The sequence below is a fragment of the Micromonospora sp. NPDC049529 genome, from assembly GCF_055586685.1.
On record NZ_JBVJHT010000029.1, the window covers coordinates 1 to 55,067 of the forward strand.

General features: G+C 70.5%; 52 protein-coding genes and 2 pseudogenes. 32 read left to right on the plus strand and 22 right to left on the minus strand.

Features of this window, described 5'->3' with window-relative positions; all coding sequences use genetic code 11:
- Nucleotides 1-158 precede the first annotated feature (158 nt).
- The 4 genes from ACZ6QQ_RS33960 to ACZ6QQ_RS33975 all read right to left on the minus strand — a co-directional run bounded on the left by ACZ6QQ_RS33960 (nt 159) and on the right by ACZ6QQ_RS33975 (nt 1,929).
- Nucleotides 159-371, minus strand: a complete 213-nt coding sequence (locus tag ACZ6QQ_RS33960) for a hypothetical protein (protein ID WP_465881900.1) — start codon at nt 369-371, stop codon at nt 159-161.
- 792 nt (nt 372-1,163) lie between these two features.
- Nucleotides 1,164-1,367, minus strand: a complete 204-nt coding sequence (locus ACZ6QQ_RS33965) for a hypothetical protein (RefSeq protein WP_465881902.1) — start codon at nt 1,365-1,367, stop codon at nt 1,164-1,166.
- Nucleotides 1,367-1,633: a hypothetical protein gene (locus tag ACZ6QQ_RS33970; protein ID WP_465881903.1), complete on the minus strand. Its 267-nt coding sequence runs from the start codon at nt 1,631-1,633 to the stop codon at nt 1,367-1,369. Before ACZ6QQ_RS33970 ends, ACZ6QQ_RS33965 begins: the two co-directional genes overlap by 1 nt.
- Nucleotides 1,634-1,647: 14 nt before the next feature.
- On the minus strand, nt 1,648-1,929 hold the full coding sequence (locus ACZ6QQ_RS33975) for a hypothetical protein (protein ID WP_465881904.1): 282 nt from the start codon (nt 1,927-1,929) through the stop codon (nt 1,648-1,650).
- Between the two features lie 389 nt (nt 1,930-2,318).
- Here ACZ6QQ_RS33975 and ACZ6QQ_RS33980 point away from each other — a divergent pair, with 389 nt between their 5' ends.
- The 4 genes from ACZ6QQ_RS33980 (at nt 2,319) to ACZ6QQ_RS33995 (ending at nt 4,691) form a co-directional block, all read left to right on the plus strand.
- A complete protein-coding gene (locus ACZ6QQ_RS33980) occupies nt 2,319-3,086 on the plus strand; it encodes a Scr1 family TA system antitoxin-like transcriptional regulator (protein ID WP_465881905.1) in 768 nt (255 codons plus the stop codon).
- Nucleotides 3,074-3,265, plus strand: a complete 192-nt coding sequence (locus tag ACZ6QQ_RS33985) for a DUF397 domain-containing protein (protein WP_465881907.1) — start codon at nt 3,074-3,076, stop codon at nt 3,263-3,265. Before ACZ6QQ_RS33980 ends, ACZ6QQ_RS33985 begins: the two co-directional genes overlap by 13 nt.
- A gap of 183 nt (nt 3,266-3,448) precedes the next feature.
- Nucleotides 3,449-3,640, plus strand: a complete 192-nt coding sequence (locus ACZ6QQ_RS33990; protein WP_465881909.1) for a DUF397 domain-containing protein — start codon at nt 3,449-3,451, stop codon at nt 3,638-3,640.
- 157 nt (nt 3,641-3,797) lie between these two features.
- Complete coding sequence (locus ACZ6QQ_RS33995; protein WP_465881910.1) at nt 3,798-4,691, plus strand: 1-aminocyclopropane-1-carboxylate deaminase/D-cysteine desulfhydrase; 894 nt, start codon at nt 3,798-3,800, stop codon at nt 4,689-4,691.
- Nucleotides 4,692-4,747: 56 nt separating this feature from the next.
- On the opposite strand, the gene ACZ6QQ_RS34000 is transcribed toward ACZ6QQ_RS33995, so the two are convergent.
- Genes ACZ6QQ_RS34000 through ACZ6QQ_RS34010 form a run of 3 tightly spaced genes read right to left on the minus strand, consistent with a single transcriptional unit; the run spans nt 4,748 to nt 8,156 of the window.
- Entirely contained in the window at nt 4,748-6,022 is a 1,275-nt protein-coding gene (locus ACZ6QQ_RS34000) for an LCP family protein (RefSeq protein ID WP_465881912.1), read from the minus strand.
- Nucleotides 6,023-6,078: 56 nt separating this feature from the next.
- Nucleotides 6,079-7,152, minus strand: coding sequence for an MraY family glycosyltransferase (locus ACZ6QQ_RS34005; protein ID WP_465882039.1), 1,074 nt, complete (start codon nt 7,150-7,152; stop codon nt 6,079-6,081).
- A 2-nt stretch (nt 7,153-7,154) separates the two neighbouring features.
- A complete protein-coding gene (locus ACZ6QQ_RS34010; protein ID WP_465881913.1) occupies nt 7,155-8,156 on the minus strand; it encodes an NAD-dependent epimerase/dehydratase family protein in 1,002 nt (333 codons plus the stop codon).
- Nucleotides 8,157-8,377: 221 nt separating this feature from the next.
- On the opposite strand from ACZ6QQ_RS34010, the gene ACZ6QQ_RS34015 reads away from it, so the two are divergent.
- On the plus strand, nt 8,378-9,337 hold the full coding sequence (locus ACZ6QQ_RS34015) for an NAD-dependent epimerase/dehydratase family protein (RefSeq protein WP_465881915.1): 960 nt from the start codon (nt 8,378-8,380) through the stop codon (nt 9,335-9,337).
- 59 nt (nt 9,338-9,396) lie between these two features.
- Complete coding sequence (locus ACZ6QQ_RS34020; RefSeq protein WP_465881917.1) at nt 9,397-9,990, plus strand: pentapeptide repeat-containing protein; 594 nt, start codon at nt 9,397-9,399, stop codon at nt 9,988-9,990.
- 57 nt (nt 9,991-10,047) lie between these two features.
- Here ACZ6QQ_RS34020 and ACZ6QQ_RS34025 read toward each other — a convergent pair whose 3' ends face one another.
- Both ACZ6QQ_RS34025 and ACZ6QQ_RS34030 read right to left on the minus strand, forming a co-directional pair.
- A complete protein-coding gene (locus ACZ6QQ_RS34025; RefSeq protein WP_465881918.1) occupies nt 10,048-11,310 on the minus strand; it encodes a nucleotide sugar dehydrogenase in 1,263 nt (420 codons plus the stop codon).
- 137 nt (nt 11,311-11,447) lie between these two features.
- Complete coding sequence (locus ACZ6QQ_RS34030; protein WP_465881920.1) at nt 11,448-12,911, minus strand: serine/threonine-protein kinase; 1,464 nt, start codon at nt 12,909-12,911, stop codon at nt 11,448-11,450.
- Between the two features lie 163 nt (nt 12,912-13,074).
- On the opposite strand from ACZ6QQ_RS34030, the gene ACZ6QQ_RS34035 reads away from it, so the two are divergent.
- The 10 genes from ACZ6QQ_RS34035 to ACZ6QQ_RS34080 all read left to right on the plus strand — a co-directional run bounded on the left by ACZ6QQ_RS34035 (nt 13,075) and on the right by ACZ6QQ_RS34080 (nt 21,904).
- The gene (locus tag ACZ6QQ_RS34035) at nt 13,075-13,623 is read left to right on the plus strand and encodes a carboxymuconolactone decarboxylase family protein (RefSeq protein WP_465881922.1); all 549 of its coding nucleotides are present in this window, start codon (nt 13,075-13,077) and stop codon (nt 13,621-13,623) included.
- 136 nt (nt 13,624-13,759) lie between these two features.
- A complete protein-coding gene (gene egtA / locus ACZ6QQ_RS34040; protein WP_465882040.1) occupies nt 13,760-15,001 on the plus strand; it encodes an ergothioneine biosynthesis glutamate--cysteine ligase EgtA in 1,242 nt (413 codons plus the stop codon).
- Complete coding sequence (gene egtB, locus ACZ6QQ_RS34045; RefSeq protein ID WP_465881924.1) at nt 14,998-16,323, plus strand: ergothioneine biosynthesis protein EgtB; 1,326 nt, start codon at nt 14,998-15,000, stop codon at nt 16,321-16,323. Before egtA ends, egtB begins: the two co-directional genes overlap by 4 nt.
- Before the next feature lie 49 nt (nt 16,324-16,372).
- Nucleotides 16,373-17,122 (plus strand): ergothioneine biosynthesis protein EgtC, encoded by a 750-nt coding sequence (gene egtC / locus ACZ6QQ_RS34050; RefSeq protein ID WP_465881926.1) that lies wholly within the window; start codon nt 16,373-16,375, stop codon nt 17,120-17,122.
- Nucleotides 17,119-18,084: an L-histidine N(alpha)-methyltransferase gene (gene egtD / locus ACZ6QQ_RS34055; RefSeq protein ID WP_465881928.1), complete on the plus strand. Its 966-nt coding sequence runs from the start codon at nt 17,119-17,121 to the stop codon at nt 18,082-18,084. The genes egtC and egtD overlap by 4 nt, the downstream gene beginning before the upstream one ends.
- Before the next feature lie 242 nt (nt 18,085-18,326).
- Nucleotides 18,327-18,914: a TMEM165/GDT1 family protein gene (locus ACZ6QQ_RS34060; RefSeq protein ID WP_465881930.1), complete on the plus strand. Its 588-nt coding sequence runs from the start codon at nt 18,327-18,329 to the stop codon at nt 18,912-18,914.
- A gap of 79 nt (nt 18,915-18,993) precedes the next feature.
- Entirely contained in the window at nt 18,994-19,380 is a 387-nt protein-coding gene (locus tag ACZ6QQ_RS34065) for a DUF1622 domain-containing protein (RefSeq protein WP_465881932.1), read from the plus strand.
- Between the two features lie 8 nt (nt 19,381-19,388).
- Nucleotides 19,389-19,700: a hypothetical protein gene (locus ACZ6QQ_RS34070; RefSeq protein ID WP_465881934.1), complete on the plus strand. Its 312-nt coding sequence runs from the start codon at nt 19,389-19,391 to the stop codon at nt 19,698-19,700.
- A 202-nt stretch (nt 19,701-19,902) separates the two neighbouring features.
- A complete protein-coding gene (locus ACZ6QQ_RS34075) occupies nt 19,903-20,136 on the plus strand; it encodes a hypothetical protein (protein ID WP_465881935.1) in 234 nt (77 codons plus the stop codon).
- A gap of 244 nt (nt 20,137-20,380) precedes the next feature.
- The gene (locus ACZ6QQ_RS34080; protein ID WP_465881937.1) at nt 20,381-21,904 is read left to right on the plus strand and encodes a tyrosine-protein kinase domain-containing protein; all 1,524 of its coding nucleotides are present in this window, start codon (nt 20,381-20,383) and stop codon (nt 21,902-21,904) included.
- On the opposite strand, the gene ACZ6QQ_RS34085 is transcribed toward ACZ6QQ_RS34080, so the two are convergent.
- Entirely contained in the window at nt 21,885-22,583 is a 699-nt protein-coding gene (locus ACZ6QQ_RS34085; RefSeq protein ID WP_465881938.1) for an arsenate reductase/protein-tyrosine-phosphatase family protein, read from the minus strand. The two genes, ACZ6QQ_RS34080 and ACZ6QQ_RS34085, sit on opposite strands and share 20 nt — an antisense overlap.
- A 242-nt stretch (nt 22,584-22,825) precedes the next feature.
- Between ACZ6QQ_RS34085 and ACZ6QQ_RS34090 the strand changes: the two genes are divergently transcribed.
- From ACZ6QQ_RS34090 to ACZ6QQ_RS34105, 4 genes are all read left to right on the plus strand, one after another.
- Entirely contained in the window at nt 22,826-24,526 is a 1,701-nt protein-coding gene (locus ACZ6QQ_RS34090) for a DUF4012 domain-containing protein (RefSeq protein WP_465881939.1), read from the plus strand.
- 14 nt (nt 24,527-24,540) lie between these two features.
- The gene (locus ACZ6QQ_RS34095) at nt 24,541-25,140 is read left to right on the plus strand and encodes a hypothetical protein (RefSeq protein ID WP_465881941.1); all 600 of its coding nucleotides are present in this window, start codon (nt 24,541-24,543) and stop codon (nt 25,138-25,140) included.
- 158 nt (nt 25,141-25,298) lie between these two features.
- Entirely contained in the window at nt 25,299-25,778 is a 480-nt protein-coding gene (locus tag ACZ6QQ_RS34100; protein WP_465881943.1) for an HAD domain-containing protein, read from the plus strand.
- An 83-nt stretch (nt 25,779-25,861) separates the two neighbouring features.
- Nucleotides 25,862-27,877: a DUF459 domain-containing protein gene (locus ACZ6QQ_RS34105; RefSeq protein WP_465881945.1), complete on the plus strand. Its 2,016-nt coding sequence runs from the start codon at nt 25,862-25,864 to the stop codon at nt 27,875-27,877.
- A 5-nt stretch (nt 27,878-27,882) separates the two neighbouring features.
- On the opposite strand, the gene ACZ6QQ_RS34110 is transcribed toward ACZ6QQ_RS34105, so the two are convergent.
- A complete protein-coding gene (locus ACZ6QQ_RS34110) occupies nt 27,883-29,178 on the minus strand; it encodes a cytochrome P450 (RefSeq protein ID WP_465881947.1) in 1,296 nt (431 codons plus the stop codon).
- Nucleotides 29,179-29,812: 634 nt separating this feature from the next.
- Between ACZ6QQ_RS34110 and ACZ6QQ_RS34115 the strand changes: the two genes are divergently transcribed.
- Together ACZ6QQ_RS34115 and ACZ6QQ_RS34120 are read left to right on the plus strand one after the other, a co-directional pair.
- Complete coding sequence (locus ACZ6QQ_RS34115) at nt 29,813-30,604, plus strand: inositol monophosphatase family protein (RefSeq protein WP_465881948.1); 792 nt, start codon at nt 29,813-29,815, stop codon at nt 30,602-30,604.
- Nucleotides 30,605-30,670: 66 nt separating this feature from the next.
- Nucleotides 30,671-30,865 (plus strand): hypothetical protein, encoded by a 195-nt coding sequence (locus ACZ6QQ_RS34120; protein WP_465881950.1) that lies wholly within the window; start codon nt 30,671-30,673, stop codon nt 30,863-30,865.
- 99 nt (nt 30,866-30,964) lie between these two features.
- Here the strand turns inward: ACZ6QQ_RS34120 and ACZ6QQ_RS34125 are convergent, their stop codons facing one another.
- On the minus strand, nt 30,965-32,425 hold the full coding sequence (locus ACZ6QQ_RS34125; protein ID WP_465881951.1) for a hypothetical protein: 1,461 nt from the start codon (nt 32,423-32,425) through the stop codon (nt 30,965-30,967).
- Nucleotides 32,422-32,931 (minus strand): SigE family RNA polymerase sigma factor, encoded by a 510-nt coding sequence (locus tag ACZ6QQ_RS34130; RefSeq protein ID WP_465881952.1) that lies wholly within the window; start codon nt 32,929-32,931, stop codon nt 32,422-32,424. Before ACZ6QQ_RS34130 ends, ACZ6QQ_RS34125 begins: the two co-directional genes overlap by 4 nt.
- Before the next feature lie 457 nt (nt 32,932-33,388).
- Here ACZ6QQ_RS34130 and ACZ6QQ_RS34135 point away from each other — a divergent pair, with 457 nt between their 5' ends.
- Nucleotides 33,389-35,509 carry an alpha-L-fucosidase gene (locus ACZ6QQ_RS34135; protein WP_465881954.1) on the plus strand — a complete coding sequence of 707 codons (2,121 nt, stop codon included), beginning with the start codon at nt 33,389-33,391 and terminating at the stop codon, nt 35,507-35,509.
- A gap of 230 nt (nt 35,510-35,739) precedes the next feature.
- Here ACZ6QQ_RS34135 and ACZ6QQ_RS34140 read toward each other — a convergent pair whose 3' ends face one another.
- Together ACZ6QQ_RS34140 and ACZ6QQ_RS34145 are read right to left on the minus strand one after the other, a co-directional pair.
- A complete protein-coding gene (locus ACZ6QQ_RS34140; protein WP_465881955.1) occupies nt 35,740-36,399 on the minus strand; it encodes an MSMEG_1061 family FMN-dependent PPOX-type flavoprotein in 660 nt (219 codons plus the stop codon).
- A 29-nt stretch (nt 36,400-36,428) separates the two neighbouring features.
- Nucleotides 36,429-36,776 carry a GNAT family N-acetyltransferase gene (locus ACZ6QQ_RS34145; RefSeq protein ID WP_465881957.1) on the minus strand — a complete coding sequence of 116 codons (348 nt, stop codon included), beginning with the start codon at nt 36,774-36,776 and terminating at the stop codon, nt 36,429-36,431.
- Nucleotides 36,777-37,373: 597 nt separating this feature from the next.
- Here ACZ6QQ_RS34145 and ACZ6QQ_RS34150 point away from each other — a divergent pair.
- Nucleotides 37,374-37,574 (plus strand): annotated as a pseudogene (locus ACZ6QQ_RS34150) (acyl-CoA dehydrogenase family protein); the annotation flags it as partial.
- Nucleotides 37,575-38,021: 447 nt separating this feature from the next.
- Here the strand turns inward: ACZ6QQ_RS34150 and ACZ6QQ_RS34155 are convergent.
- Together ACZ6QQ_RS34155 and ACZ6QQ_RS34160 are read right to left on the minus strand one after the other, a co-directional pair.
- Nucleotides 38,022-39,323 carry a low temperature requirement protein A gene (locus ACZ6QQ_RS34155; protein ID WP_465881959.1) on the minus strand — a complete coding sequence of 434 codons (1,302 nt, stop codon included), beginning with the start codon at nt 39,321-39,323 and terminating at the stop codon, nt 38,022-38,024.
- Nucleotides 39,324-39,537: 214 nt separating this feature from the next.
- A complete protein-coding gene (locus ACZ6QQ_RS34160; RefSeq protein ID WP_465881961.1) occupies nt 39,538-41,295 on the minus strand; it encodes a M28 family peptidase in 1,758 nt (585 codons plus the stop codon).
- Nucleotides 41,296-41,582: 287 nt separating this feature from the next.
- Between ACZ6QQ_RS34160 and ACZ6QQ_RS34165 the strand changes: the two genes are divergently transcribed.
- The 5 genes and pseudogenes from ACZ6QQ_RS34165 (at nt 41,583) to ACZ6QQ_RS34185 (ending at nt 45,891) form a co-directional block, all read left to right on the plus strand.
- Complete coding sequence (locus ACZ6QQ_RS34165; RefSeq protein ID WP_465882042.1) at nt 41,583-43,475, plus strand: ABC transporter ATP-binding protein; 1,893 nt, start codon at nt 41,583-41,585, stop codon at nt 43,473-43,475.
- A 77-nt stretch (nt 43,476-43,552) separates the two neighbouring features.
- A complete protein-coding gene (locus ACZ6QQ_RS34170; RefSeq protein WP_465882044.1) occupies nt 43,553-44,335 on the plus strand; it encodes an SDR family oxidoreductase in 783 nt (260 codons plus the stop codon).
- A pseudogene (locus ACZ6QQ_RS34175) lies at nt 44,332-44,709 on the plus strand (phosphotransferase); the annotation flags it as partial. The gene ACZ6QQ_RS34170 and the pseudogene ACZ6QQ_RS34175, both read left to right, overlap by 4 nt.
- A 67-nt stretch (nt 44,710-44,776) precedes the next feature.
- Nucleotides 44,777-45,388, plus strand: coding sequence for a TetR/AcrR family transcriptional regulator (locus ACZ6QQ_RS34180; RefSeq protein WP_465881962.1), 612 nt, complete (start codon nt 44,777-44,779; stop codon nt 45,386-45,388).
- A 128-nt stretch (nt 45,389-45,516) separates the two neighbouring features.
- Entirely contained in the window at nt 45,517-45,891 is a 375-nt protein-coding gene (locus tag ACZ6QQ_RS34185) for a helix-turn-helix transcriptional regulator (protein ID WP_465881964.1), read from the plus strand.
- A gap of 102 nt (nt 45,892-45,993) precedes the next feature.
- Here ACZ6QQ_RS34185 and ACZ6QQ_RS34190 read toward each other — a convergent pair whose 3' ends face one another.
- The 4 genes from ACZ6QQ_RS34190 to ACZ6QQ_RS34205 all read right to left on the minus strand — a co-directional run bounded on the left by ACZ6QQ_RS34190 (nt 45,994) and on the right by ACZ6QQ_RS34205 (nt 49,409).
- The gene (locus ACZ6QQ_RS34190; RefSeq protein WP_465881965.1) at nt 45,994-46,785 is read right to left on the minus strand and encodes an ABC transporter permease; all 792 of its coding nucleotides are present in this window, start codon (nt 46,783-46,785) and stop codon (nt 45,994-45,996) included.
- The gene (locus ACZ6QQ_RS34195; protein WP_465881967.1) at nt 46,782-47,735 is read right to left on the minus strand and encodes an ATP-binding cassette domain-containing protein; all 954 of its coding nucleotides are present in this window, start codon (nt 47,733-47,735) and stop codon (nt 46,782-46,784) included. The genes ACZ6QQ_RS34190 and ACZ6QQ_RS34195 overlap by 4 nt, the downstream gene beginning before the upstream one ends.
- A gap of 174 nt (nt 47,736-47,909) precedes the next feature.
- A complete protein-coding gene (locus ACZ6QQ_RS34200) occupies nt 47,910-48,770 on the minus strand; it encodes a DUF4097 family beta strand repeat-containing protein (RefSeq protein WP_465881969.1) in 861 nt (286 codons plus the stop codon).
- An 84-nt stretch (nt 48,771-48,854) separates the two neighbouring features.
- Complete coding sequence (locus ACZ6QQ_RS34205) at nt 48,855-49,409, minus strand: hypothetical protein (protein WP_465881970.1); 555 nt, start codon at nt 49,407-49,409, stop codon at nt 48,855-48,857.
- Between the two features lie 373 nt (nt 49,410-49,782).
- Between ACZ6QQ_RS34205 and ahcY the strand changes: the two genes are divergently transcribed.
- Nucleotides 49,783-51,243, plus strand: coding sequence for an adenosylhomocysteinase (gene ahcY, locus ACZ6QQ_RS34210; RefSeq protein WP_465881971.1), 1,461 nt, complete (start codon nt 49,783-49,785; stop codon nt 51,241-51,243).
- Nucleotides 51,244-51,343: 100 nt separating this feature from the next.
- On the opposite strand, the gene ACZ6QQ_RS34215 is transcribed toward ahcY, so the two are convergent.
- Nucleotides 51,344-51,919 carry a TetR/AcrR family transcriptional regulator gene (locus tag ACZ6QQ_RS34215; RefSeq protein ID WP_465881972.1) on the minus strand — a complete coding sequence of 192 codons (576 nt, stop codon included), beginning with the start codon at nt 51,917-51,919 and terminating at the stop codon, nt 51,344-51,346.
- A 79-nt stretch (nt 51,920-51,998) separates the two neighbouring features.
- Between ACZ6QQ_RS34215 and ACZ6QQ_RS34220 the strand changes: the two genes are divergently transcribed.
- Both ACZ6QQ_RS34220 and ACZ6QQ_RS34225 read left to right on the plus strand, forming a co-directional pair.
- Nucleotides 51,999-52,916, plus strand: coding sequence for an aldo/keto reductase (locus tag ACZ6QQ_RS34220; protein WP_465881973.1), 918 nt, complete (start codon nt 51,999-52,001; stop codon nt 52,914-52,916).
- A 579-nt stretch (nt 52,917-53,495) separates the two neighbouring features.
- Nucleotides 53,496-54,944: a glycoside hydrolase family 10 protein gene (locus ACZ6QQ_RS34225; protein ID WP_465881974.1), complete on the plus strand. Its 1,449-nt coding sequence runs from the start codon at nt 53,496-53,498 to the stop codon at nt 54,942-54,944.
- Nucleotides 54,945-55,067 lie beyond the last annotated feature (123 nt).

Below are 55,067 nucleotides of genomic sequence, written 5' to 3' on the forward strand. Positions count from 1 at the left end.
CCAGCGTGCCGTAGTCGAACCTCGCCGACGAGTAGTCCGCGACCAGCACGTCGTCGGCGAGGTAGAGTCCCTCGACCCCCCACCCCCCCCCCCCCCCCCCGACCCCCCCCCCCCCCCCCCCCCCCCCCCCGGCCGGGGGTGAAGCTATGGGGAGGTGGTTACTTCGACGGCTGCGGTACCTCACAGTTGACCTTGGGGTTGAGTCCGACGTAGTTGAGCGGGCCGGCGATGATCGTCACGATCGTGGTGCCGGCCTCCGCGCAGTTGTCGTTGGAGCTGTCGAAGTAGCCGCGTTGACCGGCCGCAATCGCTCCGATGATCAACCAGATGACAAGGATGACCGCTCCTGCGGATGTTCCTCTACGACGCATTGCTTTCTCCTCGCCTGAGAGCCTGGGCGTGCGGCCCTGGTACCCATCCGGGCGTGTCGGCGAAACACGCCGAGGCGGAGAACGAGGTTGTCGTTCGCGTTCGGTCTTGCGTCGCAGGCGTGGTCGGTGCTGGTTCGCCCAGGCATCATGGTCACTGTGAACGATGATTGGGTGACCATCGCGGCCTACGAGAACACCCCCGGCTGTCCGCAGCCGTTGGCTGCCGCTCGCGGTTGACTGCGTGACCGGGGCATCGATTGGATGCCCTTCGAGTCGGACGAGATCTACTGGGGTCTGGTCTGTAGGGCTGGCCTTGACGGTCACTGGCAGGGCTGGTTCGATGTCCGCATCCGGGCTGCCGCTCTACGCCGGCTCGGGCTGCACCCCGACCAACCGAGCGCGACCGTCACCGGGCCGACCCCACCTGGCTGGTGGCATGCCGCCGCGGAACGTAACGCCGAGTAGACCGGCCTGCCGACCCCGAACTGTTGCGCGCGATGCTCGCGACGGCGCGCGGCGCGGAGACCGAAAGTGGCGTCGTCCCCTGCGTGTCGTTTGTGAGCTTGCCATGGCGAGGCGCCAGGGGATGACGTTTCTGTTGCCGCGCGCCAACCTGGCGCCTCCAGGGAAACTGACGCCTTCGATTCGTACATCTTCTTTGATGTACGTACATCAAAGAAGATGTATATAACTGACGCGTCGTACGTTCCGCTGTGCAATTGAGGACCCGCCCCAGGGCCGTCCTCGGGGAAGACGACGGGTTGCCCCGGGGCGGGCCGATCCGGGGTGGGCTCAGGTCAGTTGGATGATGCGGTGCCGGGTGCCGTCCGCCGGGGTGACCACGTACTCACCGCCCGGTGCGATTTCCTCCAGTCGGGCGAACAGCAGTAACGCCGCGTTCACGGCCTCGGTCTTCGTGCGCCGCGTCGACAGCGCTTCGAGGGCGTCGGCGGCACGAGGGGTCAGATTGACCGTGATCTTCAGAAGTCCGCCCATCACTGCCCTCGCACCGGCACCCAGCCCATGAACCGTTTGAAGATCGCGCGGGGGTCCGGTGGGCCGTCCGGGCTGGCGTCGATCGCGCAGAGGTCGGTGAGGGCTTCGACGAACATTGGGGCGAGGTACAGGTTCAGGGCGAGTGTCTGGCCGTGGAAGGCGGCGAGGAGGTTCAGGCGGGCGTCCGCGCACGGCCACGGGTACGCGTCGACCCGGCAGATCCAGAGTTGCGGTATCGGCATGTGCGGGGCAACCGTGTCCGCCATCGACCGACCGTCGGTCACCACTCTGGTCCCGTCAGCGCCGGTCGCTCGACATCCACCAGGGTGCTACGCCGGATCACGTACTCGGCCTCGGGTAGTTCGGGTTGCCCCATTGGCATCTCGATGCCGCGCACGGTGACCCACTCGGTGTCGTACGCCCCGCCGTCCATCCGTACGTGCGTCACGCGTAGGTGAAGATCACCCATGCTGTCCTCGTAGGCGGGCGCGACGGTTCGGCGGTAGTCACCCGCCTCGGCGTTGACGACATCGCCGACCTGAACGAACGCCCTACCTGGCATGCCGGCCGCCGTTACGGGGAACGCGATAACCCATCCGCTGCCCGAGCGTGAGCAACGGCCCGAGGTTCGCCGTCGGCTTCTCGGCCCAAGCCGGGCGCGCGTGTGCGGGCGGTGGTGGGGCGGGTGGCTGTGGCGCGACGGCCTCGCGTGACCACGGCCAGAATGACCCCCGCAATCGGAAAACGAACAATGCGACACCTCCTCGGCTTCGGGAAGGGGCGGCCCCACGTTGCTCTTCGAGTGGGGCCGCCCCCGTTCGACGTAGCCGCCGGGCTAGAACCCCCACCGGCCACGCCTCCTCTCGAATCACCCTGCCTTGCGTTGTGGAACCAACACACAGCGTTGCGGTAGGTTCTTGTGACGATCGGTTCGTCCAAAAGGGAGACGGAATGAACCACGCCCTTAAAGTCGCCATGATCGAAGCGGGCGCGACGGCGCAATCCCTTGCTGCTCAGATCGGGGTAGACCCCAAGACAGCGGCCAAGTGGGTAAGTCCTGGACGGATTCCACAGACGCGGCATCGTGCCCAGGTTGCGGCGCTCGTCAACCGGACCGTAGAGGACCTTTGGCCGGACGTTCTGAAACGTCGCGATCCGACCTGGTTACGTGAGTGGATCGAACATGAGCGGGACGCGCGACTACTCCGGTGGTTTGAACCGACGCTCGTGCCGGGCCTGTTGCAAACCGAGGCGTACGCGCGGGCGGTCGTCGGCTGGGGCGGGTTGTTCGCTGCCGACAGCGTCGATGAGCGGGTGACGTCGCGTATGGAGCGTCAGGCGATCCTTGCGGGACCGAGGCCTCCGCAGTTCTTCGCTCTGGTGGATGAGGCGACCCTACGGCGGTGCGTGGGCGACCCTGCGATCATGGCTGCGCAGTGCGGGCATCTCCTGGAGATGGCTGAACGTGTCCACGTGCATATTCAGGTGGTGCCGCTCACCGCCGGGGGCCATGCTGGACTTGCTGGGGGCTTCATTCTGGCAAAGGGCCCGGATGGAGAGGCGGCTCACCTGGATGACCCGCTGCAGGCGCGCGTAGTCAACCAGCCCAGCGACATTGATACCCTCGTAGCCAAGTGGGAAGCCCTCCGGGCCGTGGCCCTCCCTACCTCGCAGACCATCGACCTCATCAAGGAAGCAGCGGCGACATGGCAGACCTGACCGGCGCCATCTGGCGGAAGTCGACCCGTAGCGGCAACGGCGGGTCGACGTGCGTTGAGGTGGCGAAGAACCTCCCCGGCGTCGTGGGCGTACGGGACAGTAAGGACGTCACGGGGCCGGTGCTCGCCTTCGGGCCGGACGCGTGGCGCGCGTTCGTCGGCCTGGCGAAGCAGCACTGAACACGCCCCGACGACGCGAACCCGCCAGCCGGTACGAGGGCGTTGTTGACCCAACTGATGACGGCCGACTGGCGCGGCACGACGGACGGCTGCTTCCCAAGCAGGACGACCTGATTCGTCCCGAGTTGTCGTAGCCCTCCCCACCTCGCAAAGCATGGACCCCATCAGGAAAGTAGCGGCGACATGGCAGACCTGACCGGCGCCCGGTGGCGCAAGTCCAGCCGCAGCGGCGGTACGGGCGGCAACTGCGTGGAGGTCGCCGACAACCTCCCCGGTCGCGTGCTCGTCCGGGACAGCAAGGACCGTGACGGCGACACGCTGACCTTCGGGCCACAGGCGTGGCGCGCGTTCGTCGGACTCGCAAAGACCCGCTGAGCACCCGTCTCGGGCGTCCTTTGCGGACACCGCCAGTGATGCCGTCCCCTGCACGTCGCCCGGGAGCTTTCCTGGACGAGGTGCAGGGGTGACGTTTCTGTCGTCGGCGTCGGGGTCGTGCTCGCCTCGACCGGTGTTCGCATCGGAGGCTGACGGGATGACGGACGAGACGTGGTGGAGCCGGGAGGTCCGGCTGCGGTTGCCGTCGCCGGTGACCGAACTGGTTGACGATCGGCTGGCGCGCCATGACGTACGGCTGCTGCTCAAGCGGGACGACCTGATCCATCCCGAGTTGCCGGGCAACAAGTGGCGCAAACTGAAGCACAACCTGCTGGCGGCGCGGGAGCGGGACTTCTCCACGCTGGTGACCTTCGGCGGGGCGTACTCCAACCACATCCGGGCGGTCGCGGCGGCCGGCGCGTACTTCGGGTTCGCCACCGTCGGGGTGATCCGGGGCGAGCAGCACCTTCCGCTGAACCCGTCCCTGGCGTACGCGGTGAGCCGGGGCATGCGGCTGACGTACCTGGACCGGGCGAGTTACCGCGACAAGGAGGCGCCGGAGCTGCTGGCCCGGCTGCGGTCGGAGTTCGGCGAGCACTACCTGGTGCCGGAGGGCGGCAGCAACGCGCTCGCCGTACGCGGTTGCGCCGAGCTGCCGGCCGAGATCACCGAGCCGTTCGACGTCATCTGCGTACCGGTCGGCACCGGTGGCACGCTCGCCGGTGTCGCCGCGGGTCTGCCGCCGGGCCGGTCCGCCATCGGCTTCTCGGTGCTCCGGGGTGGGCAGTTCCTGGCCGCCGAGGTGGAGCGGTTACAGCGCGCGGCCTCGGGATCGGTCACCGCGAACTGGCGGATCGAGTACGACTTCCACTTCGGCGGGTACGCGAAGCGCCGCCCCGAGTTGGCGGCCTTCATCGCCGACTTCGCTGCCCGGCACGGCCCGATCCTCGACCCGATCTACCCGGCGAAGATGATGTACGGCATCTTCGCCCTGGTCGCTGCCGGCCGGTTCGCACCGGGTACCACCATCGTCGCCGTGCTGACCGGCTGAGCAACCGGCCGGCTGGGCGGCTCGCCGGTTGAGCGTTTGCTACCGGCGGCGCCCGGTCATCGGGGGTTGGTGCTGAGCACGTCCTCCGGATACGCGGCGACGTACTCGCCGACGGTGCCGGTCTTGAACGCCTGCCAGAGCCGGACGCTGCGCTCGGGTTCGAGGTCGAGGTACGCCGCCGGCACCGCTCCCTCCGCGACGCCGCCGGTGGTGTCGGTCGGTGCGGTGAGGAACCAGATGTTCTCCCGCCTCACCCCGGCCGCCGCCCGCGCGACATCGCGCAGCTCGTCCCGGCCGAAGCGGTCGTCGACCGAGACCGCGCGGGTCACCGCGTCGACCAGACGGTAACCCTCCAGCGGGTTGGCGTCCGGCGGAGTCGAGGCGATCCTGGTCAGCACCGCCCGGAACAGGTTCTGCTGGCGCTGGATCCGGTCGACCGTCCCGTGCGGCAGGTCGTCCGGCTGCCGCAGGTACGCCCGTGTCCGGGCGCCGTCCAGATGGTTCACACCGGCGCGGAACCCCACCCCGTTGCGGTCGACGATGGCGGCGGCGACGGTCACGTCCACCCCGCCGAGGACGTCCACCACGGGGGCGAGTTCGTCGAAGTCGACCACCATGAAGTGGTCGATGCGTACCGAGGTGAGCTGTTCGACCGTCCGTACCAGCAGGGTCGGACCGCCGAGCGCGTGTGCCGCCGCGACGGTCGTACGGCCGTGACCGGGCACGTCCACCCTGGTCGCGTGCGGAATCGAGATCACCGAGGCCGAGTCGTCCCGGGGGTCGAAGCGGATCAGCATGACCGCTCCGGCCGGTGCCGGCCCGACCGGACTCGGAGCGGGCACGTCGACGGGAGCGGCGATCGGCTCGGCGGCCCCCCGGGCGTTGTCAGCGTCACCGGTCGGGTCGTCGACACCGCCGCCGGAGCCGTCGGGCGCGGAGCCGGCCGGCCCGCTCGGCACACCGGCGGTCGTACCGATGTCCGGGTCGACGCCCGGACTGCCACCGCGGCCCTCGTCGGGGTCGGGTCCGCGCAGTTCGGCGCCGATGGCCAGGATGGTCCGGCCGCCGGTCACCGCCTCGGCGGTGACCGGCCGATGGGCGCTCTCGACGCCGCCGAACACCTCGCCGAGCCGGGAGACCCGGCCGGACAGATCGGAACTGGTGAGGTAGCCGGTGGCGAGCACGCCGACCGTGCCGGCCGCCACCAGGATGGTCGCGGTCAGCGCGAGCCGGCGCAGCCGCCGGGCCCAGCGGTGCCCGTCCGGATCGTCCGGTCCCTCCGGCGGCCGAGGGGTGATGTCGTCGAAGACGAATTCGAGGCCGTCCTTCACCCGACCTCACCGCCCTGTCGGCGGCGAGCCGAGATGGGCACCCCGTCCACCGTCGCTCAACCTCGCACCGTGTCGTGGGCCCGCTGGCCGGGCGTGCCGGTTGTCCGTTGGGCGTGCCGGGCGGGTTGTCCGTAGCCGGACGGCACCTGCAACAGCAGCACTATCAGCATGGCTGCCGCCCCGAGCGCCCCCAGCAGGGCGGTGCTGCCGGCCACCACCCCGGCCGAGACCAGCACCGCGATCAGCCCGGCGGTCGAGGTGGCCATGAAGAGCGTGCCGAGCAGCGCGTGCGGCCCGACGCCGGTGCGGGTCAGCCGGTGCGCGACGTGGTCGGTGCCGCCCTGGAGCCACGACCGGCCGGCCAGTTGCCGGGACACCAGCACGAGTCCGGTGTCGACGGCCGCGACGAAGACGATCAGCAGCAGGATCGAGGACCGGTCCACGGCCGCCCGTCCGGGCGTGACCAACGCCGCGCCGGTCGCGATGAGGAAGCCGATGAACAGGGACCCGCTGTCGCCCATGAAGATCCGTGCGGGTGCGGCGTTGTGCAGCAGGAACCCGGTGCAGGCGGCGGCCAGGCAGAGCAGCAGCAGGGCCAGGTCGGGCTGGCCGGCGACGACGGCGAAGACCGACAGCGGCACCGAGGTCGCGCAGGCCACCGTGGCCAACGCCCCGTCGGTGTTGTCCAGCAGGTTGAACGAGTTGGTCACCGTGATGATCCAACCGACGGTGAGCAGCAGGTCGAGCTGGTCCTGGCCGACCAGGTGCAGCCGTACGCCGCCCAGCGCCACGGCGGTGGCGACCAGCGCCTCGACCGCCATCCGGGTGCTCGGCCGCAGCGTACGGGCGTCGTCGACCAGGCCGAGCGCGGCGATGGCGAGGGCGGCACCGAGCACCAGCCAGATCCGGGACCGGTCGAGGTCCACGAGGACCACGGTCGGTGCGAGGGTGGCGACGACGATCGCGGCCCCGCCGAGGTACGGCGTCACGCGACGGTGTGCCTTGTGCGGCGCGGGTCGGTCGGTGAGGCCGCAGCGCAGCGCCACCCGCCGCGCCGGCTCCACGAGTACGGCGACCAGCAGCAGCGCGGCGAGTGCGCCGATGACGGTCTCGGTGGCCGGCAGTGGCATGGTCACGCCGGCAGCATCTGGGTACGGGCGGCCTCCTCGGCGCGCGCCTCGGCGACGGTCTCGCGCAGGATGTCGTCCAGGGTCCGGGTGGGCGTCCACCCGATCATGCGGTTGAGCTTGGTGATGTCGGGGACCCGGCGGACCATGTCCTCGAAGCCGGCGCCGTACGCCGTCTCGTAGGGGACCAGCCGCACGTCGGAGGTGCTTCGGGTGGCCTTCACGATCCGCCAGGCGAGATCGAGGATGCTGATCTCGGCGGGGGAGCCGACGTTGACCGTCTCGCCGATCGCCGCCTCGCAGTCGAGCAGGCCGATCAGCGCGCCGACCACGTCGGTCACGTGCGCGAAGCAGCGGGTCTGCGATCCGTCGCCGTAGACGGTCAGCGGCTGGGACCGGACCGCCTGGCGGACCAGACGCGGGATGACCATGCCGTACGCCGGGCTCTGTCGGGGACCGACCACATTGAACAGTCGGACCACCATGCTCGGCAGTGAGCGCTCCTTGTGGTAAGCGTTGGCGAGGATCTCGTCCACCGCCTTGGCGGTGCTGTACGCCCAGCGCACCACGGCGGGGCTGCCCAGGATCCGGTCGGCGTCCTCGGCCAGTGGGCCACGGGAGTTCTTGCCGTACACCTCGGAGGTGCTGGCGATGAGGATCTTCCGGCGGTAGCGGTGGGCCGCCTCGATCACGATTTCCGAACCGCGGATGTTCGTGGTGAGCGACTTGAGCGGCTGCTCCACGATCAGTTTGACGCCGACCGCGGCGGCCAGGTGGACCACGGTGTCGCACCGGTGCACCAGTTCGTCGACGACCAGTTCGTCGAGCACCGAACCTTGAACGAAGTGCAGGTCAGGGTGGGTCGATGCCTGGTCCAGGTTGGCGATCCGCCCGGTGGAGAGGTTGTCCAGGACGACCACCCGGTCGCCTCGGGCCAGTAGCGCGTCCACCAGGTGCGAGCCGATGAAACCGGCGCCGCCGGTGACCAGAATCGTGCCGCGTGGCATGGAACGTCCCTTCTGTAGCGCTCGCTGTGGTACTGCGAGTCTCGGTGGAATTCGGCCCCGTTGAGCACCATAGGCCATATACCATCGCTATGACGACAAACCCTGATTTCGTACGACATGATCGTTTATCAACAGGTCTGGGGCTGCATAAGCGGTTCAGTGATCCGGTATCGCCCGACGTCCAGGCTGTTTAACTCGTTCCATGCAGAGAGGGATATCGGGTGAGAGTCCTCGTTACCGGCGGAGCCGGCTTTATCGGTGCGAACACCTGTCGAGAGTTGGTAGATAGGCCGGAAATCGGACAAGTCGTGGCGGTGGACGACCTCAGTACCGGCTTCGAGGCCAATCTGGCCGACCTCCCGGTCCGGCTGGTGACCGGGTCGATCCTGGACCGCCCGCTGATCGACGAGCTGGTGGAGGGCGTGGACGCGGTCATCCACCTGGCCGCCCGCCCGTCGGTGCCCCGATCCCTGGCCGACCCGGTGGCCAGCCACGAGGCGAACGCGACCGGCACCCTCTACCTGCTGGAGGCATGCCGCCGAGCCGGGACGTACCTGGTCGCGGCCTCGTCGTCGTCGGTCTACGGCTCCGTGGCCGCACTGCCCAAGCACGAGGATCTCGCCACCCGGCCGATGAGCCCGTACGCGGCCAGCAAGCTCGCCGCCGAGGCGCAGGTGCTGGCGTACCACTCGGCCTTCGACGTGCCCACCCTCGCGCTGCGGTTCTTCAACGTCTACGGGCCGTTGCAGTCGGTCGGGCACGCGTACGCGGCGGTCATCCCGGCCTTCGTCGACTCCGCGCTGCGCAACGAGCCGCTGACCGTGCACGGTGACGGGGCGCAGAGCCGCGACTTCACCTACGTCGGCACCGTCGCCCAGGTGCTCACGGACGCGGTCGTGCGCCGGGTCACCTCGACGGTGCCGGTCAACCTCGCGTACGGCAACCGGGTCTCCCTGCTGGCCCTGATCGGCAAGCTCGCCTCGCTGGTCGGCCATCCGGTGGAGGTCGCGCACGGTCCCGCGCGGGTGGGCGACGTACGCGAGTCGCAGGCGGACTCGACCCGGCTCACCGCCCTGTTCCCGGCGATCCGTCCGGTGCCGCTCGACGACGGTCTGGCGCAGACCGTCCGCTGGTACCGCACCCGGTCCCGGTACGCCCCGGAGCCGGTGCCGGCCGTCTGAGTCGCCCGGTCCGTTCCCGGTCGGGCGGACGTGTCGTACCCCGACACTAGGCTGCCGTGGTGACGAAGACGATCGAGGGTGAAACCTTCCGCGACCAGGACTGGTACGGCGACGAGTTCACCGACACCACCTACGTCGGCTGCACCTTCCACCGCGTCGACCTGATGGAGTCCTCGACGCGGGGCACCGTGTTCCAGGGCTGCACCTTCGGCAACGTCACGTTCAACGCCTCCCGGCACATCGACTCGGCCTTCCTGCGCTGCACCTTCACCCGCTGCAACCTCTTCGAGGCCGAGTTCACCGGCTGCAAGCTCGTCGGCAGCACTTTCGTCGACTCGGCGCTGCGCCCGTTGCGGGTGTCCGGCGGCGACTGGTCGTTCGTCGGCCTCTCCGGCGCCGATCTGCGCGGCGTCACCTTCACCGGGGTACGGATGCGCGAGGTCGATCTGACCGCCGCCAACTGTGCCGAGGCGGCCCTGGTCGACGTCGACCTCTCCGGCGCCCAGTTGGGCGGCGTCAACCTCGTCCGGTGCGACCTGCGCGGCAGCGACCTGAGCGCGCTCGATCCGAGCACCGCCCAACTGAGCGACGCCATCATCGACGCCGCCCAGGCGGTGGTGGTCGCCCAGACCCTCGGTTTCCAGGTCCTCTGACCCCGTCCCGTCGACCGATTCCGGGTCGGAGGCGCGCGCCCGAGGGTGTGCAGGTCGTCAGAGCCGTTCGACCTCGCGCCCCCGGCACCGGTTGCGACTGTCGAAGACATAACTGGCGGTCCGGTCGATCATGTCGTAGTCGAGTCCGTCGTGATCGGTCACGATCAGCACCGCGTCGGCGGCGTCGACCTCGGCCTCGGTCAGGTCCACCACGGTCACCCCGGCCGGGATGTGGTGCGGTTCGGCGTACGGCTCGACCGCGCGGACCTCGGCGCCGAGCGATCGCAACCGGGCGGCCACCTCGACGGCGGGGGAGTCCCGCATGTCCCCGGTGTTCTTCTTGTACGCGAGGCCGATCAGCAGCAGTCGGGCACCGTTGATCGTCCGCTCCCGCTTGTTCAGGCCCACCATGAGCCGTCCGACCACGTGCTGCGGCATCTCGTGGTTGATGTCGTTGGCCAGCTCGACGAACCGGAACTGCCGCCCCAACGTCCGCTTGACCTGCCAGGACAGGTAGCAGGGGTCGATCGGCAGGCAGTGGCCGCCGACCCCGGGACCGGGCCGGAACGGCATGAAACCGAACGGTTTGGTGGAGGCGGCGTCGATCGCCTGCCACACGTCGACCCCCAGCTCGCTGGCGCACATCGTCAGCTCGTTGATCAGCGCGATGTTGACCTGCCGGAAGGTGTTCTCGATCAGCTTGGTCAGCTCGGCCACCCGGGTCGAGTCGACGGTGACGGTCTGCTCCACGATCCGCCGGTAGAAGCCGTCGACCCGGGCGAGGGCGTCGGCGTCCACCCCGGAGACGACCTTCGGGGTGTTCTCCAGCCGCCAGGTCGGGTTGCCGGGGTCGATCCGCTCCGGGCTGTAGCCGAGGTGGAAGTCGCCGGGGCTCTGTAGGCCGGTGGCATCCTCCAACAGGGGCCGGAGCAGTTCCTCGGTGGTGCCGGGGTAGGTGGTCGACTCCAGGATGACCGTGCAGCCCGGCCGGACGTACGGCGCGATGGCCGTACCGGCCTGCTCGACGTAGCTCAGGTCCGGGGCGCCGTCGCGCAGCGGGGTCGGCACGCTGATGACGCAGACGTCGAAGTCCTTCGCGTCGGCGTAGTCGCTGCTCGGCCGGTACCGCCCGGTGCCGAGCGCGGCACCGAGCCGGCTGGTGGAGATGTCCTCGATGAACGACTCCCCGGCGCTGAGCCGTTTCACCCGGCTGTCGTCCAGGTCGAGACCGACGACGTCGAGGCCGGCCTCCACCGCCCGGATCGCCAGGGGTAAGCCGACATATCCCTGTCCGATGACGACCAGCTTCTCAACGCTCATGCGGGGCTCCTAGGGCTGTAACCAGGTAACCCGCACTTTATGGCGACTTATGATGGCAGAAGTTTGAAACAGGATTATTAGCGTTTTCGGGTTTGATCGGCGGCCATCCGGCCGATCGCTGTTCGCCCTCGGGAAGGTCAGGGGACGCCCGGCGAGGCCACCGGGACCTGGGGCCCGGCCGGCGCGTCGGGCGTGGCGGGCGGGTCGGTCTCGGGTGCCGCCGGGGTCTGCTCCGCCTCGGTCGGGCTCGCCGTCGGCCGGGCGGTCGTCGGCTCCGGGCTCGGGGTGGCACTCGGCGCGGCACTGGCCGAAGCCGTGGGCCCGGCGGTCGGCGCCGGCCCCGAGGGCGCGTCGGGCGCCGGGGCGCCGGAGGTACGCCCGGTCGGCGCGGGAGCCTCCTCGCCGGCACCCGCGCTCGGGCCGGCCTCGGGTGCCGCCCCGGTGGCGCTCGGCGCGACCGGCGACTTCTGCCGCTCGGTGCCGTCGCCGAGCCCGAACCCGAGTACGCCCAACAGCGCACCGCCGGCGAGCAGTGCGGCGGCACCGGCCAGCAGCACACCCCGGCGACGCGACGGCCGACTCGGGCGCACACCGGCCGGGCCGCCGGCCACCCCGTCGACGGGAGCGACCACGACCGGCATCTCGGGCAACGTGCCCGTACCCGCACCACCGTCCGGACCGGCCGGTCCCGCACCCGCGATGCCACCGGCGGCCGCACCACCGACGGCGGCGATCCCGGCGACCGGTGCGGTGGCCGTTCCGGCCAGGGCGGCCTCGGCGGCCTCGGCCGCCTCGGCGAACGCCGCCGCGCTCGGATAACGGTCCTCGGGCTTCTTCGCCAACGCCCGGGTGATCAGTGCCGCGACCGGTGCGGGCAGGTCCGCCGGCGGGGTCGGCGGGTCGTCGTGCAGGTGTTGGATCGCGACGTCCAGCGCGGTCCGACCGGTGTACGGCGGCTGCCCGGTGAGGCAGTGGTAGGTCACCGCGCCGAGGGCGTAGATGTCGGTGGCGGGCGACACCGGGCGGCCCGCCGCCTGCTCCGGAGCCATGTAGAGCGCGGTGCCGGGGACGGCGTTGGTGCTGGTGATCCGGGTCATGGTGGCGGAGCGGGCCACCCCGAAGTCGACCAGGACCACCGTGCCGTCCGGCTGGATCAGCAGGTTGCCCGGTTTCACGTCCCGGTGCACGATGCCGCTGCGGTGGGCGGCGTCCAGGGCCCGTGCCGTCTGCGCCACCACCGACAGGGTCGGTACGACGCCGAGCCGGCCGGCCGACTCGATCTGCCGGGACAGCGGTTCGCCGTCGACGTACTCCATGACCAGGTAGTCGGCCTGACCACCGGTGTCGAACACCTGCTCACCGCAGTCGTACACCTGTACGATTCCGGGGTGGTGCAGGGCGGCCATCATCCGGGCCTCGGCCCGGAAGCGGGTGATGAAGTCCGGCTCGGCCACCAGGGCAGGCAGCAATATCTTGACCGCGACCTCTCGGTCGAGCAGCAGATCCGTCCCGCGCCAGACGTCACCCATCCCGCCGGTGGCGAGGCGCGTGTCGAGTCGGTAGCGGTCGTTGAGGAGGACTCCCGGGGCCAGCACGATCATCTCCTACCCAACTCGGGGTCCGGTCACTCCTCGATCCACGGTGGAGCACCGGAGCGGTTGGGTCCTGGATCGATCGATGGTAATTGTTGTCTGGGTCGACGGGCGTCACGAGCGTCCGCCCGACCGAGCGCGGAGACGTCCCACCGACGACCGAGAGGCGACCATGGCGCACATCGAACTGCCCGAAGGACTGCCCGGAATCAGCGGACCGCTGGCCCAGTACCCGGAGACCGCACAACCCCTGCTGGCCCTCGCGCAGGTGCTGCTGCGCGGGCCCTCGTCGCTGACGCCCGAGGAGCGCGAGCTGATCGCGGTCCACGTCTCGAACCTCAACGAGTGCGAGTTCTGCGTGGAGAGCCACAGCGCGGCGGCCCGGTTCATGCTCGGGCCCTCGGCCCGAACCGTCGACCTGGTCCGCGCCGAGGGGGACCGGGCACCGGTCAGCGCGAAGCTTCAGGCCCTGCTCACCATCGCCGGAAAGGTACAGGCCGGCGGCCGTTCCGTCACCGAGGCCGAGGTCGCCGCCGCCCGGGCCGAGGGCGCCGACGACCAGGCCATCCACCACACCGTGCTGATCGCCGCCGCTTTCTGCATGTTCAACCGGTACGTCGACGGCCTGGACACCTGGCTGCCGCCGGACGTGGACGCTTACCGCGGGATGGGGGAGGCGCTCGGCACCCACGGTTACACCCCGGCGATAGCGGCGCACTGATCGTGAGCCCGTTTCGCGCTGAGGGTCGGAGTTCGTCTGATAGACACGAGGAGGTGGCGCTCCCGACAGCCTGGCCGGTGAGGGTCGGATTGAAAACCGACGGCGAGGGTAGTTCCAGTCGATCGAGCGTAGGGAGATCGATGTCGTGATACCGGCCGAACTCGACACGCCGGCCGTCCTGCGCGAGTTGTCCGACGCGGAGGGCTACCTGGCGAAAATCTGCTTCAAGACCGGACCACCGATGCTCAGCGGCGTCGAACTGGAATGGACCGTTCACGACCGTACGGACCCGGCCCGACCGGTCGAACCGGACCGACTACGGGCCGCCCTCGGACCGCACGCACCACGCACCCTCGATCCGGCCGCCACCCCGTTGGCGCTGCCGGGACACGGCACCGTCAGCGTCGAGCCCGGCGGGCAGGTCGAGATCTCCTCCGCCCCCCACCGCTCACTACGCGCCCTGTACGCCGACACCGGCACCGACATCGATCGGCTCACCGAACTGCTGGCGACCGCCGGCCTGACTCTCGGCCACAGCGGCATCGACCCGTACCGCCCGCCCACCCCCGTGGTGGAGACTCCCCGCTACCGCGCGATGCGGACCGCCTTCGACCGGCGCGGCCCGGCCGGGCGGACCATGATGTACAGCACCGCCGGCCTCCAGGTCTGCCTCGACGCCGGCACCCAGGAGGGCTTCCGGACCCGGTGGGACGCGCTGCACTGGCTCGGACCACCGCTGCTCGCCGCGTTCGCGACCGCCCGGCACCACGCCGGCGGCGACAGCGGCTGGGCCTCGGCCCGGATGGCGGCCTGGTTCGCCATCGACCCGCCCCGGACCCGGCCCGCCTGGACCACCGCCCGCGCCGGGGCCGACCCGGTCACCGCCTGGTCGGCCTACGCGCTCGGTGCGCCACTGCTCTGCGTACGACAGCCCGGCCGGGACTGGCTGGTGCCGGTCGGGATCACCTTCCGCGACTGGATCGACGGCGCGTTGCCCCGGCCGCCGACCGAGGAGGATCTCGACTACCACATCAGCACCCTGTTTCCCCCGGTACGGGCCCGCGGCTACCTGGAGGTCCGCTACCTCGACGCGCAGCCACCCGGTGAGTGGATCGCCCCGGTCGGGGTGCTCGCCGCGCTGCTCGGCGACGACCACGCGCTCGGCCTCGCCCGGGAGGCGTGCGAGCCGGTACTCGACCGTTGGGACGCGGCGGCCCGGCGCGGCCTGGCCGACCCGGCGCTGGCGAGGGCCGCCGCCGCCGTACTGCGGGTGGCGCTGGCGGCGGTGGACCGCACCGACCTGGAGCCGGAGACCCGCGACCGGATCAGCGACATCGTGCAGCGGCGACTGGGCGCCGCGGACAGGAGACGACCATGATCTCTGCGGAATCGGACCAGGATCTCCGGGTGCGGATCGCGGGCGAGTTGGAACGGGCCCGTAGCCGCAGCGCGCTGCTCACCGAGGCGGTCGACGAGACCGAGCTGATGCGTCAGCACTCGCCGATCATGTCGCCGCTGGTCTGGGACCTGGCCCACATCGGCAACCAGGAGGAACTCTGGCTGGTCCGCGACGTCGGCGGCCGGGAGCCGGTCCGCCGGGACATCGACGACCTGTACGACGCGTTCAAACAACCCCGCCGGGACCGGCCGGCGCTGCCGCTGCTGCGACCGGACGAGGCCCGGTCCTACCTGGTCACGGTCCGGGACAAGGTGTTCGACCTGCTCGACGGGATCCGGTTCGACAGCCGCCGGCTGGTGACCGACGGCTTCGCGTTCGGGATGATCGTGCAGCACGAGCAGCAGCACGACGAGACGATGCTCGCCACCCACCAGTTGCGGATCGGTCCGCCGGCCCTCGCCGCGCCCCCGCCACCGGCGGCCGTGGTCCCGGTCTCCGGCGAGGTACGGGTGCCCGGCAGCCGGTTCACCATGGGCACCTCGACCGACCCCTGGGCGTTGGACAACGAACGTCCCGCGCACGTGGTCGACGTACCGGAGTTCTTCATCGACGCGGCTCCGGTGACCAACGGCGAGTACCTGGCGTTCGTGACCGGCGGCGGTTACGACAACGAGCGCTGGTGGAGCGGGCCGGGGTGGCAGCACCGGCAGGAGGCGGGACTGACCGCGCCGCTGCACTGGCGGCACGACGGGTCCGAGTGGGGTTACGTCCGCTTCGGCCGGTACTCCCCGCTGGTCCTGGACGAGCCGGTGGTGCACGTCTGCTTCTACGAGGCCGAGGCGTACGCGGCCTGGGCCGGCAAGCGGCTGCCGACCGAGGTCGAGTGGGAGAAGGCGGCCCGCTGGGACCCGGCCACCGGCCGGTCGCGGCGGTACCCGTGGGGCGACGCCGATCCCGGTCCGGAGCAGGCCAACCTCGGCCAGCGGCACCTGGCACCGGCACCGGTCGGCGCCTATCCGGCGGGGGCGTCGCCGCTCGGCGTACACCAGCTGATCGGGGACGTGTGGGAGTGGACGTCGAGCGGGTTCGAGGCGTACCCGGGCTTCGCCGCGTTCCCGTACCGGGAGTATTCGGAGGTCTTCTTCGGCAACTCGTACCGGATGTTGCGGGGTGGTTCGTTCGGCACCGACCGGTCGGCCTGCCGGGGCACCTTCCGTAACTGGGACCTGCCGATCCGGCGCCAGATCTTCAGCGGCTTCCGCTGCGCCCGTGACCCCCGACCGGAAGAGACCGCCGCGTGAGGCAACGGCACGCGTACGCTCACCGCCCGAGGCGTTCGGGTGCCGGCTGATGTGCCGGCACCTGGCCTACCTCGGTCCACCGGTGCCGTTGGCCGCCCTGCTGCTCGACCCGCCGCACGGGCTGGTCCGGCAGTCCTGGGCTCCCCGGGACATGCGCGGCGGCGGGACCGTCAACGCCGACGGCTTCGGCGTCGCCTGGTACGCCGAGGACCCGGAGCCGGTACGTTACCGCCGGGCGATCCCGATCTGGGCGGACGGGGCGCTGCCCGCGCTGGCCGCGTCGACCCGGTCCGGGGCGGTCCTGGCGGCGGTCCGCTCCGCCACCGTCGGGATGCCGGTGGTCGAGACGGCGGCGGCACCCTTCGCCGAGGGCAGGTGGCTGTTCAGCCACAACGGGGCGGTGCCCGGCTGGCCGGACGCCCTGGTGCCGCTGGCCGACGGGCTGCCGATCCGGGACCTGCTCACCCTCGACGCGCCGACCGACGCGGCGCTGCTCTGGGCGCTGGTCCGGCACCGGCTGCGCACCGGTGCGCCACCGGAGGTGGCGATCGCCGCGACCGTACGGACGGTCGCCGCCGCCGTACCGGGTGCGCGGCTGAACCTGCTGCTCACCGACGGTCGTACGGCGGTCGCCTCCACCGCCGGCCACGCCCTGTCGGTACGCACCGGCCCCGGTTCGGTGCTGATCAGCTCCGAGCCGCTCGACGACGACCCGGCGTGGACCGGGGTACCGGACGGCCAACTGGTCGTCGCCACCACCGACGACCTGCAACTGCGACCGATAGGAGAGTTGGTGTGACCGCGGATCCGCTGGAGATCTATCTGGAAGAGCAGGACCTGGCCCGGGCACTGCGCGAGGATGTCCGGTTCGGGCTGACCGCGCAGCCGAAGTGGCTGCCGCCGAAGTGGTTCTACGACGCGCGGGGCAGTGAACTGTTCGAGGAGATCACCCGGTTGCCGGAGTACTACCCGACCCGGACCGAGCGGGCGATCCTGGTCGACCACGCCGACGGGATCGCCCGGATCACCGGGGCGAAGACGCTGATCGAGCTGGGGTCGGGGTCGTCGGAGAAGACCCGGCTGTTGTTGGACGCGTTCACCCGGCACGGTGAGCTGGGCACCTTCGTACCGCTGGACGTCTCGATCAGCGCGTTGCGCCAGTCCACGGCCGAGATCGCGCGGGCGTACCCGGGCCTGCGGGTGCGGGGGCTGGTCGGTGACTTCACCCACCAGCTCGACCGGCTGCCGACCGGCGGTAGCCGGCTGGTGGCCTTCCTCGGCGGGACGATCGGCAACCTGCTGCCGGTCGAGCGGGCCGAGTTCCTGCGGTCGATGCGGTCGGCGCTGGAGACCGACGACTGGTTGCTGCTCGGGGTGGACCTGGTCAAGGACCCGGCGGTGCTGGTGCCCGCGTACGACGACGCGGCCGGGGTGACCGCCGAGTTCAACCGCAACGTCCTGGCGGTGATCAACCGGGAGCTGGGGGCGGACTTCGATCCGGCCGCGTTCGAGCACGTGGCGATCTGGGATCCGGAGCACGAGTGGATCGAGATGCGGTTGCGGGCCACCCGGCCGAGCCGGGTCCGGGTGCTCGACCTCGACGTGGACTTCGCGGAGGGGGAGGAGATGCGCACCGAGGTGTCGGCGAAGTTCCGGCCCGAGGGCATCACCGCGGAGCTGGCCTCGGCCGGTTTTGTCGTCCGGTCCTGCTGGACCGACGAGCGGGACCTCTTCGCGCTCGTCCTCGCCCGGGTGGCCTGACCGCGACCGTCACCGGGGACGCCGGCCGCGCGGGCGGGCCGGCGTCCCGACCGACGGGAGGTCGGTTAGGATCGGTTCCGCGAAGGGGAGTAGCTCCCAATGTCGTGGTCGACATACTGGTGCGCGAGCATCCGGCCACGCGGCCTCACCACGGTGAGGCGGGCGAGACCTTCGACCAGGCTGTTCAAGCCGGGTCGAGGTCGATCGCGCCCTGGACCCGGTCCCGACCGGGAAGGGTTTTCATGGAGGGCTTTTTCGTTGCCCTGGTGGTCAGCTTCGGCGTGATCTTCGTGGCCGAACTGGGCGACAAGTCGCAGCTCATAGCGCTGACCTTCGCCACCAGGTTCAAACCGATGCAGGTGCTGATCGGCATCACGATCGCCACCGCGCTGGTCCACCTCGCCTCGGTGGCGATCGGCTACGGGCTCGGTGCGACGTTGCCCACGGGCTGGATCGCGCTCGGTGCCGGGGTGGCGTTCCTCGGTTTCGGCGCGTGGACCCTGCGCGGCGACAAGCTGACCGAGGAGGAACGGGCCAAGGCCGAACGGACCAAGCGGTCGGCGATCATCGCCGTCTCGGTCGCGTTCTTCCTGGCCGAGCTGGGCGACAAGACGATGCTCGCCACGATCACGCTGGCCACCCAGTACGGCTGGTTCGGCACCTGGGTGGGCTCGACGGTGGGCATGGTCGCGGCGGACGCGCTGGCCATCGTGGTCGGCCGGATACTCGGCCGTCGACTCCCGGAGAAGGTCATCAAGTACGGCGCCGCCGCGCTGTTCGCGCTCTCCGGCCTCTGGCTGCTGCTCGACGGTCTGAAGCAACTGCTCTGAGCCGATCCGGCCTACTCGGCCCGACCCGGGGTATCCGCCGTCCGGCGTGACGTGCGCCGGTCGGGCCGAGGGAGCCGGATTGTTCGAGGATCTGCTGCGTGACGTCTCCGAGGAGCTGGTCACCGTCGTCGAGGCGGTGGGCGCGTGCGTGATCTTCGTCGGGGCGGTCTGGGCGGCTCTGCGGTTCCTGGTGCTGGGCGTACGGCACCGTAGCGCCGCGGTCTTCACCCCGATCCGGCTCGTGCTGGGTCGCTTCCTCACCCTCGGCCTCGAATTCCAGCTGGCCGCGGACGTACTGCGGACGGCGGTCGCCCCGAGCTTCAACCAGATCGGGCAGTTGGCGGCGATCGCCACCATCCGGACCGCGTTGAACTACTTCCTGCGCCGCGAGATCGAGCAGGAGCAGCGCCAGATCGCCGCGCGTGGTTCGACGCCCGCCGGTTCCGGGCCGGCGGCACAGCGGTGATCCGCTCGATGGCGATCGGAGTGATCACCGCCGCCGCGCTGGTGTCGGGGGTGGTCACACTGCTGACGGTCCGTTCCTGGCGCACCGCGCTGCGGCTGCTGCTGGACCTGCTGACCGCGGCCAGCCTGCTCCGCCTCGTGTCGGCGGAGCACTGGACCGACATCGCCACCGCCGGGACGATCGCGCTGTTGCGTACGGTGATCGGCTCGGTCCTGGGGAGCCCGGCCACCGGCATGGGCCCGACCGGCCCGCGACCCGACCCCGGCGCGGCTCCGAAGCCCTCCGGCTCGGCCTCGGCCCCGCCGCCACCGTCCGGCTGAGCCTGCGGCCCCGGCCGTCCTCGGCCCCGGCTCAGCGGTGCGTCGGGTGGCCGAGGGCGGTCGCGGTGTCCGGCGGCAAAGCCTGGGTTTCCCAACCCACCGTCTCCGCCGTGCCTACCGTGAGTGGTGCTCGGGCCGGTCCGGCCCGGCACGACGTGGCCCCGGCCGTACCCGGCGGGGGCCGAGGAGGAGGCGTGCGGCGATGACGAAACCGAAGCCCGGGGACGGGGCCCGCCACGACGAGCCGAACGAGTACGGCTTCGCCGGTGATCCGTCGCTGCCCGCGGTGGAAGAGCCGAACCGTCCGGACGAGCTCGACGAGGCGGAGGAGGTGGCGGTGCCCGGTGACGACTTCACCGAGGGCCTGACCGAGTCCCTGGAGGACACCGAGGATTCGCCCCGCCCACCGGGTGAGGCCCACCCGCCGTCGCGCTGACCGGGGCTGTACCGGGGGTTCGGTGATCGATGACCCCCGACGCGGGGGGCGGGCGAAGGTGGCTTCGGCAATATCGGCCGTGTTGCGGCGAATCCGGGTGCAAGGGCGGTTGCGTCCTTTACATTCGGTTCGGCACTGAATATGGATGGTATGGATCTTTTTCATACTGTCCGAGTTCGTGGGCGTGGTGAACGCCCTCATGCCGGATCAACCGTTAATGCCGCAGATAGGGAGGTCTGGCCTGATGGATCTGCGCACCCACCTCGCCGTTGTGCGTCAACGCTGGTGGCTCGTACTGGCGACGGTGATGGTCGGGCTCGGCGCCGCCGGCCTCGTCACCGTGCGTACCGAGCCGCTGTATACCTCGTCGGTGACGTTTTTCGTGACGACGCAGAGCCAGGGCGTGACCGACGCCTACCAGGGGGGCCTGTTCCTCCAGCAACGGGTCAAGTCCTACGCCGACCTGCTCACCAGCGACCGGCTCGCGCAGGCCATCGTGGCCGACGGACCGGTGGGACTGACCGCCGACGAGATCCAGGGGCGGATCAGTGCGCGGGTGGAGGCGAACACCGTACTGCTCCGGGCCACTGTCACCGACAGCGACCAGGCGCGGTCGCTGCGGCTCACCGAGGCGGTGGCGTCGCACTTCGTCGGACTGGTGCAGCGGCTGGAGACCCCACCAGGCGCACAGGAACCACCGGTGAAGATCGAGACGGTCAGCGGTCCCCGGGTCAGTGCCGATCCGGTCTCGCCCCGGCCGGCCCGCAACCTCGCCGTCGGCGGTGTGCTCGGTCTGCTGCTCGGGATCGCGCTCTGCGTGCTCCGGGGACTGATCGACACCACCGTCCGTGACGGTGCGACCCTCCAGCAGCTGACCGGCAGCCCGTTGCTGGGCCAGATTCCCTGGGACGTCGAGGCGCTCACCGCGCCACTGATCGTCGGTACCGCGTCCCAGTCCGCGCGGGCGGAGGCGATGCGCAAGCTGCGTACGAACCTGCGGTTCGTGGACGTGCACGAGTCGGCGCGGGTGATCGCGGTGACCAGTTCGGTCCAGGGCGAGGGCAAGTCGACCCTCTCCTGCAACCTGGCGATCTCGCTCGCCGAGGCCGGCTGGCAGGTCCTGCTGGTCGACGCCGACCTGCGTCGACCGAAGATCGCCCAGTACCTGGGGCTGGAGTCGGGCATCGGCCTGACCGACGTGCTGATCGGCGAGGTCGACGTCGCGGACGTGGTGCAGCCCTGGGGGGACAAGTCACTGCTGGTCCTGCCCGGTGGGTCGATGCCGCCGAACCCGAGCGAACTGCTCGGCTCGAAGGGGATGGCGGACCTGCTGCGGGCACTGCGCGAGTCGGCCGACATCGTCATCGTCGACACCGCCCCGCTGCTGGCGGTCACCGACGCCGCGGTGGTCGCGGTGCAGACCGACGGGGTGCTGCTCGCCACCAGGCACGGCAAGACGACCCGGGCGCAGGTGGCGACGGCCACCGAGGCGCTGGAGGCGGTCTCCGCGCGGGTGCTCGGCTGCGTGCTGAACATGGCCAAGGTGGCCAGGTCGGACAACCACCAGTACGAGATGTACCGGACCATGGTCGCGGAACCGCCGCCGGCCGCGCCGGTCTCGGCGGTGCCGGCGGCCCAGGAGATCGACTGGCCCGGTGCCGACCTGCCCCCGGAGGGTCCGCACCCGGACGAGCGGGGCCCGCTGCGGCAGGATCCGCGCGCGGTGGGCACGACACCGACCCAGGAACTCACCCGGATACCGCGATGAGCCCCACCGTCGGTCGCAGCGAGCGCTCGATTTCGCGTACGCAGTGACGGAACTCCGCGATCGGCAGTCCCACCGGGTCGGTCAGGTCGTCGTCGTCCGGCCGGGCGGGAGGTTGCAGACCGGCTCGGGCCCGGCTGGCCAGCGCCACGGCGGCGTCGAGTCGCCGCAGCGGGTCGCGGTGACCGTCCGGAGCCGCCCAGCCCTGCTCGACCGCCGCGGTGGCGAGCCGGGCGAACTGGCGCAGGGTGAACGTACGGCGCAGCGCGGACGGGGCCAGCGAGACGCAGGTGGTCCGCTGTGCCCTGGTCGCGGTGAGGATGAGCCCGGCGGTGCGCAGCTGCTCGGCGTGCAGTGGCCGGCTGCGGAACGCCTCCGGGTCGGTGCCGCGTTCGGCGGTGAGCCGGGCGGCGTGCGGGTGCATCGGATAGCCGGGCACCGCGTGGGTGCCGGCACTGGTGACCGGGACCGCCGACGCCTCGCCGCCGAGCTGTTGCGCCAGCAGGTCCCGGGCGACGTACTCCGCCATCGGGGACCGGCACAGGTTCGCGTGGCACACGATGAGCACCCCGCCGAGCATGTCTCCTCCTCGCTGCTCCGGCGCGCTGGATGGCCGGTAGCCCACCGGGTGCAACGAGCGGCCGGGCGCCGCGATCCGCACCGGTTGCCCCGGCTGCCGCATCCGTCGTGAGCTTTACTCACGACTAGACACATATAGGCAATAAAAAGCCGGTACGACAGTGAAGCAACAAATCAGCGTGCTATAGAGATCTGTAGCAATTACATCCTTATGGTCGTTTTGCCCAAGCTATGGAGTGTGTTGGTGTGACGCAGGGCGTTTCTGCCTCGATGCATCGCTCTCGACACCGGTCCCGCCGGTCCCGGTCGAGAGCGCGGCTACGACGTACCCTGATCAGCGTTCTGGTGGTCGCCTGCCTGCTGTTCCTCGGCGTCGGCTGGCTCGGGCTGCGCGGCTGGCAGGCGCGGGGCCACCTGCTCAGCGCCGCCGGCCTCGCCCGTGAACTGGGTCAGCAGGTGCTCGCCGGGGACTCCGAACAGGCCGCCCGTACCCTGTCCGCGCTCCAGAGCCAGGCCGGCGCGGCCCACTCCGCCACCGGCGACCCGGCCTGGCGGGCGGCCGGGCACACGCCGTACGCCGGTGACGACCTGACCGCCGTACGCGAGATCGCCGCCGCCGTCGACGACCTCGCCCGGCACGCCTTCCCGTCGCTGCTCCGGCTGGACCTGGCCAGCCTGGTGCCGAAGGCCGGTCGACTCGACCTGACCCGCTTGCAGGCCGCCGCACCCGAACTGAGCACCGCCGACACCGCCGTCCGGCAGGCCAGCGTCCGGGTCGCCGGGATCCGTCCCGACGGGCTCCAGGCACCGGTCCGCGATGCGGTCGAGCAGCTGCGCACCGAACTGGGCAAGCTGGCCAACCTCACCTCCACCGCCCGCCACGGTGCCGTGCTGCTCCCACCACTGCTGGGCACCGACGGCCCGCGCACCTACCTGCTCGCCTTCCAGAACCTGGCCGAACCGCGCTCGACCGGCGGCATCTTCGGCGCGTACGCGGTCCTGCGGGCCGACGGCGGCAAGGTGCAGATCCTCAAACAGGGCGCCGCCGCCGAACTGGGCGGCTTCGACACCCCGGTCAGCAAGCTCGACCCGGACATGCGGGGCCTCTACACCGACCTGCTCGGCATCTACCCGGCCGACGTGAACCTGACCCCGCACTTCCCGACCGCCGCCGCGCTGTTCCGGGAGATGTACCGGCTCCGGACCGGCACCGTCGTCGACGGAGTGCTCGCCACCGACCCGGTGACCCTGTCCTACCTGCTCGACGCGATCGGCCCGGTGTCGGTGCCGAAACACCCGACGCTCACCTCGGCCACCGCCGTGAAGACGTTGCTCTCCGACGCGTACGACCGGATCGATGCGCCCCGCGACCAGGACAAGTATTTCGCCAGCGCGGCGATGTCGGTGTTCGACGCCCTGCTCACCCGTTCGGTGGAACCTCGCAAGCTGCTTGAGTCACTCGACCGTGCGGTCGCCGAACGGCGGATATTGTTCTGGAGCGCCCATCCGGCCGAGCAGGACGACCTGGTCGACACCCGAGTGTCCGGAGTGCTCCCGGAGCGGGAGACGGTGCCGACGGTCGGTGCGTTCCTCAACGACGGCACGGGGTCGAAACTCGGCTACTACCTGACCCGCTCCGCCGAACTGACCGTGGGTGGTTGCCGCCCCGACGGCCGGCGCGAACTCAAACTGCGGCTCACGCTCGGCTCGACCGCGCCGAGCAAGGGCCTCAGCGACTCCGTACTCGGTCTGCAACTTCCCGGAGACCCGTACCGCAACCGGGTGGTGGCGTACGTCTTCAGCCCGGTCGGCGGTGCTCCGGTGCGCGCCCGGCTCGACGGCGCCGCCACTCCGATCGGTGCCGGTACGGAACGCGGTCGCCGGGTCGCCGTACTCAGCGTCGACATCCCGCCCGGCGAGAGCCGGGAGCTGGAGGTCGACCTGCTGACCCCGGTGACCCGCAGCGGCGCCGTCGACCTGTGGTTGACGCCCGGCGCCACGCCATGGACCACCCGTGTCAATCCTGCAACCACGTGTGAACAGTAGAGAGAGGATCCATCATGCGGCTCACCCGCATCGTCGCCTCGGCCATGGCGGCATTCGTCATGGCCGGCGCGCTTGCCACCATGACATCCAGCCCGGCGGCCGCCCAACCACAACCGCCCTATCCACCGCAGCCACCCGTGTTGACCCTGAGCGAGTCGACCGTGGTGGTGGGCGAGGAGGTCACCCTGTTCGGTCGGTTCTACGGCCCGACCGAGACCGTCGACATCGTCTTCACGCCGCAGACCACGGCGGCCGGCGCGCCCGAGCGGGCCGCTGTTCGCCACGACACCGGCGCGACCATCGCCATGGTGCCGGTCTCCTACCCGTCGGGCCCGCCGCCGGCCCTGGTCGCGGTGACCAACGCCGAGGGCGAGTTCCAGATCACGTTCGACGCGGACTGGAAGGGCACCTGGCTGATCACGGCGACCGGTCGTGAGTCGGGTCTCAGCGCGAGCGTCGTGTTGACCGTTGTTCACCGGCAGTTGCCGGTCACCGGTAGCTCGCTCGGGCGGCAGCTCGGCATCGGTGGCGGTCTCCTGCTCCTCGGTGTGGTCCTGGTCATGCTGACCGTGGTCCGCCGCCGTCGGGGCGGTGTCCGGGCCGGTACGGCCTGACCCACACCGCGGGGAAGATGGCCGATCTCCCGTGGGTGACATGTCGCGCCTGAGCGCCGGTCGGATGAGCGAGTGCTTGTCCGACCGGCGCTCGTCCCTGTCCGAATCTCGTGGATCTCTGGACCCCTTCTGTCACGAGTCCGGCCACAATCGACAGTGTGACCCGGCCACTGCTGTTCCTCGATGTCGACGGGGTGCTGAACCCGTTCGACGGCCCCTGCCCCGCCGGATTCGTCGAACACGACCTGTTTCCCGGTGAGGAGCCGATCCGGATCAACCCCGGTCACGGCTCCTGGATCACCGAACTGGCCGGAACCTTCGACGTGACCTGGGCGACCAGCTGGAACGACGACGCGAACCACATCCTCGTACCCCTGCTCGGCATCCCCGCGCTGCCGGTGCTCACGATGCCGCCGGTGCCGTTCCACCCGAACGCCAAGGTTCCGCTCGTCGCGGCCCTCGCCGGGCACCGGCCGACCGCCTGGATCGACGACGCCCACACCTACGAGGCCCGGACCTGGCGGGACAGCCGGACGGCACCGACGATCCTGGTCACCGCCGATCCCGCCGTCGGTCTCACCCGCGCGTACGTCGACCGGCTCCTGACCTGGGCCGCCGGCCTCGAAACCGGTAACTGACCCGAAGTCCCTCCCACCGCCGGGCCCGCACCTAGGCTGAAAGCGACTACCAAGCGTGACCGTCACGGGATGGGGACGGCGTCGTGACACTGGTTGCCGGGCTCGGCCGGTCGGGAAGGCACCTGGGTTACCTGCCCGCGCTCGACGGCGTACGGGCCGTGGCGGTGGCCGCGGTGCTCGCGTTCCACGGCGGGGTGGCACCGTGGCGCGGCGGGTTCCTCGGGGTGGACGCGTTCTTCGTGCTCTCCGGGTTCCTGATCACGTCGCTGCTGCTCGCGGAGCGGGCCCGGACCGGCCGGATCGCCCTGGTGGCGTTCTGGGGGCGCCGGGTCCGGCGGCTGCTTCCGGCCCTGCTGCTCCTGCTGAGCGTGGTGGTGGTCGTGGGGCGGTGGTTCACCCCCGCGACCGAGTTGGCGGCGCTGCGCATCGACACCCTCGCCGCGCTCGGTTACGTCGCGAACTGGCGGATGACGTGGCGGGGCGGTGACTACTTCGCCGACACGGCGGCGCCGTCACCGCTGCTGCACACCTGGTCGCTCGGTATCGAGGAGCAGTTCTACCTGCTCTGGCCGCTGGTGGTCGTCCTGGTCCTGACCCGTTTCCGACCCGTTGTCCTGCTCTGGACCGCGATCGTCGGGGCGGTCGGGTCCACCGCGACCGCCGCCGCTCTGTACGACCCGGCCGACCTCGACCGGGTCTACTACGGCACCGACAGCCGCGCCGCCGCGCTCCTGGTCGGCTGCGCCCTCGCCGCCCTGCTCACGCTGCGGGCCACCGATGGCCGGACCCGCCCGCCCGGCCACCATCGCCCGGTTGGCCGGCACGGACCGGTCTGGTTCCGGGTGTCCACCGTCGGCGCACTGCTCGCGGTCGCCGCCCTGTGGATCGGGGCGGACGGCAGCGACCCGTGGCTGTACCGGGGCGGGCTGCTGGCGGCGGCGGTCGCCGTCGCGGTCGTCATCGCGTACGCGGTCGAGCAGCCGGAATCCGTCCCCGCCCGGCTGCTGGCACTGCCGCCACTGGTCTGGCTGGGCCGGATCTCGTACGGCGTCTACCTGTGGCACTGGCCGCTGTTCGGCTGGCTCAACGGCGAGCGGACCGGCCTGTCCGGGCCGACCCTGTTCGCCCTCCGCTGTGCCGCGACACTCGGCGCCGCGATCCTGTCGTACCTCCTGGTCGAGCGCCCGATCCGCTACCGGACCCGGTCGGCGCCACGCCGCACGTCGTCGCCCCGCCGCCGGTTCGCCCCGGCCGCCCTGACCGGTGCCGCGCTCGCCACCGTGGCCGCCCTGACGATGACCGCGACCGCGCCCCAACCGCTACCGGAAACCCGGCAACCGGCCGCGGTCGCGGCCGCGCCGAACGCACCCCAGCCGGCCGGCCGCTCACCGCTGCGGCGAACCGGGCGCACCCCTGGCGCGCTGCCCAGGGTCGCCTTCTTCGGCGACTCGGTGGCCTGGTCACTCGGCACCTACCTGCCCCGGCAACCGAACCTCGCGGTGACCGTCCGCGCGGTCCAGGGCTGCGGGATCGCGCGCCTGCCGGACGTGCGCTACCTGGGCACCCCGCACACCAACTATCCGGGCTGCGACACCTGGGACGCCCGGTGGCGACGCGGCGTACAGGGCGACGACCCCGACCTCGCGGTCATCCTGCTCGACCGGTGGGAGCTGATGGACCGCCGACTCGGCAACGGTTACCAGCACGTGGGGCAGCCCGAGTTCGACACGTACCTGACCCGCGAGCTGGAGCTGGCGGTCGACACCGTTTCGGCCAGGGGCGCGCACGTGGTCCTGCTGACCGCCCCGTACACCCGGCGGGCGGAACGTCCGGACGGCGGCCTCTGGCCCGAGGACGAGCCGGAGCGGGTCGACGCCTGGAACCGGCTCCAGCGGGCGGTCGCGGCGGGCAGGTCCGGAAAGGTCAGCGTCGTCGACCTCAACCACCGGGTCTGCCCCGACGGCCGGTTCACCTGGAACGCGGGCAACATCCGGATCCGCAGCGACGGACTGCACTTCACCCCCGAGGGGGTGCAGGGCTGGATCGAGCCCTGGCTGATTCCGCAGCTCACCAAGCTCGCCACGGAGGGACCCGGCTGACCGTGTCAGCCGCTGATCGGCCGGAACCGCGCCCGCAGGCCGGTCGGTGCGAGCCGGCCGAGGAACTCCGGGTCGGCCGCCTCGGCGTTCGGCGACTCGACGGTGAAACGCTGGGCCAGACGCGAGGTGGCGAGCGTGAGCTGCCGCATGGTCAGTGCCGAGCCCAGGCAGACCCGTGGACCGGCCCCGAACGGCAGGTACGCCGAACCCGGTGCCGGCTGTCCGCCCAGCCACCGGCCGGGGTCGAACTCGTCCGGTCGCGGCCACCACCGTGGGTCCCGGTGGATCAGGTACGGATTCAGCAGCACGTCGTCGCCGGGGTGCAGCGACCACTTGCCCAGGCTGGTGGCCCTTCGGGCGGTGCGGGTCATCAGCCACACCGGCGGGTAGAGCCGGAGCACCTCCTTCACCACCGCCTCGGCCAGCGGAAGTCTCGCCGTCGGCAGGGCCTCGGCACCGGCCGGTCCGCCCGCCTCGGCGCGCAGGTCGGCGGCGAGCCGGGGCCGGCGGGCCAGCTCCCGGACGATGGAGCTGAGCGCGGCGGCGGGCACACCGTGGCCGCCCATCAGGATGCCGCGCAGGGTCGACATCACCGTGGAGTCGGGCATCTCCGGATGCACCCCGAGCAGCATGGAGAGCAGGTCACCCGGCGACGTCGCGTCCGCGCAGGCGCGTCGGCGCCGGACGATCCCGTACAGCGTGTCGATGGTGTGCCGGTGGGCCCGGAAGAAGCGGCGGTTGCGGCGCAGCGGCACCCAGGCGGGAAACTGGTACGACGTTCCCGAGAACGGCCGGGTGACGTCGAGGGCCTCGTCGAGCAGTTCGGGGATACCGCCGGAGTCGGACCCGAAGCAGTACTCGGAGATCGACCGGGCGGTGAACGTACGCGTCAGGGTGAGCACGTCACACTCGCGACCGGCTACCTCCCCGGTGACCGTGTCGAGGATCTCGACCGTCCGGCGGTCCGCCTCGGTCGCGCTGGAGTGGTTCAGCCCCGGCCACACGGTGCGGCGGGCGGACATCCAGGAGTCGCCCTGCTCGGCGGCCTGGTCGACGTCCCGTCGGGTGTCGAACGGAGCCAACTCGGTGAGGAAGTCGCGGTTGGTGCGGGCGAGCACGTCGTGGGTCAGCTCCGGGTCGATCACGAACACCGTGTGATCGTCGTACGAGAAGACGTCGCCGTACGCGTCGTGGTTGCGTCGGAGGAAACCGATCCGGTCGGCGTCGTACTCCGGGATGTTGCCCATCAGCCAGTGGCCGCGCGGACCTGGCGGCCGGTCGGCGTCCGCGGCGTTTGCCATCCGGACCTCCCCGAATAGAGAGAGTCACAGGATCCCGGGTGGGATCCTGTGACCGGTTCCTGTCTGCCGTTTCCTGCTGGAGTTCGCGCCCGTCGGTGGGCGCGGCGGCCTACTCGGGGTATCCGTAGAACCAGTACGGGTAGCGTCCGCTGACCTGCGGCTTGCCCATCAGGCGAGCCGTCACGTGTCGCAGCATCCGGGTCATGAGCACCTCCCACATCGATAGGGGACGATCATCTGCGCGGATGGTGTCATAGGCGGTTGCACCCATGCAACGGGCACCGGCGCGAGCCAGCATCGCGCGAACGCTCGGGAAATCGCCTCCCGAGACGCCCCCGGAAATGTGGCGGCGGTGTGCCCAGGGTTGCCTCGCGATCGGGTCGCAGCCGCCTGACCGGCGGGTACTCGGCGATGCGGCCCGCCCGACGGCCATGCGGCGACCGCCGTCGGTCGACCAGCGGGCCGGACCTCGACCGCACATGGCTCCCAAAAGGACTATCCCGCTGTCGCGGGCATGACCGTACGCATCAGTACAGGATCGCGTCGACCGTCACCGATGCCGCAGACGCCCCGGTCCCGTGGTCCCGTCGTCGGGCGGCCCGAGTCCGACGAGGCTGCCCGATAGGCTGCACAAATGATCGACTCGTACGCGGGAACCGATGATCTCGGGGTGGCGATAACTGCCGTACGTGCCGGCGCCGACGTGGTGCGCGCCATGTACGGTCAGCAACTCACGCGGGTGGACAAGGGTGGCGGAGACTTCGCCACGGCCGCTGACCTGGCAGCCGAGCAGGCGATCCTCGACGTGATCCGGGCGCAGCGGCCCGATGACGCGGTGCTCGGCGAGGAAGGCGGGCAGCAGGGCTCCGCCGACTCCGTACGCCAGTGGTTGGTGGATCCCCTGTGCGGCACACTGAACTACGCCGCCGGCACCATGCTGGTGGCCGTCAACGTGGCGCTGCGCGACGGGGCGGCGGCGGTGGCCGACCCGTTCAGCGGCGAGATCTTCTTCACCGACGGCAGGACCGCCGGGGTACGACACGACGGCGTCGACGCCCCGCTGACGCCCACGCCGGCCACCCAACTCGTGGACGTCGACCTGGACCCGCCGTTTCCGAACGCCCCCGGATTCCGGGCCGTGGACCTGCTGGCCCACCCCGGGTTCGTCCAGCGGTTCCGGCCCCGGGTGGTGTCCACGACGCTGGCGCTGACCTGGGTGGCGGCCGGCAGACGCGCCGCGTACGTGACCGACGGCGGTGACCTCTCCGGCAGTGTGCACTTCGCCGCGGGCATCGCCGTCTGTCGCGCCGCCGGCTGTGTGGTCACCGGCATCGACGGCGCCCCGATCGGACCGGCCGGACGCGGACTCGTGGTGGCCGCCGACGCCGAGACCCACAGCCAGCTGATGTCCCTGATCCGCGACTGATACGCGTTCCCGCTGGCGAAGGCCCACGGGGTGGCGCGTTCGACGAGGGTTCGATACGGTCCCGCCGTGAATCGTCGACCTGATCTGACCGCCCACAAGCGCGCCCTGGGAACCATGGCGATAGTCGCCGCTCTCCTCATCGCGGTGTTGTCGATGCCGGGCAACTCCGCTTCGATCGAGCCGTACATCCTCGCGTTTCTCCTGGTCCTGACGGGGATCGGGCTGCGTATCGAGGTGGCGATCAACGAGTCCCGGATCTAGCCGACCCGACCTCCGAGTTCAGCGGCTGGGTCTGGTAAGCGAAACCATCGCGCCAGCGTTGGCCGCCCATCTCTTTGCCGTGACCGTCGAGACCAGGTCCTAGTCCGAAGGCCGCCGGTCCGTCGATGATGCGGTGCCTGGGGCGAACGGCGGCTTCGTCCGCGCTCCGACACGCCGCTTAGCCGATCTGCGAACCGCCAGGATCACCACCGATATGACGATGACGATCAGCAGCTCGACGACCTGACCCAGGGGCCAGTAGAGGGCCAGCAACCAGCGCGCCGCCCCCTCCAGCGGCGTCGGCGAGGGTCCGCCGAACCGGTCCAGGAGATTCACGGGTACGTCGACGAACAGCGCGCTGTCGGGTAGGTCGACCAACCGGCGCTGACTGCCATCGGCCCGGAAGGTCCTGAGGTCGACGCCACCCACGGTCCACCAGTCGGTCTCCGACCAGTTCGGGTCGTTCGGATCCTTGACCGCGCCCTTCTCCGGGGCGTAGACAGCGACGACCGCGGCATCGTCGCGCTGCCAGCCGAGCATGCGGGCGGCCAGTCCCCGAGCCGGGGCCAGGCGCGGCCCGTCGGCGGGTTGGCCGGTGTCGGCGTCCACGTACTGGACCTGGAACAGCCGCTGGGCGAGGCTCCTCTCATCGCAGGTCTCGCCCTCCTCGCAGCCGCCCACCGTGTAGGTGGCGATCCGCTTGCCGTCGGGCAGCCAGGCGCCGGGCCCGGCGAGGCGGTCGCGTGCGGTGAGGTCGACCAACTTCCGGACGGAGTTGCCGGCTACGTCGATGACACTGAGGGCGTCTTCGGCGGCCACCGCAATCCGCGCACCGTCCGGGGAGAACGCCGCGAAGTTGCCGACCCGCATCCGGCCCTCGACCTCGGGCAGTGGGCGGGCCTGACCGGTTTCCAGGCTGAGCAGCCGCAGGTCACCGACCTGGTAGCTGTCCAGCGGGGGTGAGTGCAGCAGGATCGAGCGACTGTCCGGCGTCCACCCCATCGGGGAGCCTCCGTCGTACTGGACCACCTCGCCGGTTACCAGGTCGACCACGGCGGTCTGATCCTGGGCCCACTGGGATCCCTCGATCCACGGCTGACTGGCCAGGTACCGGCCGTCCGGCGAGAGCAGAAGGCCGCCCGCGCCAGCGGTGGTCTCACCCACCGTACGGGCAAGGCGGTAACTGCCGTTCTGCCCGACGAGCAGGCTGCGACCCTCCCAGCCCCAGATGTCGCTTCCTCGTAGTTCATGGTCTCCGGCGACGAGGATCGCGGCCGGTCCGGGTGGCGCCTCGACGACGGTGTCCTCGCCGGTCAGCGGAGAGTAGACAGCCGATGGCACCACCGGCCGGGGCGGGTCGGCGGGAGCGATGCCCTGTCCCCCTTGGTGGCCGAACAGCAGGAAACTCCCCGCGAGCGCCACGACCACCGTCAGTACGCCACCGGTGAGGCGGATCCGGCGGCGGCGGATGCCCTTGCGCCACGTGTCGGGGGGAATCCGTGCCGGCCGGGCCTGATCGGCGATGCGGGCCAGGACGTCGGTCAAGGGTGGTTCGGTCATGAGTCCGCCCCCATCAGATCGGCCAGTTCTGGCGCGAGGGTGCGCAGGCGGGCCAGCCCGTCTCGAACCTGGCTCTTGACGGTGCCCACCCGGCAGCCGAGGACCGCCGCGGTCTCGGCCTCGGTCAGGTCCTCGAAGTACCGCAGGATCAGGGCCGCGCGCTGGCGTGGGCCGAGTCTGGCCAGGGCCCGCTGTACGGCGACCGTCACGCTCACCTGGTCGGCGTAGTCCGGCACCGGCTTGTCTGCGCCGACCGACGTCACCGGACCCACCCGTCGCGCCTGCCGCCACCAGGAGACGTGCTGGTGGTAGAGCACCTTGCGGACGTACGGGTCGGGGCTGCCCTCCATCACCACCCGCTGCCAGCGACCGGCAACCCGCAGGAACGTCTGCTGGACCAGGTCCTCGGCCAGGTGATGGTCGCCGGTGAGCAGGAAGGCTATTCGTGACAAAGCCGCCGTACGGGCCTGCACGTACGCTTCGAACGACGGTCTGTCGGCATCCACACGCCACCTCCTGCTCACTTACACGCTGCCGCCGCCCACTTTGGAGGGACCAGTTTCCATCCTGTACGCGACCGGTACGGTGGCGTGCAAATCGACTCGCTCGCCCTGGCTAGGACGTCGCCAAGCGCCTGCCGGAGATCGCGTTCGGCCTCGCCCCACCGCGCACGTCGCCCGGCATCGACCTTCTCCTCAACACTCCGCTGCTTGAGTCGCTGGTACTCGTCGTACCCGACAAGCACGCGCGGGCAGGTGTTGCTCGGCGTGACTGCCCGCGAACTCGTCCGATGAATCGTGCGGGATGCGAGGGGTTTGGCTACTTCCTCCAGCTGACAACCGCCAACTCATTGACAGACGTCCGATGTTTCGGGAACATTATCGAGTCATTTCAATCTCTCGAACCTCCACCGCCTGTCGCCCGGGGGCCGTTGTGTGGGGTGCGCGCGCAGGAGAGGACGTCATGCGATCAACAATCCGGATAGGACTGTCGTTGCTCGTCGCGATGGCGGCGATGGTCGTCATCGCACCGGCACCGGTCGCCGCCGCACCGGGCGACAACTATGTCGTCGACGACGCGTTGAGCGGATCACGTACCCGATGGTTCGACGAGGCGCGGTTCGGCATGTTCATCCACTTCGGGCCGTACGCCGTCTACCAGGGCCAGTACGGGACGTGTCGCGAGGTCGAGTGGATCAAACGGCAGTGCAACATCCCGTGGAGCGACTACGAGGCCAAGGCCGCCACCTTCAACCCCGCGTCGTTCGACGCGAACGCGATCGTGCAGATGGCCAAACAGGCAGGCCAGAAGTACATCGTCGTCACCTCCAAGCACCACGACGGGTTCGCCATGTGGCCCACCCGCGTCAACCGGTGGAACCTGCGCGACCACTCCGGTTTCTCCCGCGACCTCCTGCGTGAACTCAAGGACGCCGCGACCGCCAACGGCATCAAACTCGGCTTCTACTACTCGATCTGGGACTGGCACGACCCGGACTTCGTCGCGAACTTCCCGGCGTACGTCACCAAGATGAAGGCGCAACTACAGGAACTCGTGACCAACTACGACCCCGCGCTGCTCTGGTTCGACGGCGAGTGGACCGAGACCAACCCCACCAACCCGTGGTCGGAACAGAACGGCGAGGATCTGGAGCGGTTTGTCCGCGGCATCTCACCCCAGGTCATCATCAACAACCGGGTCGGCAAGCGCCGCCCCGTCGACGGCGACTACGGCACACCCGAGCAGGCCCTCGCCGGCTCCCCGCCATCGGCACAGTTGCAGGAAACCTGCATGACCATCAACAACACCTGGGGGTACGCGGCCTGGGACACCAACTTCAAGTCACCGACCCAACTCGTACGCGACCTGGCCAGCGTGACGAGCAATGGCGCCAACATGCTGCTCAACATCGGCCCGACCCCCAGCGGTACGGTCACGGCGGGACAGTCCGGTGCCCTGAACGGCGTCGGCACCTGGATGGCCACCAACGGCGCGGCCATCACCGGCACGGGCTACACGGGTCTGGTCGGCACGCCCGCCTGGGGCAAGGTCACCCGCAAGGGCAACAAGCTCTATCTCATCGTCAACAACTGGGCCACGACCCTGCATCTCAGCCAGCGGTCGCCGTTCACGGTCACGGGCGCTCGGGTGCTCGGCAGCGCGTCACCGGTGACCGTGCGCGCCGCCGGTGACGGCTACGACTTCCTGCCGAGCGGCGGCGCCACCAACGCCATCGCCACCGTCATCGAAGCCGACATCACCACCCCCGCACCCACGGCGGTCGGCACCGGTTCCGGCCTCAAGGCGGAATTCTGGAACAACACCACCTTCACCGGTACGCCAGCGGTCACCCGCACGGATTCGACCGTCAACTACGCCTGGCGCTTCAGTGGCTCCCCAGCCCCCTCGATCGGCACCGACAACTTTTCCAGCCGCTGGACCGGCTCGATCGAGACGCGGTACTCCGAGCGGTACACCTTCACCGCCGTATCGGACGACACGGTCCGGCTGTGGATCGACGGGCAACTCGTCATCGACAACGCCACGCCCCACGCACCCGCCGTTGACCAGGGCAGCGTCACACTCGCCGCCGGCCGTCACGACATCCGCCTGGAGCAGACCGACCAGGGCGGCTCGGCGTACATGAAGCTCATCTGGAGCAGTCCCAACACACCCGCCCAGATCGTGCCACGGTCGCAGCTCTATCCCGCCACCAGCACGGTCCAGCGGTTCAACGACAGCGTGGCGACATACAGCACCGGCTGGGCCGTCAGCAGTGCGCGCGGCTTCGGCGACTACAACGACGACGTGCACTACACGACCACCAACGGCGGGTCGTTCACCTACACCTTCAACGGCACCGGCATCGACTACCTGTCGGAGCGCTACTCCGATCAGGGTCTGGTGGACATCTACCTTGACGGCGTCCTCCGAGCCACGGTCGACACCAGCAGCAGCACCCGCCTGACCCAGCAGGTCATCTACAGCGTCCGTGGACTACCACAGGGTTCGCACACTCTGCGCGGTGTCAAACGATCGGGCGCGTACATGCTCGTGGACCGCTTCGACGTAGTCGTGCAGTAGCGAAGGCGGCCGGCGGGGTCGCACGGCCCTGCCGGCTCCTCTCCCCGAGCGGCACGGACCGACCGATCCCGCCAACTGGGCCGGGCCTGACCGGTTCAACGCCTCGGCCGGGCCCCGATCCCGATGCTCGATCGAGTGCTGCGGCGTGAGCGAATCATCTCTGCCGACAAGATCGATTGCGACCGTGATCCGCAGGCGGCGCAGTGCTCGCACAATCGCTGCGCGGCCCGCTACTCGTACCGGTACTTCAGGGAGTCCGCCTCCGCCTGCTCGATATCAGCGATCGTCAGCTCTGGCATCCGCAGCTGGGCCAGCGTCACCTCGGCCGAGGTCGGCTGGGCGTCGACCGGCAACCACTGCTCCGGCTTCCAGGCCCCGCTGCGCAGCAGCGACTTGGGGCAGTGGGGGTAGACCTCCTCGATTCCCAGCACCAGTGCGCTGGCCGGCGGCTTGCCCACGGCGGTCAGCTGCGACAGCAGATCCGGGCGGGTGGAGACGCAGGCCCGGCCGTTCACCCTGAGTGTCGTGGGGCGTCCCGGGATGATGAAGAGCAGCCCGGCCCGCCCGGTGGCGATGACGTTCTCCAGGGTGTCCAGACGTTTGTTGCCGGTCGCGTCCGGTATCGCCACCGTCCGTGCGTCCAGGACGGCGACGAAACCGGGGGGACCGCCACGCGGGGAGACGTCACAGTTGCCCTCGGCGTCCACGCTGGCGACCAGGACCAGCGAGGAGCAACCGATCAACCGCCGGGTCTGCTCGGTGAGTTCGGTCATCTGCTTCCGCACGGCCGCGTCGCCGGGGAGTTCGTACGCTCGGCGCAGCGCCTCCTGGTCGGGCACGGCGTCGAGGCGCAGCGAGTCGAAGGCACTGTCGGCGTGGGCTGGTGTCATGCCACCCGACCCTAACGGACCGACCTGGCTCACGACCTGATCAGATCGCGCACCTGCCAGAGCCTTGGCGCAGGTTCAGAAGTGACGTTGAATGGTGTCCGGTCATTCGTCGCCCTACGACCGCCCGGACTGCTACTCCATTCCGTGGTGAGGATGGAGTAGAGCAGGGAGTCCCGCCATGCGCCACCGGTGTGGACATGGTCGCGGAGGTGGCCTTCGTACTGCATTCCGAGTCGTTTTGCCACGGCGACGGATGCCGCATTCTCAGGGCCGATGGCGGCGGTGATGCGGTGTAGGCCGAGCTGGTCGAAGCCGAAGGAGATGAGGGTGCGTGCGGCGTCCGTGGCGTAGCCGTGGCCCCGCCGTCGTGGCATCATGACCTCGGCTGTGGGAGTCTCCCGAGTGGCTCATCGCTCCACTCCGTCCCGCGCTGCACGGCCCCTCGCGTCCCGCCTGGAGGTGCGTCGCCTGCGGCACTGCTGGCCTTGTCTCACCCGGCGGCGCCAGTTGAAGGAGTTGTGCCAGTGCGATCCTGACGTCTTCCGCCGCTACATTGCCCCCTACCTCAACCATGCCCGGACCGAGCTGACCGGCTGACCGCCGAGCAGATCGATGAGCGCTTTCTGGACTGGTTCGGTCGGCCGCTCCCGCGCGGTCCGGGCGGGTCCGATCCGCGACGGTCAGATCGTGGGGATTCACCGGCAACAGACTGGTGTGGGGTGGGCGACGACGACGATGCTGGCGCCGACCGGCTCCGCGACCGGGTCGCCGCCTTCCTCGGGCGGCACGACCCGCACGGCGGCCGGCTCGAATTCCTGCGGGCCCGGTTCGACGCCGGCCTCGCCTGGGTGCACCACCCGGTCGGTCTCGGCGGTCTCGGCGCACCCCGGCACCTGCAACCGGTGGTCGACGACGCGTTCGCGCGGGCCGACGCACCGGACAACCAGCCCCGACGCAACGACACCGGCCTGGGCATGGCGGCACCGACCCTGCTCCGGCACGGCACCCCGGCCCAGCGTGACCGTTTCCTGCGCCCACTCTGGACCAGCGAGGAGATCTGGTGCCAACTGTTCAGCGAGCCGGGCGCCGGCTCCGACCTGGCCGGCGTCACCACCCGGGCGGTACGCGACGGCGACGACTGGCTGGTCACCGGGCAGAAGGTGTGGACCTCGACGGCGCACCGGGCCCGGTGGGGCATCCTGCTCGCCCGTACCAATCCCGAGCTGCCCGAACACCGGGGAGGCGGAGTTCAACGAGGTGTTCCTGACCGACGTACGGCTGCCCGACGCGCTGCGCATCGGCGCCGTGGGGGAGGGCTGGCGGGTGGCCCGGACGACGCTGATGAACGAGCGGGTCTCGATCGGCGGCGCCCCGATGCCCCGCGAGGGCGGCATGATCGGCGTGCTGGCCCGTACCGAGACCGAAGAGGCGCTCGGGAGAGCGTACGGGCGTTGCTCGCCGCGTACTGCCCGTGGTCGGCGGTACTGGCCCGGATCGACGACGGCTCCGAACCGTACGACCTCGGGCTGTGGCGGCGGCTCACCACGGCATCCCGACCGCCTCCTGACGTCTTCGTTCACGCCGAAGAGGTCACGGCTCGCTCACCTCCGCCGTACCGGACGTCAGCGGTGTTGGCGACGCCATTCGGTTTCCCGTGCGGCGTGGCTGCGGGCCTCCTCGCGGACCGCGGCGTGCAGGGCGCGTCGGGACTCGGCGAAGACGGCGAGTTCGGTGAGGACCAGGGCGAGGCTGATCGCGGTGAGCAGGGCCAGGGCGGCCAGCGCGGGCAGCCGGGCGGCGACGGGCAGCAGGCCCCCGAGCAGGAGGATCGTGGTCACCCGCGTCCAGGAGACCGTCCGCAGCGTACGCAGTTGGAAGCCGAGGTGTCCGAGGAGGAAGAGGATCGCCCCGCCGTAGAGCAGGTAGAGGGCGAGCCCGCGCAGCGGCTCGTGCATGGTGGCCGGGTTGCCGGTCGCCCGGAGCAGTTTCTCGCCCCCGAGGGAGAGCAGGATGATGCCGGCGATCATCGGCAGGTGCAGGGAGTTGTAGGCGTCCCGGGCGAGGGCGACCCGGGCGGCTCCCTGGAGTGTGTGCAGGACCTGTTCGGCGGCGAGGGCGACCAGGTCGAAGTAGTTCCACCAGAGGCAGACGGTGAGCACGATGCCGAGCAGCGCCGCGCCGATCAACGGCCAGGTGACCGTCGGGCCGACCTCCCGGGCGCCGGTTCCGACCGAGATGATCGCCTCGCCGAAGGCGATCGTCGTGATCAGCGCGTACCGCTCGGCGCAGTGTGCGGCGGAGGGGATGGTGAAGCCCCGGAAGCCGACGGCGAAACTCGACGCGTACTCGATGATCACGGCGAGCGACCAGAGTGCGACCCGGAAGTCGAACCGGGCCGACTCGTCGACGAGGTGCTCCGGGAGCAGCGCGGCGGCAACCAGCAGCAGGGTCGCGACCAGCGTGGGTACGGTGATCCGGACGAGCTGGTGGCGCAGCACCGGGTTCTTCTGGGCGGCGTACCAGAACACCGTCAGGTGCAGGGCGCGGACGAGGAAGTAGCAGACGGCGAAGACCAGTGGGGCGGAGAGCGTTCCGGGTTTCTCGGCGAACGCCCCGGGAATGGTCAGGCTGGCGACGAAGATGATCGCCATCGCGGCGAACAGGACGACGGGCATGATGCCCGCGTCCGTACGGACGCTGTTGCCGGTCATGACGTAGGAGCACCAGCACCACCAGAGCAGCGACAGGACCAGCAGTCCGCGCAGGAGTCCGGCGAGGGTGAAGTCCTCGGAGGTCGACCGGGCCATGTTGAAGAACGCGTAGACGAACACCAGGTCGAAGAAGAGTTCGATCCGGGTGACCTTGCTGCCCTCGGAGAGCGGGCTGAAGCGCCATCGCCGCCAGCGCTCGCCCACAGCCCTCACTCCGCCAGTCTGTCAACCGGAAGGAGCGCCCGATCGCACACTGAGTCTTGCGTCGGATGGCCGTTTAGGGCGTACGCGGGGCCGCAGAGGCTTTCGGGGCTGTTTACGACCGGCTGCTCGGTTCGGCCGTCGAGGGACGTTTTCGTGGTCGACCTGCCGGGACGGGACGGGTCGGGGGTGGGACGGTACGGGCCCGCCCCACCCCCGAAGCGGGTCAGCTCGCCTGCAACGTCACGTCGTCGACGACGAAGCTGGTCTGCAGGGAGGAGTCCTCGGTGCCGGTGAACCGCAGGGTGACGGTCTGTCCGGCGTACGCGCCGACGTTGAACGTCCGCAGCTGGTAGCCGGCGGCGGCGTTCAGGTTGGAGTACGTGACCAGGGTGGTGCTGTTCACCTGCACGGTGAGCCGGTCGTACACGGTGGACGAGGTGGTCTCGGCCGTGTCGATGTGCAGGTAGAAGCCGAGCGTGTACGTCGAACAGCCGGCCGGCACGGTCACCGACTGGGTCAGCGTCTCGGTACGGGTGGTGCCGTTGCCACCGAGCCACGCCTTGTACGAGCCGCCGTGCGCCGGCTGGCTGGCCGAGTTGGTGATCACCCCGGAGGTGGCGGTCCACGGGGTGGTGCCGCTCTCGAAGCCACCGTTGCCGACGACCTGTCCGCCGGTGCAGCTGCCGCCACCGGTGACGGTGACGGTGTACGTGGCGGTCCGGGTGACCGAACCCGTACCGGTGACGGTGATGCTGTAGGTGCCGGTCGCCGCGCTGGCCGAGGCGGCGACGGTCACGGTGGCCGAGGCGCCGGAGGTGACCGACGACGGGCTGAACGACACCGTCACGCCGGAGGGCGCGCCGGAGGCGGAGAGGCTGACCGTCTGGGCGCTACCGGAGGTGGTGGCCGTGGACACCGTGGCGCTGGTCGAACCGCCGAGGGCGACGGTGCCGCTGGTCGGGGCGACGGCGACCGAGAAGTCGTTGGTCGGGGTGCCGGTGCCGACGGCGAGCTGCCAGATCGCGTACGCGATGCCGTCCGCACTGCGGTTGAGGACGGTGGCGCTGATGTTGCTGGTGTTGTCGCAGGCGCGGTGGTAGCAGGGGTCGTACGCGGCTCCGGAGGTGCCGCCCCACTTGCTGGCCTGGGTGGCGGTCTTGCGGGCGCTGGCACCGGCGGCGTATCCCGACGTCTGGATGCCGCCCTGCTGGAACGAGTAGTCGTCGGAGCGGCCCTGGCCCTCGACGTTCTCCTCCGGCTGGAGCCCGAGCGAGTCCCAGTACGCCTTCAGCGGCGCGGCCGTGGCCGACGTGATCCGGTTGATGAAGTACCCGCCGTTGGTCGAGCCGACCATGTCGAAGTTGTAGTACCCCTTGATGTAGCCCCGCTGGGTCGTGGTCAGCGACCGGACGTAGAAGTCGGAGCCGTTGAGGCCCTGCTCCTCGTCGGTCCACCAGGCGAACCGGACCCGCTTGGTCATGGTCGGGTTCTGCTGGGCCAGGACCAGCGCGTTCTCCAGCAGCGCGGACGAGCCGGAGGCGTTGTCGTTGATCCCCGGCCCGGCCGAGACGCCGTCGAGGTGGGCGCCGAACATGACCACCTGGTCGGCCGGTCCACCGGGCCACTCGGCGATCAGGTTGTTCGACGGGTAGGTGCAGTCCGTACAGCGCTGTTCGGTGACGGTGTAGCCGGCACTTTGGAGCCTGCTCTTCACGTACGCGGCCGAGGCGGTGTAGCCCGCGGATCCGGCCCGGCGGTTGCCGCCGTTCGAGGTGGCGATCGTGTTGAACTGGGTCAGGTGCGCCTGGACGTTCGCGACCGCGATGTCCGGCGCCGCCAGCACCGACACGGGCGGTGCGACGAGCGGGACCGCGCCGGATGCGGTCGGCGGGGACGCGGACGCCGGCTGCGCGACCGGCGTCACCGTCAGCCCGGTGAAGACGGCGAGCGCCACTGCGGTGATCAGCGTTCTGCGTCTCATGGAGACTCCTTGGTGGAGATCGGCGGACGGTCCACCCGGTAGGGCCGGACCCCGTCGGATCGGCTGGGGGTACGGGGTCGGCGCGGCTCCGCTGGGGAGCGCGCCGTCCACCGGGTGAGACAATCGCACGCGTCAATGTAATAGGTCAACAACCGTCCGTGCGGGGTATCCGCCGATCCGGGCGGGTCAGCTCGGGAGGTCCCGTGACAGCTTCCGCCACCGACGACGCCACCCGAGGTGACGGCGCGGCCACCGCCTCCGCCCCGCCCGGCGGGACGCCGGAATCGGTGCTGCCGGAGTTGCGCGCCACCTGGTGGGAGAGCGGCATCCGGGCGCGGGTCGACGCCGGTCTGCTCGCCGTCTTCGCCGAGTTGCCCCGCCTGGTCGGCCGGGCGGTCCGGATCAGCTGGCGGGCCGACCGGATCCGTACCTCGGTTGTCGCCGTCACCACGATCGGCGCCGGGGCGATGGCGACGTTCGGGCTGCTGGCCACCCAGCGGGTGCTGGTGGAGCTGTTCGCGGGCGGTCCGACGCCGGACCGGGTGACCGCCGCACTGCCCGCGCTCGCCCTGCTCGCCGCGGCGACCGCGATTCGCGCCGGCCTGGGCATCGCCACCGGGTACGCCCAGAACGGCCTCACCCCTCGGGTCGGCCGTGCGGTGGAGCGCGGCCTGTTCGAGGTCACCACCCTGGTCCGGCTGGACGCCTTCGACGAGGACGCGTTCGCCGACGACATGGAACGCGCCTCCCGGGGCACGAATTCGGCGATCGCGCTGGTGCAGGGGGCGATGAACCTGCTGGCCGGGCTGGTGAGCCTGCTCGCCGTGACGGTCGCGGTGATCGTGATCCATCCGCTGCTGCTCATCGCGCTGCTGGTCGCGACCCTGCCGAACGCGTGGGGGTCGCTGCGCGCCGGGCAGCAGCGGTACCAGACCTACATCGCCGGCTCGGTCCGCCGCCGCCGGTTGTGGATCCTGCACCGGCTGATGGCCGAGCGCGCCTCCGCCCCGGAACTGCGCTCGTACGGGCTGCGCCGGTTCCTGCTCGACCAGTACGACCGGGTGATGGGGGTGGAGACCGACATCCAGATCGCGCTGGCCCGGAAGGTCACGACCACCACCAGCATCGGGTCGGTGAGCGGTGGGCTGGCCACCGCCGTGGTGTACGTCCTGCTCGGTCTCCTGCTCGTCGAGGGGCAGATCCCGCTGGCGGCGGCAGCGGCCTGCGTGATCGCGGTGCAGGCCGCCCAGCGGTCGTTGGGCACGGTCACCGTCCAGGTCGACCGGATCTACAGCGACGGCCGGCACTTCGGTGACTACACCGGCTTCATGACGCGGGCGCAGACCTATCTGCCCGCCGCAGGTGGCGGCACGCCCGTGACCCGGTTGGCGGAACTGGCCGTGCGCGGGGTGAGCCTGCGGTATCCGGAGCGGGTCGACCCGGCGGTGGACGACGTGACGCTGACGATCCGGGCCGGCGAGACGGTGGCGTTCGTCGGGGAGAACGGGTCGGGCAAGACCACCCTGGCCGCGATGATCGCGGGCCTGCGGGTACCGAGCGGGGGCCGCATCGAGTGGAACGGCCGGCCGCTGGGGGAGTGGGACCAGGACGGACTGCGGGCCCGGATCGCCGTGGTGACCCAGGAGTACTACAAGTGGCCGTTCACCGTGGCGACCAACATCGCCATCGGGGACACCGACACCGAACCCCGGCAGGACCGGATCGAGCGGGCCGCGCGACGCGCCGCCGCCGACGAGATGATCCGCGACCTGCCGCACGGGTACGAGACCCTGCTGGACCGTACGTTCGCCAACGGGCAGGACCTCTCTGGTGGACAGTGGCAGCGGGTCACGGCGGCGCGCGGGTTCCTCCGCGAGGCCGAGCTGCTGATTATGGACGAGCCCTCCTCGGCCCTGGACCCGCGCGCCGAGGAGGCGCTCTTCCAGGCGATCCGGGACCGGCGGGGCCGGGTGACCACGATCCTGATCACCCACCGGCTGGCCAACGTCCGGCACGCCGACCGGATCTTCGTCCTGGACCGGGGCGCCCTGGTCGAGTCCGGCAGCCACGACGAACTGGTCTCCGCCGGTGGCCGGTACGCCGATCTGTTCGCGTTGCAGGCCGCCGGCTACCGGGCGTCCGACCCGGCGCCCGGGAGTAGCGCCCGTGTCCGCCGTTGACGGGTAGCTCGCGGGACTCCTACTATTAGCACTGTGAATGCATATTCTGGCGGGGGGTCGAGGTGACGTCCGCCGGACTGGACCTGGCTGGCGCCGGGGTGGTGGTGACCGGAGCCGGCTCCGGCATCGGCGCCGCCCTCGCCACCCGGTTCGCCGCCGCCGGTGCCCGGGTGGTCGTCAACGACCTCGACGCCACCGCCGCCCGCACCGTCGCCGAGCGGATCGGCGGCCACGCCGTACCCTGCGACGTCGCCGATCGGGCCGAGGTGGGCCGGCTGGTCGACATCGCGTACGAGCGGCTCGGCCGGATCGACCTGTTCTGCGCCAACGCCGGGGTGGCACCCAGCGGCGGGGTGGATGCCGACCTCGACGGCTGGGACCGCGCCTGGCGGGTGAACGTACTCGCCCACGTGCACGCCGCTCGCGCGCTGCTGCCGTACTGGCTGCCGGCGGGGCGGGGACGGCTGCTGGTCACCGCCTCGGCGGCCGGGCTGCTCACCATGCTCGGCAACGCCCCGTACTCGGTCAGCAAACACGCGGCACTCGGCTTCGCCGAATGGCTGCGCGTCACGTACGCCCACCGGGGCATCACCGTCCAGGCGCTCTGCCCGCAGGGCGTGCGTACGCCCATGCTCGCCGCCGGCGGCGGCACCGGTGCGAGCCTGCTCGACGCCGACGCGCTCGACCCCGAGCAGGTGGCCGACTGCGTGGTGGAGGCACTGCGCGGCGACGGGTTCCTGATCCTGCCGCACCCCGAGGTCGCCACCTTCTACGCCCGACGGGCCGCCGACCCGGACCGTTGGCTGGGCGCGATGAACCGCGTACAGCAGGGCCTCGACGCGGCGACGGACGGCCGGTGACCCGACCGACGCGCCCGGACGGCCCACCGCCCGGCGCGGTGCTGCCCGGACTCGACCTGCGCCGGTTGCGCGACCACCTCGATCGGACCGCGCCCGACCTGGTCGGCGGCCCGCTGCGCGGCGAGGTGCTGGCCGGCGGCAAGTCCAACCTCACCTACCTGGTGACCGACGGCCGGACCCGGTTCGTGGTCCGCCGACCACCGCTGGGACACGTCCTCGCCACCGCCCACGACATGGGCCGTGAATACCGGGTGCAGCGGGCCCTGGCACCCACCCCGGTCCCGGTGCCGCAGGTGCTGCTGCACTGCGCCGACCCGGACGTCATCGGCGCCCCGTCCTACCTCGTGCGACACGTCCCGGGCCGGGTCTACCGGGTACCGACCGAACACTCTACGTGCATGATCTTGCCCCGGTCACCGGGGACGGAGGGGGAGTGGCGCGATGGGCCAGGCCGACGTACCGGCTCGGGTCGACGGCCGGACCGCACGCGCGGAACGGACCCGGGCGGCGATCGTCGAGGCGCATCTCGCGCTCATCACCGAGGGGGACCTCCGGCCGACCGGGGAGCGGATCGCCGACCGGGCCGGGGTGTCGCTGCGTACGCTCTGGACGAACTTCAAGGACATGGAGACGCTCTTCGAGGCCAGTGGCGAGCGCCTGCTCCGGGAGCAGGACGCGGCGTACCGGCCGATCGCGCCGGATCTGCCGCTGGCCAAGCGGGTCGACGCCTACTGTCGGCAGCGCGCCCGGCTGCTCCAGCTGATCGCCCCGTCGGCGCGGGCCGCGCAGATGCGTGAACCGGTCTCCGCCCAGCTGCACCGCAACCGGCTCAAACACATCGACCGGGTACGCGACGAGGTGCTCGACCTGTTCGCCACCGAGCTCGACCGGGCCGGGGCCGGTCGGGACGAGCTGGTCAACGCCCTGGTGGCGGCGAGCATGTGGCCGGCCTGGTCGATGCTGCGCGACGGGTTGGGGCTGGGGGTCGACCGGGCCCGGGCGGTGATGACCCGTACGGTGCTGGCCCTGTTGACCGACCCGAGGCTGTCCTGACGGCAGACCCGGCCCGACGCTCGCGTCGTCCCTCTTTCCAACTCGTTACCGATAGGTAACACTGGATCCATGGTTACTGCATCGAGAGTGCAAATAACCCCCCCCCACCGGACCGGTTCGCGCTGTCCGTGGCCGTACACGGCCTGCTCGACGACCCGACCAGCGAGCGGGAGCGGCTGCGCCGCGCGGTCCACCTCGCCGCAGCGGCGGGTTGTCCCGATCCGTTCCCCGCCGCCGACCCGCAGCGGGCCACCGCCGGTGGCGCGGGGGGCTACCGGACCGCGTCGGCGGCGCCGGAGCGGGCCGCGCACCTGACCACGGTGACCGAGGCGCTGACCGCGCAGCAGTTGCGGATCGCCCGGTTGGTGGCCGACGGCGCGACCAACCGCGAGGTCGCCGCCCGGCTGTTCCTGTCCACCCGTACGGTCGACCACCACATGCGCAACATCTTCGGCCGGCTCGGTATCCGGTCCCGAATCGACCTGGTACGCGCCCTGTCGTAGCGACAGCGGACGCCACGACGGCCCGTACCGGGCGACCGGACGGGCCATCGGGCCGGGCGGGGGATTTCGACGGTGCTTCGTGCCGGTCGGGGCGGTGCCCGGTCAGCGCACCGGGGGACGGTTGTACGACCTGAGCGCCCAGAGGTAGCCGAGCACCGCGATGGCGACACACCAGGCGCCGGCGACGGCCGCACTGTTGCCGATCGAGGATCCGGTCAGCAGTCCCCGCAGGGTCTCGATGATCGGCGTGAACGGCTGGTACTCGGCGAACCAGCGCAGTCCGACCGGCAGCGAGTCGGTGGGTACGAACCCACTGCCGAAGAACGGCAGGAGCAGCAGGAAGGACGGGGTGTTGCTCGCGCTCTCGACAGTCTTGGCCGCCATGCCCATGGCGACGGCCAGCCAGGTGATCGCCAGGGTGACCAGCGCGAGCAGCCCGATCGCGGCGACCCACTCGACCGGGTTGGCGGCGGGCCGGAACCCGATCAGCAGCGCGACGCCGACCACCACCGCGATCGCGATCACGGTCTGGATCATGGCGCCGACGACGTGTCCGGTCAGTACGGCCGCACGGGAGATCGCCATCGTACGGAAGCGGGCGACGATCCCCTCGGTCATGTCCATGGCGATCGAGATCGCCGTTCCCTGCGCCGTACCGGCGATGGTGATCAGCAGGATGCCGGGGACGAGGTACGTCAGGTACTCCGCCCGGCCGCCCGTGGGGCCGCCGAGTCCCGCGCCCATCGTGCCGCCGAACACGTAGACGAACAGGAAGAGGAAGACCAGCGGCCCCCCGACGACGAACATGGTCAGGCTGGGGTAGCGCACCATCCGCTTGAGGTTGCGCCGCAGCATGGTCGCCGAGTCGCGTGCGGCGTAGGAGAGGGCGGTCATCGTACGATCTCCGTTTTCTGGTCGGTCCGACCGGTGAGCGAGAGGAACACGTCGTCGAGATCGGGTGTGTGCAGCGAGAGTTCGTCGACCTCCACCGAGTCCCGGTCGAGCCGGTCGAGCACCGTCCGCAGTGACCGGAAGCTGCCGTCGGTCGGCACCCGCAGGCTGAGGTCGTCGTCGTCGCGGGTGGACCCGGCGAGGCTACGGGCGGCGGTGTCGAGCCCTGCGGCGTCGGCGAACCGCAGTTGCACGTGTCCGCCGGGAACCAGGGCCTTGAGCTCCTTCGGGCTGCCCTGGGCGACCAGCTTCCCGTGGTCGAGCACGGCGATCCGGTCGGCGAGCTGGTCCGCCTCCTCCAGGTACTGGGTGGTCAGGAAGATGGTCACCCCTTCGGCGACCAGCCCCCGGATGATCTGCCACATGGTGCGTCGGCTGCGCGGGTCGAGTCCCGTGGTCGGCTCGTCAAGGAAGATCACCCGAGGGTGGCCGACCAGGGTCATCGCGAGGTCGAGCCGGCGACGCATTCCGCCGGAGTAGGTCGAGACAGGCTTCCCGGCGGCCTCGACCAGGTCGAACCGGTCGAGCAGGTCGGTGACCAGGCGGCGTCCGGCCGGCCGGGCCAGATGACGCAGGTCGGTCATCAGCCGCAGGTTCTCCGCACCGCTGAGCAGGTTGTCGACCGCCGAGAACTGGCCGGTCAGCCCGATCACCGCGCGTACCGCGTCGGGGTCGCGGGCCAGGTCGTGACCCATGATCCGGGCCTCGCCGCCGTCGGCCCCGAGCAGTGTGGACAGGATCTGCACCATCGTGGTCTTGCCGGCACCGTTCGGACCGAGCAGCGAGAAGATCGTGCCCTCGGGTACGTCCAGGTCGATCCCGTCGAGTACGACGTGCTTGCCGAACGCCTTGCGCAGGCCGGCGATCGCGATCGCCGATCCGGGTGTGTTCATCGCGAATCCTCCGTGGGGGTCGTGTCGTCGGTTCGGGTCGTCCCTCCGGACCGACCGCCGCCCTGTTTCCGGGCAGGGGCCATCGCCCGCGGCCGGTGCCGGATCTGCGGCTCGGCGGCGGGAAGGAGCGGGGGACGGGTGGGGAAGTGCGGGGGAGTCAGAAGCGTGGGTGGGTCACTCGGTGGGCGCGTTGGTGGAGCGGCGGATCAGGATGTCGCCGGAGTAGGCGCGGGCGCGTACCTCGACGGTCTCGTCGGACGTGGCGGGGCCGTCGGAGGTGTCCAGGTCGTTGCGGACCCGGCCGGCCAGGGACTTCACGTCGAGCCAGGCGGCCGTACCCCGGCGGATGCCGACCTCCAACCCGCCGGAGGCGGATTCGATCACCACCGTGCCGCGGACGACCTCGCCGATGCGGATGTTGCCGTTCGCGGACTTGGCGGTCACCGCGCCGAGTGCCCGGCCCACGGTGATGTCCCCGTTGGCCGCGTTCGACCGCAGATCGCCGGTGACCTCGCCGATACTGATGTCACCGTTGGAGTTCTTCACCACCGCGTGACCGCCGACGCCCCGGATCTCCACATCGCCGGAGTGCGTGGTGATCTGGGTGTCGCCCGCCGCGTGCCCCACCGTGATCCGTCCGCTGCTGGTGTGCGCGTGCAGTGCGGCGGTACGGTCCAGCCCGATGTTGCCGAGACTGGTCTTGACCCGGCACTCGCCGAGTTGGCCGTCGGCGTGGAAGTCCGCCATCGACGCGGAGGCGCGTACGTCCGAGCCGGTCGGCAACTCGACGGTCAGATCCACCGACCCGAACTTCTTGCTCAGCAACGTACGCAGTTTCGGTGTCTTGACCAGCAGCTTGCCGTCGGTGAACTCGATCCGCGTCTGTTCGGCCGCCTTCACGTCCTGCTCGTTGGAGCGGTCGCTCGGCTGGACCTCGACCACGGTCTCGGCACGGTCGCTCGTGATGATCCGGGCGTCGCCGACGACGAGGTCGATCGTCGCGGAGATCGGGCCCGGGGTGTCGAAAGTAGGCATGGCGGTGCCCTCCTGGCGGGTCTGGTAGGTGCCCTCGGGTGGGGCGGGTGGTGGTGCGTGATGACGCGGGGTGGGCGACCGGGGTCAGCGGACCCAGCCGGTGTAGTGCTGGCCGGCCCAACCGCTTCGCCGCTCCGGCTGGCGGTCCCGCTCGTCCTGCTGCAACGCGGCGGCGGCGACCCGGACCAGCCAGGCGTTGACCGAGAGCCGTTCCCGGCCGGCGGCCTCCTCGATCCGGGCCTTGAGGTGTTCGGGCAGGCGGAAGTTGATCCGGGAGACGGCGCCGTCGTCGCCGTCGGGCGGCGGCGTCGGCGCGGCGGCCGCGCGGGGTTCGGCTGGCCCGTCGTACGCCGGGTCGAAGCTGTCCCGGGCCGGGTGGCCCGGCGCCGGTACGGCCGGCGGCGCCGCCACGACGAACTCGGGCTCGCCCGCCCGCAGGCGCAGGTCGACGGATCCCGGGGCGAGGTCGCGGGTGATTTCGTCCGCCGCCGCCGACAACGCGTCGAGCAGGGTGAGTCGGACGGCCGACTCCAGCGGCGCGGTCAGGCGTTCGGCCAGGGCGCGGGCGTCTTCGCCCCCGGCCTCGGCGGCGACCGCGAGCTGCCGCCGCAGGTTGTCGACGTACTGCGTGATGTCCATGGCACCATCATGGCATCACTTTGGCGCCACAGCAAGGCCGATCCGTTTTCTGTGGCGCCACGTGGCTCATGATTGGCGCCATTGCGTCGCCAGGATGTGCCACGTCCGGGCCGCGGTGGCGCCAGCCTCCCGTCCGTGTCGTTGGGTTAGACTGATCGGGCGTCCCACGGGACGCGGCCCGGATCGAGAGGCGCTGCGACGGATTCCATCCGCCACGCTCGATCTGCGGCCAGACGCAAGGGCGCCTCCGAGCAGGAGGTGCCCTTTTTGGGATCTCCTGCCGCGCCGTGGACCACGGTCACCGCGGCGCCGTACCGGTCGGACCTCGTCCGACCGACCTCCACGCGTTTCCGGAGTTACGGAAGAGGAATCCATGAACGTCAGACGGCAAGAGATCAACGGTGTCGAGTTCGCGGTGGCGGACCTGTCGCTGGCCGCGGCCGGACGGCACCAGATGCGCCTGGCCGAACACGAGATGCCCGGCCTGATGGCGATCCGGCGCGAGTTCGCCGACGCCCAGCCGCTGCGCGGGGCACGGGTCGCCGGCTCGCTGCACATGACCATCCAGACCGCGGTGCTGATCGAGACCCTCGTCGCGCTCGGCGCCCAGGTCCGCTGGGTCTCCTGCAACATCTTCTCCACCCAGGACGAGGCCGCCGCCGCGGTCGTCGTCGGCCCCGCCGGTACGGTCGAGGCGCCCAGCGGGACGCCGGTGTTCGCCTGGAAGGGCGAGACCCTGGCGGAGTACTGGTGGTGCACCATGCAGCTGTTCGACTTCGGTGACGGGCAGGGCCCGAACATGATCGTCGACGACGGCGGTGACGCGACGCTGCTCGTACACAAGGGGTTCGAGTACGAGAAGACCGGCGTCGTACCGCTGCCCGACGAGAACGACCACGACGAGTACAAGCTGATCCTGCAGACCCTGGCCGACAGCCTGGCCACCGACGGCCAGCGCTTCACCCGGGTCGTCGGTCAGATGCGCGGCGTCACCGAGGAGACCACCAATGGCGTCGGCCGGCTCTACCGGCTCGCTCGCGGCGGCCAACTGCTCTTCCCGGCCATCAACGTGAACGACTCGGTGACCAAGTCGAAGTTCGACAACAAGTACGGCATTCGGCACTCCCTCGCCGACGGCCTCAACCGGGCCACCGACGTCATGCTCGGCGGCAAGCTCGCCGTCGTCTGCGGCTACGGCGACGTGGGCAAGGGCGCTGCCGAGTCACTGCGTGGTCAGGGCGCCCGGGTCGTGGTGACCGAGATCGACCCGATCTGCGCCCTCCAGGCCGCGATGGAGGGCCTCCAGGTGGTCGAACTCGACGACGTGGTGTCGACCGGCGACATCTTCATCACCACCACCGGTGGCACCGACATCATCATGGCCGAGCACATGGCCAAGATGAAGCACAACGCGATCGTCGGCAACGTCGGCCACTTCGACCTTGAGGTCGACATGGCCGGACTGGCCCGGATTCCGGGCATCGAGCGGGTGGAGATCAAGCCCCAGGTGCACGAGTGGCGCTTCCCGGACGGGCACTCGATCATCGTGCTCTCCGAGGGGCGGCTGATGAACCTCGGCAACGCCACCGGACACCCGAGTTTCGTCATGTCGAACTCGTTCACGAACCAGGCGATGGCGCAGATCGAGCTGTTCACCAAGCCCGGCGAGTACGCCAACGACGTCTACGTGCTGCCCAAGCACCTGGACGAGAAGGTGGCCCGGCTGCACCTGGACGCGCTCGGCGTACGGCTGACCACACTGAGCAAGAAGCAGGCCGAGTACCTCGGCGTCGACGTCGAGGGCCCGTACAAGGCGGACCACTACCGGTACTGACACCGGCCGTAACCGTTCCGGGAGCCGTCAGCGGCGGCTCCCGGAACGGCGGTTGTCCCCGCCGAGCGCCGGGGCGGACAGACGCGGCGGGGCGCTGGCATCATCCGCTGGCGCGCATGCTCGCCATGGTGATCCGGAAGACGCGTTCACGCTGGTCCTCGTCGCGGTAGATGCCGGCCGTGATGGCGATGAGCAGCCGCATGACGTCGTCGATGTCGACGTCCCCCCGGACCGCTCCGGCCCGTTGGGCACGTTCGAGCAGTGGGCCGCCGGTCTCGTAGATGGCGTCCCGGCACACCGCGTACGCGTCCGAGTCACGGCTCAGTCCCTCCACGAGCGCCCGTTTCGTTCCCACCATGGAGACGAATCGGCGCAGCCAGGCATCCAGCGCCTCGTCCGGTTGCAGGCCGGTCAGTTCGTCGGCGTACCGGCACAGTCCGTCGACCTCCGCCACGTAGACAGACTCGACCAGCTCCTCCCGCGTGGGGAAGTTGCGGTAGAGCGTGGCTATCCCCACGCCCGCCCGTCGCGCGACCTCCTCCAGGGAGGTCTCCGCGCCGAGGTCCGCGAACGCCTCCCGGGCGGCCAGCAGCAGCGCGTCGAAGTTGCGCCGAGCATCGGCCCGGTGTGGACGTCTATTTGCGATAATGTCCGTTATAGCCAGAGTTCTCACCATCCTGGCAAGCGGAGGGATCCTCCGATAAAGTGGAGGCATCCTCCGCTACAGTCTATCTGACGAAAGGTCGTGGCTCATCATGCCCGACACTGGTACGGGAACCAGGAACACGATCACCATCGGTGGGGATCTCCTCGTCGGGCGCGTCGGTTACGGCGCGATGCAACTGACGGGCAAGCAGGTGTGGGGGGAGTACCCCGACCGGGACGGCGGCATCGCCCTGCTGCGGGCCGCGGTGGACGCCGGAGTCACCTTCGTCGACACCGCCGACGTCTACGGGCCGCACTCCAACGAGATCCTCATCCACGACGCCTTGCATCCGTACCCGGAGGGGCTGGTGATCGCCACCAAGGGCGGCTACGTCCGGGGCGGGTTCGACTACTCGACGCTGGACGCGGTCGGCAACCGCAACTATCTGCGGCAGTGCGCGCACATGAGCGCCCGCCGACTCGGTGTCGAGCGGATCGACCTCTATTACCTGCACAGTGGCCGAGCCACCGACGTGCCGTTCGAGGATCAGGTCGCCACTCTGGCCGAACTGCGCGAACAGGGGTTGATCCGGCACATCGGCCTGTCCAACGTCTCGGTCGAGCAGTTCCGTATCGCCCAGCGCATCGTCGACATCGCTGCGGTCACCGCGCTCTACAACGTCAGCAACCGGGCCGGTGTGGACCTGACACCGACCAGTCGGGCCGGGGCCGCGATGCTGGAAGCGGCCGAGGCGTCGGGAACGGTCTTCTCGCCCTGGCACCCGGTGAGCCTCGCGGACGGCGGTGACGCGGAGCGAATCACCGAGGCGATCGAGCCGATCGCGCAGCGGCACGACGCCACCGTACGGCAGATCGCCCTTGCCTGGCAGCTGCATCGCTCGCCGGTCACCATGCCGATCCCGGGGACGACGAGCCTCGTTCACCTGAAGGAGAACCTGGCGGCCGAGGCGATCCGGCTCGCGCCCGAGGAGGTGCGGGCGATCACTGCCCTCGTCCCGGAGGACTGACCGCCTTCCGGCCGGCCTCGGCGGTCGCTGTCCGGCGACGTACCCCGAGGTCGGCCGGCCGCGCGGCCCGGCGGGTCCGGGCGGACCGGCCGGTGGCGGTGCGACCGGGTCGTGACCGGGAGGTACGGCAGGACGACCGCAAGTTACCGGTAATGCTCTGAAAACCAGCGTCGATTTACCGGCCGTCTCACAAGGGTGTGGCCGCCGCGCTCTTTGGTGTCCAGGCTGGTCATACCATGCTCCATGGTGAACCTCGCGTCGAGTCCCGTGAACGCCGGTGGGACAGCCGGTGGTGCGCGGCCATTGATAGTTTCCGAAACTTTCCGCTAACATCGACCCACGCAACTGTTCCACAAGATCCAGAAATGACGTGTCAGGCATGTTGGCGCTGCCTGCGTGCGTCGACTACTGGGTGGTCAGAAGACGCCGGGTCAATGCTGTGGCGGTTTGCCCCTCCGGGCGTGGGCACCGTTACGAGCCGGGCGAGACAGGCGACTTCGCATCCGTTCGTTTCGACCTGCCGGCTGGCGTTCGCTGCCCGCCGGTCCGTCCCCCACCTGAACCGTCCGGAGGCAACAGATGAGCGACACCATGGATCGTCATGGCCGACAGGCCGCAGCGAGATCGGGACCGCGCCTGGCGCTGGTCCTCGTCGCGGCGGCAACACTCGTCGGCGGTGCGACGATCTTCGCCTTCACCCCCACCGCCAGCGCCGGTACGACCCTGGGTGCCTCGGCCGCCGAAAAGGGCCGCTACTTCGGCACCGCGGTCGCGGCCAACAAGCTCTCCGATTCCACCTACGTCGGAATCCTGAACCGCGAGTTCAACAGTGTGACCGCCGAGAACGAGATGAAGTGGGACGCGACCGAGCCGTCGCAGGGCAACTTCACCTACGCCAACGCCGACCGCATCGTGAACAGCGCCCGCGCCAACGGCCAGCAGGTACGCGGCCACGCGCTGGCCTGGCACTCGCAGCAGCCGGGCTGGGCGCAGAACATGAGCGGCACCGCCCTGCGCAACGCGATGCTCAACCACGTCACCCAGGTCGCCACCTACTACCGGGGCAAGATCTCCGCCTGGGACGTGGTGAACGAGGCGTTCGCCGACGGCAACACCGGTGCGCGGCGCGACTCCAACCTCCAGCGCACCGGCAACGACTGGATCGAGGCCGCGTTCCGGGCCGCCCGCGCCGCCGACCCCGGCGCGAAGCTCTGCTACAACGACTACAACACCGACGGGCAGAACGCGAAGTCCAACGCCGTGTACGCCATGGTGCAGGACTTCAAGGCGCGCGGTGTGCCGATCGACTGCGTCGGATTCCAGTCCCACTTCAACAGCCAGAGCCCGGTACCCAATGACTACCAGGCCAACCTCCAGCGGTTCGCGAACCTGGGTGTCGACGTACAGATCACCGAGCTGGACATCGAGGGCTCCGGCACCACCCAGGCGAACAACTTCGCCCGGGTGGTCACGGCGTGCCTGGCCATCACCCGGTGCACCGGCATCACGGTGTGGGGCATCCGCGACACCGACTCGTGGCGAGCCAGCGGCACCCCGCTGCTCTTCGACGGCAGCGGGAACAAGAAGGCCGCGTACACCTCCACGCTGAACGCGCTCAACGCCGGCGGCAACCCGATCACCACGCCCCCGACGCCGCCGACCACCGCCCCGCCGACCACTCCGCCGGTGACCCCGCCGCCGACCACCGCCCCGCCGACGACCCCGCCGCCCGGCGGCGCCGGCTGCTCCGCCACGTTGTCGAACAACTCCTGGAACGGCGGGTTCGTGACCACGATCCGGGTGACCGCCGGCTCGGCCGGGACGAGCGGCTGGACGGTCACCGTGACCCTGCCGGCCGGTTCCACCATCACCAACGCCTGGAACACGACCCGCAGCGGCAACACCGGCAGCGTCCAACTGAGCAACGTCGCCTACAACGGCCAGCTCACCGCCGGACAGGTGACCGAGTTCGGCTTCCAGGGCACCGGTACCGCCCCGAGCGGAACCCCCACCTGTAGCGCCAGCTGACCCCGACCGGTTCCGGGGGGGGGGGGGGGGGGGGGGCGGGGGAAGGGAACACCCCAAACAGAACCAAAAAGGAGGGAGAAACGGGGGGGGGGAGGTCCTGTGGGGGGGGGGGTTCGTGTGGGG

What these genes read in the sequence shown, in the direction of transcription:
- ACZ6QQ_RS34145 (WP_465881957.1), bottom strand. Translation starts at nt 36,776, where the DNA reads ATGATGCCACGACGGCGGGGCCACGGCTACGCCACGGACGCCGCACGC.
- ACZ6QQ_RS34125 (WP_465881951.1), bottom strand. Translation starts at nt 32,425, where the DNA reads ATGACCGAACCACCCTTGACCGACGTCCTGGCCCGCATCGCCGATCAG.
- ACZ6QQ_RS34220 (WP_465881973.1), top strand. Translation starts at nt 51,999, where the DNA reads ATGCCCGACACTGGTACGGGAACCAGGAACACGATCACCATCGGTGGG.
- ACZ6QQ_RS33975 (WP_465881904.1), bottom strand. Translation starts at nt 1,929, where the DNA reads ATGCCAGGTAGGGCGTTCGTTCAGGTCGGCGATGTCGTCAACGCCGAG.
- ACZ6QQ_RS34180 (WP_465881962.1), top strand. Translation starts at nt 44,777, where the DNA reads ATGGGCCAGGCCGACGTACCGGCTCGGGTCGACGGCCGGACCGCACGC.
- ACZ6QQ_RS34005 (WP_465882039.1), bottom strand. Translation starts at nt 7,152, where the DNA reads ATGCCACTGCCGGCCACCGAGACCGTCATCGGCGCACTCGCCGCGCTG.
- ACZ6QQ_RS34030 (WP_465881920.1), bottom strand. Translation starts at nt 12,911, where the DNA reads ATGATCGTGCTGGCCCCGGGAGTCCTCCTCAACGACCGCTACCGACTC.
- ahcY (WP_465881971.1), top strand. Translation starts at nt 49,783, where the DNA reads ATGAACGTCAGACGGCAAGAGATCAACGGTGTCGAGTTCGCGGTGGCG.
- ACZ6QQ_RS33985 (WP_465881907.1), top strand. Translation starts at nt 3,074, where the DNA reads ATGGCAGACCTGACCGGCGCCATCTGGCGGAAGTCGACCCGTAGCGGC.
- ACZ6QQ_RS34140 (WP_465881955.1), bottom strand. Translation starts at nt 36,399, where the DNA reads ATGACACCAGCCCACGCCGACAGTGCCTTCGACTCGCTGCGCCTCGAC.
- ACZ6QQ_RS34025 (WP_465881918.1), bottom strand. Translation starts at nt 11,310, where the DNA reads ATGAGCGTTGAGAAGCTGGTCGTCATCGGACAGGGATATGTCGGCTTA.
- ACZ6QQ_RS33970 (WP_465881903.1), bottom strand. Translation starts at nt 1,633, where the DNA reads ATGGCGGACACGGTTGCCCCGCACATGCCGATACCGCAACTCTGGATC.
- ACZ6QQ_RS34135 (WP_465881954.1), top strand. Translation starts at nt 33,389, where the DNA reads ATGCGATCAACAATCCGGATAGGACTGTCGTTGCTCGTCGCGATGGCG.
- ACZ6QQ_RS34195 (WP_465881967.1), bottom strand. Translation starts at nt 47,735, where the DNA reads ATGAACACACCCGGATCGGCGATCGCGATCGCCGGCCTGCGCAAGGCG.
- ACZ6QQ_RS33965 (WP_465881902.1), bottom strand. Translation starts at nt 1,367, where the DNA reads ATGGGCGGACTTCTGAAGATCACGGTCAATCTGACCCCTCGTGCCGCC.
- ACZ6QQ_RS34095 (WP_465881941.1), top strand. Translation starts at nt 24,541, where the DNA reads ATGCGGCTCACCCGCATCGTCGCCTCGGCCATGGCGGCATTCGTCATG.
- ACZ6QQ_RS34190 (WP_465881965.1), bottom strand. Translation starts at nt 46,785, where the DNA reads ATGACCGCCCTCTCCTACGCCGCACGCGACTCGGCGACCATGCTGCGG.
- egtB (WP_465881924.1), top strand. Translation starts at nt 14,998, where the DNA reads ATGATCTCTGCGGAATCGGACCAGGATCTCCGGGTGCGGATCGCGGGC.
- ACZ6QQ_RS34070 (WP_465881934.1), top strand. Translation starts at nt 19,389, where the DNA reads ATGGCGATCGGAGTGATCACCGCCGCCGCGCTGGTGTCGGGGGTGGTC.
- ACZ6QQ_RS34225 (WP_465881974.1), top strand. Translation starts at nt 53,496, where the DNA reads ATGAGCGACACCATGGATCGTCATGGCCGACAGGCCGCAGCGAGATCG.
- ACZ6QQ_RS33990 (WP_465881909.1), top strand. Translation starts at nt 3,449, where the DNA reads ATGGCAGACCTGACCGGCGCCCGGTGGCGCAAGTCCAGCCGCAGCGGC.
- egtC (WP_465881926.1), top strand. Translation starts at nt 16,373, where the DNA reads ATGTGCCGGCACCTGGCCTACCTCGGTCCACCGGTGCCGTTGGCCGCC.
- ACZ6QQ_RS33980 (WP_465881905.1), top strand. Translation starts at nt 2,319, where the DNA reads ATGAACCACGCCCTTAAAGTCGCCATGATCGAAGCGGGCGCGACGGCG.
- ACZ6QQ_RS34075 (WP_465881935.1), top strand. Translation starts at nt 19,903, where the DNA reads ATGACGAAACCGAAGCCCGGGGACGGGGCCCGCCACGACGAGCCGAAC.
- ACZ6QQ_RS34115 (WP_465881948.1), top strand. Translation starts at nt 29,813, where the DNA reads ATGATCGACTCGTACGCGGGAACCGATGATCTCGGGGTGGCGATAACT.
- ACZ6QQ_RS34035 (WP_465881922.1), top strand. Translation starts at nt 13,075, where the DNA reads ATGGCGCACATCGAACTGCCCGAAGGACTGCCCGGAATCAGCGGACCG.
- ACZ6QQ_RS34215 (WP_465881972.1), bottom strand. Translation starts at nt 51,919, where the DNA reads ATGGTGAGAACTCTGGCTATAACGGACATTATCGCAAATAGACGTCCA.
- ACZ6QQ_RS34205 (WP_465881970.1), bottom strand. Translation starts at nt 49,409, where the DNA reads ATGGACATCACGCAGTACGTCGACAACCTGCGGCGGCAGCTCGCGGTC.
- ACZ6QQ_RS34110 (WP_465881947.1), bottom strand. Translation starts at nt 29,178, where the DNA reads ATGGCAAACGCCGCGGACGCCGACCGGCCGCCAGGTCCGCGCGGCCAC.
- ACZ6QQ_RS33995 (WP_465881910.1), top strand. Translation starts at nt 3,798, where the DNA reads ATGACGGACGAGACGTGGTGGAGCCGGGAGGTCCGGCTGCGGTTGCCG.
- ACZ6QQ_RS34010 (WP_465881913.1), bottom strand. Translation starts at nt 8,156, where the DNA reads ATGCCACGCGGCACGATTCTGGTCACCGGCGGCGCCGGTTTCATCGGC.
- ACZ6QQ_RS34085 (WP_465881938.1), bottom strand. Translation starts at nt 22,583, where the DNA reads ATGCGGCAGCCGGGGCAACCGGTGCGGATCGCGGCGCCCGGCCGCTCG.
- ACZ6QQ_RS33960 (WP_465881900.1), bottom strand. Translation starts at nt 371, where the DNA reads ATGCGTCGTAGAGGAACATCCGCAGGAGCGGTCATCCTTGTCATCTGG.
- ACZ6QQ_RS34080 (WP_465881937.1), top strand. Translation starts at nt 20,381, where the DNA reads ATGGATCTGCGCACCCACCTCGCCGTTGTGCGTCAACGCTGGTGGCTC.
- ACZ6QQ_RS34060 (WP_465881930.1), top strand. Translation starts at nt 18,327, where the DNA reads ATGGAGGGCTTTTTCGTTGCCCTGGTGGTCAGCTTCGGCGTGATCTTC.
- ACZ6QQ_RS34160 (WP_465881961.1), bottom strand. Translation starts at nt 41,295, where the DNA reads ATGAGACGCAGAACGCTGATCACCGCAGTGGCGCTCGCCGTCTTCACC.
- ACZ6QQ_RS34200 (WP_465881969.1), bottom strand. Translation starts at nt 48,770, where the DNA reads ATGCCTACTTTCGACACCCCGGGCCCGATCTCCGCGACGATCGACCTC.